The organism is Clostridium sp. 1001271st1 H5 (assembly GCF_005845215.1).
In the GTDB taxonomy this organism is placed as follows: domain Bacteria; phylum Bacillota; class Clostridia; order Lachnospirales; family Lachnospiraceae; genus Enterocloster.
In genome coordinates this window covers 173,015-230,068 of record NZ_SPHO01000009.1, presented here as the reverse complement: position 1 = coordinate 230,068, position 57,054 = coordinate 173,015, and the positions used below count along the sequence as shown (strand labels likewise).

General features: G+C 48.4%; 61 protein-coding genes and 1 pseudogene (2 of these 62 only partly in view). 49 read left to right on the top strand and 13 right to left on the bottom strand.

From position 1 onward, the window contains the following. Positions 1-637: the 3' portion of a DUF6282 family protein gene (locus FGS84_RS15710; protein ID WP_243129991.1), read on the top strand. The gene continues 149 nt to the left of window position 1, outside the view; 637 of the gene's 786 nt are visible here — the last part of the coding sequence; its start codon lies beyond the left edge, outside the window; its stop codon occupies positions 635-637. 58 nt (positions 638-695) lie between these two features. On the opposite strand, the gene FGS84_RS15705 is transcribed toward FGS84_RS15710, so the two are convergent. Continuing rightward, the gene (locus FGS84_RS15705; protein ID WP_138309478.1) at positions 696-1,331 is read right to left on the bottom strand and encodes an SGNH/GDSL hydrolase family protein; all 636 of its coding nucleotides are present in this window, start codon (positions 1,329-1,331) and stop codon (positions 696-698) included. Between the two features lie 122 nt (positions 1,332-1,453). Between FGS84_RS15705 and FGS84_RS15700 the strand changes: the two genes are divergently transcribed. Further along, positions 1,454-2,473, top strand: a complete 1,020-nt coding sequence (locus FGS84_RS15700; protein ID WP_138309477.1) for a hypothetical protein — start codon at positions 1,454-1,456, stop codon at positions 2,471-2,473. A gap of 28 nt (positions 2,474-2,501) precedes the next feature. Then, positions 2,502-2,858: an arsenate reductase family protein gene (locus tag FGS84_RS15695; protein ID WP_138309476.1), complete on the top strand. Its 357-nt coding sequence runs from the start codon at positions 2,502-2,504 to the stop codon at positions 2,856-2,858. Between the two features lie 202 nt (positions 2,859-3,060). Here FGS84_RS15695 and FGS84_RS15690 read toward each other — a convergent pair whose 3' ends face one another. The 4 genes from FGS84_RS15690 to FGS84_RS15675 form a co-directional block, all read right to left on the bottom strand. After that, positions 3,061-3,897: a polysaccharide deacetylase family protein gene (locus FGS84_RS15690; protein WP_138309475.1), complete on the bottom strand. Its 837-nt coding sequence runs from the start codon at positions 3,895-3,897 to the stop codon at positions 3,061-3,063. A 32-nt stretch (positions 3,898-3,929) separates the two neighbouring features. Continuing rightward, on the bottom strand, positions 3,930-4,493 hold the full coding sequence (locus tag FGS84_RS15685) for an N-acetyltransferase (RefSeq protein ID WP_138309474.1): 564 nt from the start codon (positions 4,491-4,493) through the stop codon (positions 3,930-3,932). A gap of 106 nt (positions 4,494-4,599) precedes the next feature. Further along, positions 4,600-5,280 carry a GntR family transcriptional regulator gene (locus FGS84_RS15680; RefSeq protein ID WP_138309473.1) on the bottom strand — a complete coding sequence of 227 codons (681 nt, stop codon included), beginning with the start codon at positions 5,278-5,280 and terminating at the stop codon, positions 4,600-4,602. 74 nt (positions 5,281-5,354) lie between these two features. Beyond that, positions 5,355-6,116, bottom strand: coding sequence for a GntR family transcriptional regulator (locus FGS84_RS15675; protein WP_207739934.1), 762 nt, complete (start codon positions 6,114-6,116; stop codon positions 5,355-5,357). Positions 6,117-6,368: 252 nt separating this feature from the next. Here FGS84_RS15675 and FGS84_RS15670 point away from each other — a divergent pair, with 252 nt between their 5' ends. The 13 genes from FGS84_RS15670 to FGS84_RS15610 all read left to right on the top strand — a co-directional run bounded on the left by FGS84_RS15670 (position 6,369) and on the right by FGS84_RS15610 (position 17,300). Continuing rightward, the gene (locus FGS84_RS15670) at positions 6,369-7,382 is read left to right on the top strand and encodes an SIS domain-containing protein (protein WP_138309471.1); all 1,014 of its coding nucleotides are present in this window, start codon (positions 6,369-6,371) and stop codon (positions 7,380-7,382) included. Positions 7,383-7,419: 37 nt separating this feature from the next. Beyond that, positions 7,420-7,848, top strand: a complete 429-nt coding sequence (locus tag FGS84_RS15665) for a PTS mannose transporter subunit IIA (protein WP_138309470.1) — start codon at positions 7,420-7,422, stop codon at positions 7,846-7,848. Continuing rightward, entirely contained in the window at positions 7,845-8,315 is a 471-nt protein-coding gene (locus FGS84_RS15660) for a PTS sugar transporter subunit IIB (RefSeq protein WP_138309469.1), read from the top strand. Before FGS84_RS15665 ends, FGS84_RS15660 begins: the two co-directional genes overlap by 4 nt. 73 nt (positions 8,316-8,388) lie before the next feature. Further along, positions 8,389-9,135: a PTS sugar transporter subunit IIC gene (locus FGS84_RS15655; protein ID WP_138309468.1), complete on the top strand. Its 747-nt coding sequence runs from the start codon at positions 8,389-8,391 to the stop codon at positions 9,133-9,135. Continuing rightward, positions 9,136-9,954, top strand: coding sequence for a PTS system mannose/fructose/sorbose family transporter subunit IID (locus FGS84_RS15650; protein WP_138309467.1), 819 nt, complete (start codon positions 9,136-9,138; stop codon positions 9,952-9,954). It begins immediately after the preceding gene. Further along, a complete protein-coding gene (locus tag FGS84_RS15645; RefSeq protein ID WP_243129990.1) occupies positions 9,941-10,645 on the top strand; it encodes an HAD hydrolase-like protein in 705 nt (234 codons plus the stop codon). The genes FGS84_RS15650 and FGS84_RS15645 overlap by 14 nt, the downstream gene beginning before the upstream one ends. Positions 10,646-10,710: 65 nt before the next feature. Beyond that, the gene (locus FGS84_RS15640; protein ID WP_138309466.1) at positions 10,711-11,778 is read left to right on the top strand and encodes a LacI family DNA-binding transcriptional regulator; all 1,068 of its coding nucleotides are present in this window, start codon (positions 10,711-10,713) and stop codon (positions 11,776-11,778) included. Between the two features lie 183 nt (positions 11,779-11,961). Beyond that, complete coding sequence (locus FGS84_RS15635; RefSeq protein WP_138309465.1) at positions 11,962-12,435, top strand: cupin domain-containing protein; 474 nt, start codon at positions 11,962-11,964, stop codon at positions 12,433-12,435. Between the two features lie 3 nt (positions 12,436-12,438). Next, positions 12,439-12,843: a cupin domain-containing protein gene (locus tag FGS84_RS15630; protein WP_138309464.1), complete on the top strand. Its 405-nt coding sequence runs from the start codon at positions 12,439-12,441 to the stop codon at positions 12,841-12,843. Between the two features lie 62 nt (positions 12,844-12,905). Then, complete coding sequence (locus tag FGS84_RS15625; protein ID WP_138309463.1) at positions 12,906-13,970, top strand: D-ribose ABC transporter substrate-binding protein; 1,065 nt, start codon at positions 12,906-12,908, stop codon at positions 13,968-13,970. Between the two features lie 98 nt (positions 13,971-14,068). Further along, positions 14,069-14,704 (top strand): DUF2291 domain-containing protein, encoded by a 636-nt coding sequence (locus tag FGS84_RS15620; protein WP_138309462.1) that lies wholly within the window; start codon positions 14,069-14,071, stop codon positions 14,702-14,704. Then, positions 14,701-16,248, top strand: a complete 1,548-nt coding sequence (locus tag FGS84_RS15615; protein WP_138309461.1) for a sugar ABC transporter ATP-binding protein — start codon at positions 14,701-14,703, stop codon at positions 16,246-16,248. The genes FGS84_RS15620 and FGS84_RS15615 overlap by 4 nt, the downstream gene beginning before the upstream one ends. A gap of 26 nt (positions 16,249-16,274) precedes the next feature. Then, complete coding sequence (locus FGS84_RS15610; protein ID WP_138309509.1) at positions 16,275-17,300, top strand: ABC transporter permease; 1,026 nt, start codon at positions 16,275-16,277, stop codon at positions 17,298-17,300. Positions 17,301-17,406: 106 nt separating this feature from the next. Here the strand turns inward: FGS84_RS15610 and FGS84_RS15605 are convergent, their stop codons facing one another. Beyond that, the gene (locus FGS84_RS15605) at positions 17,407-18,291 is read right to left on the bottom strand and encodes a LysR family transcriptional regulator (protein ID WP_138309460.1); all 885 of its coding nucleotides are present in this window, start codon (positions 18,289-18,291) and stop codon (positions 17,407-17,409) included. 176 nt (positions 18,292-18,467) lie between these two features. Between FGS84_RS15605 and FGS84_RS15600 the strand changes: the two genes are divergently transcribed. From FGS84_RS15600 to FGS84_RS15585, 4 genes are all read left to right on the top strand, one after another. Then, positions 18,468-18,737 (top strand): hypothetical protein, encoded by a 270-nt coding sequence (locus FGS84_RS15600; protein ID WP_138309459.1) that lies wholly within the window; start codon positions 18,468-18,470, stop codon positions 18,735-18,737. Further along, positions 18,734-19,321 (top strand): cyclophilin-like fold protein, encoded by a 588-nt coding sequence (locus tag FGS84_RS31550; protein ID WP_227146648.1) that lies wholly within the window; start codon positions 18,734-18,736, stop codon positions 19,319-19,321. The genes FGS84_RS15600 and FGS84_RS31550 overlap by 4 nt, the downstream gene beginning before the upstream one ends. Before the next feature lie 142 nt (positions 19,322-19,463). Then, positions 19,464-20,315: an aldo/keto reductase gene (locus tag FGS84_RS15590; protein WP_138309458.1), complete on the top strand. Its 852-nt coding sequence runs from the start codon at positions 19,464-19,466 to the stop codon at positions 20,313-20,315. A gap of 50 nt (positions 20,316-20,365) precedes the next feature. Beyond that, a complete protein-coding gene (locus tag FGS84_RS15585) occupies positions 20,366-20,590 on the top strand; it encodes a hypothetical protein (protein ID WP_207671127.1) in 225 nt (74 codons plus the stop codon). A gap of 22 nt (positions 20,591-20,612) precedes the next feature. Here FGS84_RS15585 and FGS84_RS15580 read toward each other — a convergent pair whose 3' ends face one another. After that, a complete protein-coding gene (locus FGS84_RS15580; protein ID WP_138309456.1) occupies positions 20,613-21,500 on the bottom strand; it encodes a LysR family transcriptional regulator in 888 nt (295 codons plus the stop codon). Between the two features lie 220 nt (positions 21,501-21,720). Further along, positions 21,721-22,776 carry an alpha/beta hydrolase gene (locus FGS84_RS15575; RefSeq protein ID WP_138309455.1) on the bottom strand — a complete coding sequence of 352 codons (1,056 nt, stop codon included), beginning with the start codon at positions 22,774-22,776 and terminating at the stop codon, positions 21,721-21,723. 268 nt (positions 22,777-23,044) lie between these two features. Here FGS84_RS15575 and FGS84_RS15570 point away from each other — a divergent pair, with 268 nt between their 5' ends. From FGS84_RS15570 to FGS84_RS15505, 15 genes and pseudogenes are all read left to right on the top strand, one after another. Continuing rightward, on the top strand, positions 23,045-23,362 hold the full coding sequence (locus FGS84_RS15570) for a hypothetical protein (RefSeq protein WP_319638385.1): 318 nt from the start codon (positions 23,045-23,047) through the stop codon (positions 23,360-23,362). A 1-nt stretch (position 23,363) separates the two neighbouring features. Then, the gene (locus tag FGS84_RS15565) at positions 23,364-24,218 is read left to right on the top strand and encodes a DUF3737 family protein (RefSeq protein WP_138309454.1); all 855 of its coding nucleotides are present in this window, start codon (positions 23,364-23,366) and stop codon (positions 24,216-24,218) included. A 1-nt stretch (position 24,219) separates the two neighbouring features. Continuing rightward, positions 24,220-25,401: a MalY/PatB family protein gene (locus FGS84_RS15560; RefSeq protein WP_138309453.1), complete on the top strand. Its 1,182-nt coding sequence runs from the start codon at positions 24,220-24,222 to the stop codon at positions 25,399-25,401. Positions 25,402-25,563: 162 nt separating this feature from the next. Beyond that, a complete protein-coding gene (locus FGS84_RS15555) occupies positions 25,564-26,451 on the top strand; it encodes a MurR/RpiR family transcriptional regulator (protein WP_138309452.1) in 888 nt (295 codons plus the stop codon). A gap of 345 nt (positions 26,452-26,796) precedes the next feature. Continuing rightward, positions 26,797-27,885, top strand: coding sequence for a DctP family TRAP transporter solute-binding subunit (locus FGS84_RS15550; RefSeq protein ID WP_171042646.1), 1,089 nt, complete (start codon positions 26,797-26,799; stop codon positions 27,883-27,885). Positions 27,886-27,900: 15 nt separating this feature from the next. Beyond that, complete coding sequence (locus FGS84_RS15545) at positions 27,901-28,398, top strand: TRAP transporter small permease (protein ID WP_138309450.1); 498 nt, start codon at positions 27,901-27,903, stop codon at positions 28,396-28,398. Beyond that, positions 28,388-29,698: a TRAP transporter large permease gene (locus FGS84_RS15540; RefSeq protein ID WP_138309449.1), complete on the top strand. Its 1,311-nt coding sequence runs from the start codon at positions 28,388-28,390 to the stop codon at positions 29,696-29,698. Before FGS84_RS15545 ends, FGS84_RS15540 begins: the two co-directional genes overlap by 11 nt. Before the next feature lie 19 nt (positions 29,699-29,717). Next, on the top strand, positions 29,718-30,821 hold the full coding sequence (locus FGS84_RS15535) for an isocitrate/isopropylmalate family dehydrogenase (RefSeq protein WP_138309448.1): 1,104 nt from the start codon (positions 29,718-29,720) through the stop codon (positions 30,819-30,821). Then, positions 30,751-31,659, top strand: a complete 909-nt coding sequence (locus FGS84_RS15530; protein WP_138309447.1) for an alpha/beta hydrolase — start codon at positions 30,751-30,753, stop codon at positions 31,657-31,659. The genes FGS84_RS15535 and FGS84_RS15530 overlap by 71 nt, the downstream gene beginning before the upstream one ends. Positions 31,660-31,692: 33 nt before the next feature. Further along, positions 31,693-32,064, top strand: coding sequence for a cupin domain-containing protein (locus FGS84_RS15525; RefSeq protein ID WP_138309446.1), 372 nt, complete (start codon positions 31,693-31,695; stop codon positions 32,062-32,064). Next, positions 32,064-33,335: a 3-oxo-tetronate kinase gene (gene otnK / locus FGS84_RS15520; protein ID WP_243129989.1), complete on the top strand. Its 1,272-nt coding sequence runs from the start codon at positions 32,064-32,066 to the stop codon at positions 33,333-33,335. Before FGS84_RS15525 ends, otnK begins: the two co-directional genes overlap by 1 nt. Positions 33,336-33,617: 282 nt before the next feature. After that, positions 33,618-36,110 (top strand): DNA helicase RecQ, encoded by a 2,493-nt coding sequence (recQ, locus tag FGS84_RS15515; RefSeq protein WP_138309445.1) that lies wholly within the window; start codon positions 33,618-33,620, stop codon positions 36,108-36,110. A gap of 289 nt (positions 36,111-36,399) precedes the next feature. Then, positions 36,400-37,053: pseudogene (locus FGS84_RS15510) on the top strand (carboxymuconolactone decarboxylase family protein); the annotation flags it as partial. A 57-nt stretch (positions 37,054-37,110) separates the two neighbouring features. After that, entirely contained in the window at positions 37,111-37,575 is a 465-nt protein-coding gene (locus FGS84_RS30905) for a cupin domain-containing protein (protein ID WP_171042647.1), read from the top strand. A gap of 110 nt (positions 37,576-37,685) precedes the next feature. After that, positions 37,686-38,681: a spore photoproduct lyase family protein gene (locus FGS84_RS15505; protein ID WP_138309444.1), complete on the top strand. Its 996-nt coding sequence runs from the start codon at positions 37,686-37,688 to the stop codon at positions 38,679-38,681. 135 nt (positions 38,682-38,816) lie between these two features. On the opposite strand, the gene FGS84_RS15500 is transcribed toward FGS84_RS15505, so the two are convergent. Together FGS84_RS15500 and FGS84_RS15495 are read right to left on the bottom strand one after the other, a co-directional pair. Next, entirely contained in the window at positions 38,817-40,112 is a 1,296-nt protein-coding gene (locus tag FGS84_RS15500) for an MATE family efflux transporter (protein WP_138309443.1), read from the bottom strand. A 302-nt stretch (positions 40,113-40,414) separates the two neighbouring features. Beyond that, positions 40,415-41,227, bottom strand: a complete 813-nt coding sequence (locus FGS84_RS15495; protein ID WP_138309442.1) for a DUF305 domain-containing protein — start codon at positions 41,225-41,227, stop codon at positions 40,415-40,417. Positions 41,228-41,495: 268 nt separating this feature from the next. Between FGS84_RS15495 and FGS84_RS15490 the strand changes: the two genes are divergently transcribed. The 8 genes from FGS84_RS15490 (at position 41,496) to FGS84_RS15455 (ending at position 48,370) form a co-directional block, all read left to right on the top strand. Continuing rightward, positions 41,496-42,323 (top strand): Dam family site-specific DNA-(adenine-N6)-methyltransferase, encoded by an 828-nt coding sequence (locus FGS84_RS15490; RefSeq protein WP_138309441.1) that lies wholly within the window; start codon positions 41,496-41,498, stop codon positions 42,321-42,323. A gap of 269 nt (positions 42,324-42,592) precedes the next feature. Then, positions 42,593-43,009: a YjdF family protein gene (locus FGS84_RS15485; RefSeq protein ID WP_138309440.1), complete on the top strand. Its 417-nt coding sequence runs from the start codon at positions 42,593-42,595 to the stop codon at positions 43,007-43,009. Positions 43,010-43,055: 46 nt separating this feature from the next. Beyond that, positions 43,056-43,961 (top strand): YafY family protein, encoded by a 906-nt coding sequence (locus tag FGS84_RS15480; RefSeq protein WP_138309439.1) that lies wholly within the window; start codon positions 43,056-43,058, stop codon positions 43,959-43,961. A 229-nt stretch (positions 43,962-44,190) separates the two neighbouring features. Further along, the gene (locus FGS84_RS15475; protein ID WP_138309438.1) at positions 44,191-44,481 is read left to right on the top strand and encodes a DUF3795 domain-containing protein; all 291 of its coding nucleotides are present in this window, start codon (positions 44,191-44,193) and stop codon (positions 44,479-44,481) included. Positions 44,482-44,512: 31 nt separating this feature from the next. After that, a complete protein-coding gene (locus tag FGS84_RS15470; RefSeq protein WP_138309437.1) occupies positions 44,513-44,851 on the top strand; it encodes a TfoX/Sxy family protein in 339 nt (112 codons plus the stop codon). Between the two features lie 327 nt (positions 44,852-45,178). Next, positions 45,179-46,369, top strand: a complete 1,191-nt coding sequence (locus FGS84_RS15465) for a coenzyme F420-0:L-glutamate ligase (protein WP_138309436.1) — start codon at positions 45,179-45,181, stop codon at positions 46,367-46,369. A gap of 303 nt (positions 46,370-46,672) precedes the next feature. Beyond that, positions 46,673-47,458, top strand: coding sequence for an aspartate dehydrogenase domain-containing protein (locus FGS84_RS15460; RefSeq protein WP_138309435.1), 786 nt, complete (start codon positions 46,673-46,675; stop codon positions 47,456-47,458). Between the two features lie 12 nt (positions 47,459-47,470). Further along, complete coding sequence (locus FGS84_RS15455; protein ID WP_138309434.1) at positions 47,471-48,370, top strand: D-isomer specific 2-hydroxyacid dehydrogenase family protein; 900 nt, start codon at positions 47,471-47,473, stop codon at positions 48,368-48,370. Positions 48,371-48,481: 111 nt separating this feature from the next. Here FGS84_RS15455 and FGS84_RS15450 read toward each other — a convergent pair whose 3' ends face one another. The 3 genes from FGS84_RS15450 to FGS84_RS15440 are packed head-to-tail and all read right to left on the bottom strand — an operon-like array spanning position 48,482 to position 52,578. Continuing rightward, positions 48,482-48,940: a MarR family transcriptional regulator gene (locus tag FGS84_RS15450; protein ID WP_138309433.1), complete on the bottom strand. Its 459-nt coding sequence runs from the start codon at positions 48,938-48,940 to the stop codon at positions 48,482-48,484. Between the two features lie 18 nt (positions 48,941-48,958). Next, positions 48,959-50,854 carry an ABC transporter ATP-binding protein gene (locus FGS84_RS15445; protein WP_138309432.1) on the bottom strand — a complete coding sequence of 632 codons (1,896 nt, stop codon included), beginning with the start codon at positions 50,852-50,854 and terminating at the stop codon, positions 48,959-48,961. Continuing rightward, the gene (locus FGS84_RS15440; protein WP_138309431.1) at positions 50,854-52,578 is read right to left on the bottom strand and encodes an ABC transporter ATP-binding protein; all 1,725 of its coding nucleotides are present in this window, start codon (positions 52,576-52,578) and stop codon (positions 50,854-50,856) included. The genes FGS84_RS15445 and FGS84_RS15440 overlap by 1 nt, the downstream gene beginning before the upstream one ends. 227 nt (positions 52,579-52,805) lie before the next feature. Between FGS84_RS15440 and FGS84_RS15435 the strand changes: the two genes are divergently transcribed. The 6 genes from FGS84_RS15435 to FGS84_RS15405 all read left to right on the top strand — a co-directional run. Continuing rightward, positions 52,806-53,537, top strand: coding sequence for a hypothetical protein (locus FGS84_RS15435; RefSeq protein WP_138309430.1), 732 nt, complete (start codon positions 52,806-52,808; stop codon positions 53,535-53,537). A gap of 43 nt (positions 53,538-53,580) precedes the next feature. Next, positions 53,581-53,757, top strand: coding sequence for a hypothetical protein (locus FGS84_RS31980; protein WP_347563841.1), 177 nt, complete (start codon positions 53,581-53,583; stop codon positions 53,755-53,757). A gap of 565 nt (positions 53,758-54,322) precedes the next feature. Further along, positions 54,323-55,078 carry a TSUP family transporter gene (locus FGS84_RS15420; RefSeq protein ID WP_138309429.1) on the top strand — a complete coding sequence of 252 codons (756 nt, stop codon included), beginning with the start codon at positions 54,323-54,325 and terminating at the stop codon, positions 55,076-55,078. Between the two features lie 18 nt (positions 55,079-55,096). Further along, entirely contained in the window at positions 55,097-56,053 is a 957-nt protein-coding gene (prmA, locus tag FGS84_RS15415) for a 50S ribosomal protein L11 methyltransferase (protein WP_138309428.1), read from the top strand. Positions 56,054-56,084: 31 nt separating this feature from the next. Continuing rightward, the gene (locus FGS84_RS15410) at positions 56,085-56,834 is read left to right on the top strand and encodes a 16S rRNA (uracil(1498)-N(3))-methyltransferase (RefSeq protein WP_138309427.1); all 750 of its coding nucleotides are present in this window, start codon (positions 56,085-56,087) and stop codon (positions 56,832-56,834) included. A 13-nt stretch (positions 56,835-56,847) separates the two neighbouring features. Next, positions 56,848-57,054, top strand: the 5' end (the start) of a protein-coding gene (locus FGS84_RS15405) for a cysteine desulfurase family protein (protein WP_138309426.1). The gene runs 948 nt beyond the window's last position; the window shows 207 of its 1,155 coding nt (coding positions 1-207); its start codon is at positions 56,848-56,850; its stop codon lies off the right edge, out of view.

The window sequence follows — 57,054 nt, the reverse complement described above, 5'->3', positions numbered from 1 at the left end:
GCTGAATCCCCTGGCTGTGGAAACAGCTGCCAGGATGGGGGCAAAGATTGTATGGTGTCCCACCTTTGACGCTGCTTCGCAGCAGGATTATTATCTGAAACATCTGCCTCAATATATTGATATGCAGAAAACCATGCTGGATGCCGGACGGACGGTGCCGTCTTACTGTCTTATAGATGAATCGGGTAAATTGTGCCGTGAGATGCAGGAAGTGCTGGATGTGGTCCAGTCCCATGATTTAGTATTGGGCACAGGCCATATTACACATAAGGAAACCTTTGCCCTTGCCAGGGAAGCTTCTAAGAGGGGATTTGGGAAGCTGCTTATAACACACGCTGACTGGGAATTTACCCATTATACAGCAGAGGAACAGCAGGAGCTGGTTCGATTGGGAGCCTGGATAGAACATTCCTATACATCTCCGGCAGAGGGATGCATTCCCTGGGAAAAGGTGGCATTGGAGATTCGGACCATAGGCGCCAAGCGGTGTATCATTACCACTGACTTGGGAAAAGACAATGGTATATATCCGGATGACGGGTTATTGGATTATGGGCAGCATCTGCTGAAAATGGGATTTGCAGTGGGGGAAATAGCGGCCATGATTAGCGGGAATCCTGGATATTTAGTGGAATAGCAACAGCCAGCGCCTTTTGGCGCTGGCTGTTGCAGTGTTAAGGCGGCAGCATCTGCCTTTACGGTTCAAAATACCCCTTTACCACCTCAGCAATCCCTTCGGCCAGCGCCCCATGGTTTTTTGCGTCCATATGGAGCTGGTCTATGGTGCTGGGGCCTGCCAGGGACGCTGCATCCAGGAAGAGACATCCCTCAGTCCTGGCCAGCTCCTGGTAGAGCGGCGCCAGGGCCATTGATTTGGCTGGTGCCGTCTCATCAAAGCTGGCATATGGGCAGTGCTCCATATCGTTTCCTATGCGGATGGGGGATATGACCAGAATCTTAGGCTTCTTATAACCTTCCCCATAATCAAATCCCTGTACCGTGTGGCACAGGTTTTCCATTCCCTTGGTTATGACCTTGGGTGAAGCGTGAAAATGTGCTTTGCAGTCATTGGTGCCCAGGAACAGTATAACCAGGTCCAGGGGTTTGTGGCTCTGGAGCGCCATGGGAAGGGCCTGGATGCCGCAGCGTCCGGGTTCCAGGGGGTCATCCCAGACTGTTGTACGTCCGCCCATGCCCTCCTCAATTACATAATATTCAGGTCCGAGAAGAACCTGGAGACGCCCGGGCCAGCGGGTATTCCAGGCATGGCGCCCTCCCTTGGGGTTGGTCCCGAATGTGTTTGAGTCGCCGAAGCAGAGAATATTTATCATAAACAGAACCTCCTTACTGCATGGTCTGCAACCATACTTTTCTCCTATGATATCACAAGTAATGGAAAAATAAATCACTTTATGATAAAATAAACGAAACTGTAACAGGAGGAAATATCTATATGGAAAGGATTTCCAAAGGGTTTGCGGGCAGGACGGTGCGGGCTGTTCTGTTCATTATCCTTATCATTGTATTCTGCACCGCTATATCCAGCGCAGGCATATATGTGGCATCCAGATTTGGGCTGACCCAGTCCAGGGAGCAGGTGCCTCTCACAGCTCTTTCCCTTGGAGATGAAGGAAAGGTGGAGCTTCCGGGGCGGGGGAAAATGGTGGAGGGAGATGGGTGGAGGCTGAGAAACTCCAGGGATATTTACACCCTTACATTGGATAATGCGGTTATAGAGAGCGCAGGGGCGGGGAACGCAGCTGACGGAAATACAGTTGAAGGAGATGCAGCTGAGGGAAGCCTGTCTGCGAAAAACCCGGGCACATCCCGGCCAGCCATTGATATAACAGGGGACTTAATCATTGAGTTAAAGGAAGGCAGCGGCAGCTGGCTGCGGTCAGAAGGCGCGGGCATACGCATACAATCAGGCACTCTGGTTATCCGGGGAAAGGGAAACCTGGATATCGAAGCAGGAACAGCAGGAATTCTGGGAGATGGAAATGGAGCCGGCCAGCCGGCCCTGCGTCTGGAGGGCGGACAGCTGGATGTAAAGGGAATGTATGCGGGGATATCCTGTCCGGAGGTGGAATTGGCCGGGAGTTCAGGAAGGATTTCGGCTGCGTACCAATCCGGAATCGGCCTGTGTTCATGCAGACTCAAAGTGGAAGAATCTAAGGGAGAGATGAGGGCTGCAGGCGGCGGGGCAGCGGTGCTGGCATACGGCAGAGGGGAGTTTAAGCCATCCATCAAGGCGGATGGAAAGATGGCCGTGGAACCGGATGATGTCCGAATCGTGGAATTTAACGCGCCGCAGTCAGATGATATAAGGGGCTGTGTGGAAAAAAACGGGGGATGGATGAAAGAAAATCCTTCTTCCCTGCTTACATATTCAGCAGAGAATATGGTTACTTATAATGGAGAGACATCCTGTTTTGACGGTTCAGCCAAAGAGCTGGGGTTTGCCGCAAAATAGGGAAATAGAATGGATGGAGGAATGAAACATGAGTCTTACCGTATTGTGCTACAAAAAATGCTCTACCTGCCAGAAAGCTTTGAAATGGCTGGATGCCAATGGGATTGCCTATGAGGAAAGGCCCATTAAGGAGGAAAATCCCACCCTGGAAGAATTGAAAACATGGTATGGGATAAGCGGACTGCCGCTGAAGCGTTTCTTTAATACCAGCGGGAATATTTATAAGGAAATGTCCCTGAAAGACAAACTGCCGTCCATGGATGAGGACGAACAGCTGGCACTTCTGGCCACGGACGGAATGCTGGTGAAAAGGCCGCTGGCAGTGGGAGACGGCTTTGTGCTCACCGGATTTAAGGAAGCAGAATGGAAGGAAAAACTGCTGTAGGTTTTAAGAACGGCCCGGGCGGTGGAACTAAGACTGGCGTGGGCAGTGGAACTAAGACCGGCGCGGCCGGCGGGACTTGGAATGGCGGGACCCATGGAAAAATGCAGGTATGAAATGCCGGAAGATGCAGCTTGTGAAGCGCATTTTTCCGGCATTTTTCTAACAGAACCAGGTTTTTTATCCGGCCTGGCCGGATGGAGCTTTAGGTCTGGTCCGCTGCCGCCAAATCATCCAGGGTTCCGAAATGATACCCCATTTCCTCCCATTTGGTCAGAAGTTCATCCAGAATCTGCCCGTTTGTCTTAGATGTGCTGTGAAGCAGGACAATGGCGCCGGGATGGATGCGGGTCAGGAGCTTTTTGAAGGCTTCCTCTTTGGTTGGCTGCTTATCCTCATACCAGTCCACATAGGCCAGACTCCAGAAAAAGGTCTTATAGCCCATATCATTGGCCATTTTCAGGTTGCTTTCACTGTATTTGCCCTGGGGCGGACGGTAATACTTTTTCATGGGCTGGCCTGTGGTCTGCTGGTACAGGGTTTCCAGGTCATTCAGTTCCTTTTCAAAGGCCTCTTTGGTGGAGATTTTCGACATATCCGGGTGGTGGAAGGTGTGGTTTCCCACATTGTGGCCCTCGGCCACCATTCGTTTTACCAGGTCCGGGCTGGTCTGAAGGTAATTTCCCACCAGGAAAAAGGTGGCGTGTACATTGTGCTTTTTCAGGGCATCCAGGATGGCGGCCGTGTTTCCGTTTTCATAGCCGGCGTCAAAGGTCAGGTAGATGACCTTATCCTGGGTATTCTGGGCATAGTAGGCATTGAACTGTTTCAGATAGTCTGCGGTAGCGTTTCCTATGGGCATCTGGCCCTCGCCCGGAAAACTGAGTCCCCAGTTGCCGTCGGCTGAGGTGGTCACTGCTTCGGGAGGACGATTGTATTCCACTACCTGGGCAGCCAGCCGGCCGGCACAAAAGGCCAGGGCAAACAGCAGGGTGGTCTGTAACAGCTTCTTGATGGGAAGTCTTCTGAGTCTGTTTTTCATAAAGGATAGGTCCTGTTTCAGAAGTAATTACTTTAATATATAGAAACAGGAGCCGGATTATTCCCGGAACCGGCAAAAGAAGGGGGCTGGCTTAAGGATTTATACAGTACATGGCGGGGAAGGCCCCCATATTTTTCCGTGGTAGCCACAATCCGGTATCCCAGCTTGAGAAAGTTGTTCAGGCTGTACCGGTTTTCGGGATGGACCGTACCCATCAGATGGCAATAGGGAGTGGCGTTCAGATATTGTTCCCCATGGGCCATGAGCAGAGACTGGAGTCCCCTTCCCCTGAAGTCCGGACGTACAGCCAGGGAGTCCATGTGGACTACCCTGCCCAGGTCTTCGCGGCCAAGTTTCATGTAACGCCCCAGGCTGTCCGGGGTATTGCCTGGATAATGAATGATGAAAAAAGCAGCCAGACAACCGTGGTCCACTGCCTTAAAGGCAATGCCTGTATCCGGGTTCTCTATATGAGCTCGGATATATTTTTCTGAGTCGGTGCAGTACCAGCCGGGGTCCGGCATAAGGGAACGGGCCTCTGTCATGATACGGTATATTTCCGCTGCGTCGGATGCGTCTGCGGTCAGGATATTCATAGCTGTCAACTCCTTTTGTGGATATTCCGGGGCGGTTTTAAATACCGGGTGGAAAGGGAGGGCCTCCCGGCCATGTGAAAAAGGCGGTTCCCCGGGCCATAGGGCATCATATGGTGATGGAGGCAATTAAATTCATCCTGGTACCCACGCAGAGCGAAACACTGACAGCAATGGGAGCGCCTTTGTACTGGAAACCATTTACCAGCATCAGCATGCTGTCATGTTCGCTCAGCTCTAACAGCCCGTATTCTTCCTGGCTGGGCGTATGGACCCGCATATACTGGGTCTGCTTTAACCCCTCCGGCATGGAGCGGACATAAAACAGTCCGGGGAAGGACTGCATGGACGAGCTGGTCTGGGCCGTATAAGTGATTCCCGCGGGGATATCAGACAGGTATTCTATAAAACGGTTCATGCTGAGATGGGAGTTGTGGTCGGCATTCAGCATGTTGTTGCAGATATTGCGGATGGCATCCGGCATATATTCAGTGGATTTTACAGAAAATACATCCGGCTGCAGACAGGAATCTGCATAGGGAAAACAATAGGCAATAAGGGAACGGTCTGTTCTGGGCGGATTTACATAATAACCGTTTTCCGACCGGATAACTCCCTGGTCCAGCAGGCGCTGATATCCCTGGCGCACGCTGACGCGGGTGATATCCAGCTGGGCTGCCAGCTCGCGTTCCGTGGGCAGGCGGTCGCCGGGCTGCAGCCCCTGTTCGTGAATGTATCGTTCTATATATTCCGCAATGTCATAACTAAGAAGATTGAAAACTTTCGGCATACTGTTTTACCTTTCTGTTCGTAAATGCTGCTCTGGAGAGATATCCTTCTGGTATCGTAAAACCCATCATTGGTCTATAAGGATTGGGCGTATACATTGAGCTTGCTGTCCTGGATGACACCGTCTGAGTAGAATTTGCAGAACTCAGGAAGTACCAGTGCATTTGTGTACTCAATGATTCCGTTTCCCTCGCTGGAAGAGGTGATGGCAATGGATACCACGGGGGTCCCGTTTTCTGTGTTCAGGTATTTTGCTTCGGAATTACGCACCCGGGTGGTGGAAAAAACCTGCTGTATATCGGCAATGTGAAGGGAATTCATGGCAAATGCGTCATACAGGGAGTATATTTGGAAATCAATTCCCTCTATATCAGGAATCAGTTCATAGGGAACAAAGGTGTTTTCAATGGATACAGGCTGTCCGTTGCCAAGGCGCAGACGCATGATGCGGTATAAAACCGTGTCTTCATCCACCTGCAGCAGGCGGGAGAGCTTGTAACCGGCTGCTGTGGGACCGGTATATAAAATCCTGGAGGAAGGGATGTATCCATGGTTTTTTAGCAGCTCGCCCATGCCCCTGAAATGGGTATACGTATCATCCTGGGCATGGCGCATCACAAACGTCCCTTTGCCCTGGACCTTTTTCAATAATCCTTCCTCCACCAGAGTCTGGATGGCAGCCCTTACAGTTGAGCGGTTAAGTCCAAAATGTTCAGCCAGCTCGCGCTCGGCAGGAAGGGCGGTTCCATAGGGATAGATTCCTTCCTGGATACTGCTTTTCAGTGTTTGGGTAAATGCTTCTGATTTCGTCTGTTTCTGTATCTGTTTTCTCTGCATCCGTTTCCTCCGTGCCAGGCTTCTTTTTATTCTTTATCAGGTCTGAAAATGCACCCTGCCTCATTATATCATATTTTAGAAAAAAAGAAACAGTAAAATGCAATGTTGTATAAAATAAAATTGAATTGGTATGAAAAATGGTATTGACAAAGTGTAAGGATGTTGGTATAGTAAAAACACAATATGGTTTGTACAAACACTATCCAATAAAACACGTTAAATTCAGTTTATCAAAGTAAGAGGAGGATTATAATGTACGGTTTTCAGAATGAGGATTTCTTAAAAACATTGAATGGAGCAGTCGCTCAGATAGATGAGATAAATAGGATTGCAGATAGGGTGAGCGATTTGGGATATAAAAACATCTATTTGGTTGGGACGGGAGGCACTTATGCAATCATCAGTCCGCTGGCATACATGCTGAAGACAAATTCCGCACTGGTATGGTATCATGAAATTGCGGCGGAGCTGCTGGCTGCAAAGCCCAGGTCACTGACTAAGGATTCTCTTTTTATCACAGCCTCATTATCAGGAACTACCAAAGAAACCATTGCTGCGGCAGAGTATGCCAGAAGCGTGGGGGCCACGGTAATTTCGTTTGTGGGGGACAGGAATACACCCCTGGCGGATGCATCTGATTATGTGGTTGAGAATGCGGCCTGCAATGATAACCTGGTAGAGGAGCTGCATATCCAGTTTTTTGCCCTGGGAGCCAGGCTGATGCTGCGCAACGGGGAATTTCCGGAGTACCAGCGGTTCATGGAAACACTGGGGAAGATGCCGGAGGTGCTGTTAAGGGTACGGGAGCAGAATGATGAGAGAGCCCTTGCGTTTGCCAGAAAGCATAAGGACACAGGCTTCCATATGTGTGTGGGCGCCGGCAATACATGGGGGGAGACATACTGCTTTGCCATGTGCGTTCTGGAGGAAATGCTCTGGATTCCCACCAAATCCATCCACGCAGCAGAATTTTTCCACGGCACAATGGAGATGACGGATAAAAACATGAGCTTTATGCTCTTTAAGGGGGAGGACGAGACGCGTCCTCTGGTTGACAGGGTAGAGAATTTCGTCAGGAAGTATTCCGATGTGGTGCAGGTATGGGATACAAAGGATTATCCTCTGGAGGGGATTGACGCCGATATGAGGAAGTATGTCTCTCCCATGGTAATGTCCACCCAGCTGGAGCGTGTCAGCGCCCATTTTGAACATGTGAAGGACCACAGCCTGGATATACGCAGATATTACAGGACCGTAGAATATTAATAACCGGAATGATGAATCAGGTAAAGGAGAGTGCCCCATGAGAAAGATATTAATTGCAACCCACGGTGAGTTTGCCGGAGGACTAAAGCAGACCATGAATTTTGTCCTGGGCGAAAATGAGAAGGTAGGTGTCCTGAGCGCATATACCACCCCGGATTTTGATATGGACAGGGAAGCGGCCTCTGCCGTAGCGGAAATGGAAGACGGGGATGAGCTGATTGTCCTGACAGATGTGCTGGGCGGCAGTGTGGCCAATGCTTTCTCCGGGCAGCTCTCCCATCCGGGGGTTTACGTCCTGGCAGGTGTAAATGCCCCTATGCTGCTGGCCATGGTTCCCATGCTGGAAAGCGCCGTGGACACAGAAGAATTGATTCAGCAGGGTATACAGGCAGCCAGGGAAGGGTGCGTGTTCATCAATGACCTGATGAAGCAGGTATCAGAAGAAAGTGAGGAGGATTTCGCATGATTAAGATTACAAGAGTAGATGAGAGACTGGTACATGGCCAGGTGGCATTTGCCTGGACCAATTCATTGGGGGCTGACTGCATACTGGTTGTAAACGACGAGGCGGCGGCTGATAAGCTGCGGGCCACCACCCTTAAGCTGGCAGCGCCGGCGGGAATCAAGTTTTCCATAAAGTCTGTGCCGGATGCCATTGCCCTGTTAAATGGTACCAAGACGGATAAGTATAAGGTATTTGTCATTGTGGGCAACACGGATGATGCACTGAGGCTGGTGGAGAATGTCAAGGATGTGAACCACATTAATCTCGGCAATATGAAAAAGACCGGGGACCGCAGAATCATCACCCATTCATTGGCTGTAGATGACCATGATGTCCGGAATATCCTCGCCATGGCCCAGGCCGGGGCGGTTGTGGAATGCCGGGCAGTGCCTACGGATAAAGAGACGGACGCAATGACGCTGATATAGGGGACAGAAATACTGATATAACGCATATGTGAGAAAATCAATTAGATTAGAAGACAGTGAAGGGAGAAGGATTATGCTTCAGGCAATACTGGTGTCAATCGTGGCCTTTTTAGCTGCCATTGACGAATATACATTTGGGGCATCCATGATGGGACGTCCGCTGTTCACCGCGCCTATCGTGGGTTTGATTCTGGGGGATTTCCAGGCCGGAATTATGATAGGCGCCACGCTGGAACTGATGTTTATGGGCTCCATCATGGTAGGAAGTGCAACCCCGCCGGAGGTATACGCCTCCAGCGTACTGGGGACAGCCATTGCCATCCAAAGCGGGGAGGGCGTGGGGACAGCCGTTGCATTGGCTCTGCCTCTGTCCATATTCCTGCAGATGTGGAGAAACGGCTGTTATGCCATAGGCGCCAGCTGGGGAGGAAAACAGATTGAGAAGGCCCTGGCCCAGAGAAATTTAAGAAGAGCCAATATGTGGCATCTCATTACGCTGCCTCTGATGGTGGGGGTTCCGTCCATGCTTTTGGTGTTCTTTGCCATGTATTTTGGCGCGGGCAGCATCAATGCTGTCATTAAGCTGATTCCTCAGGTCGTGCTGGATGGATTTGATGTGGCGGCAGGCGTGCTGTCCTGTGTGGGACTTGCGCTTCTGATTAAGATGATGGGCAATAAAAAGCTGATGCCCTATCTGTTCCTGGGTTTCATAGCGGTCATGTACATTAAAATGGATGTGATTGGAGTTGCTGTGGCCGGATTGTGTATGGCGCTGATTGCCGTGGGAAATTTGAAGTTTGAAGAAGAGGAGGATTTTTAAATGCAGGAGACAAAAGAAACTTCCCTCATAACAAAGAAGGATTTGCGCAGTGTGTTCTGGAGAAGCTTTACCATGCAGTCCTCCTGGTCCTTTGATAAGATGATGGCCTACGGATTCATGTATTCCATGGAAAAGCCCCTGAGGAAGATTTATCCGGAGGACGATGATTATTTCGAGGCGCTGCACCGGCACACAGAGACATTTAATATCACGCCCCATGTATCGCCTTTTGTCATTGACCTTTCTGTTGCAATGGAGCAGGAATGTGCCAGGACGGAGAACTTTGACAAGGAGTCCATCAATAACCTGAAGGTAGGACTCATGGGACCCTTGTCCGGTATAGGCGACTCCTTTTTCTGGGGTACATTCCGTGTCATAACTGCCGGTATCGGCATTGCTTTTGCCCAGCAGGGCAGCATACTGGGAGCGCTTCTGTATTTCTTCCTGTATACGGCAATCCATTTTCTCACCAAGTACATTACCGGCAATGCCGGCTACAAGATGGGAACCAGATTCCTGGAACACTCAGCGGAAAACCATCTGATTGAAAAGCTATCCTACGGGGCCTCCATACTGGGACTTACGGTTATCGGAGCCATGATAGGAACCATGGTGACGCTGCAGACCTCCCTGACCTTTAATCTTTCCGGCACAGAGACTACCCTGCAGTCCATCTTTGACCAGATTTTTCCCGGACTCCTTCCTCTGGGAGCCACCTTCCTTTGTGTCTGGCTGTTTAACCGGAATGTAAAGACCATTGCCATTATACTGGGCATTTTTGTAATCTGTATTGCGGGGTGCTGGATTGGAATTTTCTAAAAGAGAGAGAAGTGGAAAAACAAGGGAAAAGACAAGACTGGTGGCATTTGATTTGGATGGGACGCTGAACATGACCCATACATACGCAGTAGCCGCTTATAAGGAGGCCCTTAAGGAGCTGGGGGCGGGCCATGTCCCGGAGCGGGTGATACGTTCCAGGTTTGGCGCCCCCTTCCGGGAGGACAGCATGTTTTTTCTGGGAGATGACAGCGAGGAAACCTTCAGACGCTTTTACCGGGCAGTGGAGAGGCATTGGATTCCTCTTATGCATGAGAGGGCGCAGACCTATCCCGGAGTGCCTGGGATGCTTGGGGAGCTGAAGAGACAGGGATATGTTGTGGCAATCTGTTCCAATGCAAAGGAAGACGAATTAGAGGATGTGCTGGGGACGCTTGCTATAAGGGAGTATTTTGATTATATACAGGGCCTTACCCATAAGGAGGATAAGGCAGACAGTCTGGGTGTACTGATGGACCGGACAGGCGCGGACTGGTGCTGCATGGTAGGTGACCGTTTCTATGACAGAGAGGCTGCAATGGCCAATCAGGCGGGATTCATCGGATGCAGGTATGGGTATGGAAACGAGGAGGAGTTTGGGGACGGAGACTTAATGGCAGAAGATTGCAGGGAGATACCTTTTTTGCTGGAGCGGCTGGCGGCTGGAAGCGTCTTTTGTAAATATAATTTATAAATTATTGTAAAATATTTTATAATATGTTACTATAAATTTATAAATCGGTAAAGAGGTGGGCAGAAATGGCAATAAGAGCAAAGGAACTGGCTGAGATGCTGGGAGTATCCCAGGCAACCATATCCCTGGTGCTGAACCGCAAAGCGGGATTGAGCGAGAAAACCAGAAAAGAACTGACGGATAAGATATGCGGGATGGGGCTGCAGTACATGTTTGCCCCCCCTGAGACTGGTGATGAGGCAGGTACGGCTGCAAAAATCCAGGAGTGGGAGGGGGCGGCGGAGAGCATAGGCTTTATTATTTATACCAGAGGAGGAGAGCTTATGGAGCAGTCCCCCTTTTTTCCTCTCATATTAAACGGATTAGAGTCCACGGCAAAACAGCGTGGTTACCGGCTGCTTGTCATTAACGTTAAACGAAAAACGAATATGGATGACCAGATTGAATATATCAAAGCTGCCGGGTGCAAGGGATATGTTATTTTTGCTACGGAGATGCTGGATGATGACGTAAATCCTTTCCTTGAGCTGGGGGTTCCCATTGTACTTCTTGATAATTATTATCTGGACAGGAACATTAATTCAGTCACTGTCAATAACGAGCAGGGGACATATGCACTTGTAAAATCACTGGTGGATAAGGGCCATAGAAAGATTGGATATCTGGGTAGCGGAGTTAATATCGTCAGCTTTTCAGAGCGGAGGGAATGTTATTTCCGGGCTTTGACAAAGTTTGGTATCACCGGCACTGAACGATATTGTTTTGATATCGGTTATCCTGAACAGCCGGCTTGTCTTGGAATGCAGAATGTATTAAACAGCCGGGTTGAGCTTCCCACAGCTTTTCTTACTGAAAATGACCTTGTGGCCTATGGCGCCATGAAGGCCATGCAGGCGGCGGGTATGCGTATACCACAGGATATATCCATTGTGGGATTTGACGACAGGCCAATTTGCATGCTGGCCGAACCTTCCATTACCACTGTCAGAATTCCCAGAACCAGGTTTGGCGGAGAGGCCATTGAGCTTTTGGTTAATAAGATAGACCAAATGGCCAACCACATTGAGTCTTATGTAAAAGTAGAGGTTTGTGTGGAATTGGTGGAGAGGGAATCCGTAGCTAACATTTTATAAATTTATTTTAGAAAAAGACCCATTTAGAGGCATGCCCCTCGTCATTGAGAACAAAAATATGTACAACAAATTGATATAAATGTAGAAAATAGCATACAATATTGACAAATACGACCTTCCTTAGTAAAATTAATTTATAAAGTTATAAATTATATTAAATTAATTTACGAAGGGAGGATTTTTATGTCTGAACGCGCACCATATTTCTGTAATTTCCCCTTTAGGCCTTCTGAAAAGAGGCCGATTCATCTGACGAGGGATAAACTCAAACTGTTCATTTATACAGAAGAGTTCCCGGAATCCAGTGATTTGAATTACCTGATTGCTAGTACAGAAGACATGACCGTAGGGGAATACAGGCTGGCACCAGGAAGTACTTTTAATCCGGTGGATGTCCACGCAGGAGATGAGATTTACTACATATTGGAGGGGTCTGTTACCATGTTTAACCCGGAACTGGGACAGGTTGTGGAAATCTCACAGGGGGAATCGGTTATTATGCCAAAGGGGGCACCCCATAAAGCCTATAATTTTACAAATACAGATGTTTTGATATTGTTTGTAATTGCCCCTAAGATTTGGGACGAGAATGGCCCGCCCCTCAGTTACGATAAGGAAATGAAGCGGTATAAATATAAGGAAAGAGCTGGGAGGTAGACTATGACAATCCATGAATTAGGCGCTTTTCCCGTGGATTGGGAAGAAGCAAGGCGGACCGGGGAATTTACAAAGGTTACGGACGACAGTTCATTGAAAGTGGTAAGCGGAGATAAGACCCCTGTTCTGTTAAGTTTCCGGGCCAGCAGCGATTGTGTGCATATGGGAGTATTACAGATTCCCGCCGGCGGTGTCGGGCCCCGGCAGACGGAATATGACAGTCATGAAGGCGATGCGGTGTTTTATGTGGAGAAGGGATGTGTCACTTTCCTGCTTCCGGACGTTCATGACGTATATGAAGTACATGAGAAAGAGTATGTTTTTCTGCCGGAAAAAACACGGTATAAATGCATTAATTACACTGGGGATATGGTAAAGGTGGTTTTCATTGTGGCATTGGGGTTATAAAGTAATTGGTGAAAAATGGATGATTCAAAGAAATCCGGCTTCTGAATGAGGAGGAGAAGAATATGAAGAAACATATATCTGTAATATTGAGTATGGCTATATTTGCATCTGTTTTATCCGGATGTGCGGCAAAGCAGGTACAGGAAACAACCGGGGCATCGAAAGAGTCAGCAGCTCCTGCAGTCACAGAGGGAGATTCAAAGGAAGATGAGACAACAGAGAATGTATCGGAGACGGGACAGGCCAAGGGAAGCGGCTCTAACTTGATTTATGTAATAACTGCCTCTTATGCTACTCCCATGTTTGAGACCGAAGCCAGAGTAGCTCAGGAAACGGCTGAAAAACTTGGATACCAGGTAAAATGTGTCTCCCATGATGATGACCTGACAGTACAGTCTGAGATTATAGAAACAGCCATCGCTGATAAAGCAGCCGGTATTATTCTGGATAATGCCGGCGCGGAAGGTTCTGTGGAAGCTGTGAAAAAAGCCGGAGAGGCCGGTGTGCCCACCGTAATCATTGACAGGGAGCTGGCGGCAGATGGAGTGGCTATTGCCCAGCTTGTATCGAATAACTACCAGGGGGCCCAGGCTGTTGCAGAGGTATTTGTGGAGGCTATGGGAGAAGAAGGGAAGTACGCTGAACTTCTGGGCAAGGAAACAGAGACAGCATGTATCGTTCGTTCCCAGGGATTCCATGATGTAATAGACCAGTATGATGGGCTTGAAATGGTTGCTCAGGAGACTGCAAATTGGGAACAGACAACTGCTTATGAAAAGATGGAAACCATGCTTCAGGCGCATCCGGATATCTCAGGGGTGATATGCGGAAATGACCCTATGGCATTGGGGGCGGCAGCGGCCTGCAAAGCAGCCGGAAAAACAGATGCGGTTATTATTTCAGTAGATGGTTCTGATGAGGCCAGGGACGCCATTATGGCCGGGGATATGACTGCCACCGCTCTGCAGCAGGCTGCGCTTATGGCAGAACAGGCAGTCGGTATTTTGGATGATTATCTGAAGACAGGGAGCACAGGGCTGGATTCGGAAAAACAATTGATTGACTGCCGGGCTATAACAGCTGATAATGCAAAATACTTAAAGCAGTTTGTTTATTCAGAGGAGTAAAAGAGAACAGGAAGAATGGCAGAGGCGTATAATTGCGCCTCTGTCCTGAAATAGAGGAGGCAGGTGCCGCGGATATCGGCGGCGGAATGGAGATTGATATGAGACGTCTGTATATTTACTTCATACTATGTTCTTTCATGGTGGCAGCTACCGGATGCGTCAAGGTAGTTAAAATGGGGGAGGAGGACGCTCTTACAGGAAAGGTAGCGTTTGAAGAATCTCTGGATGTCCCGGGATTCTGGGATACGCAGGCAGTACCGGAAGTTAAGGAACAGGCAGTTGCACTGGCGGATTTCCTGAAACGTTCAGAAGGGGACTTAAAAAAGCTGGCAGGAGAATATGGCCGCTTTACTATGGGAGACAGCGGGGAATTGAATTATGCAGTTTATGGGACAGGAACGGTTGAGGAGGTCCATGATGAGGTGAAAGCCGGATACCTGGAGGTAAAGCTGGACGGATATGATGGTCAGGAATGTATATGTATCCAGATTGGGCCGGTATTTAAAAAGACAACCGTCCGGGATTACCTGAGCTTTCTGGATGTCAATCATTATGCTGACCAGATTGAGTTTGCCCAGGTGTCAAAAGAAATTAACAGATATATCCTGGAGCACGTGGTTCAGCCGGTTGATATAGAACATCTCAGGGGAAAGAAAATCGGGTTTTACGGATGTTTTACTTACGAAAAGGATGATACGCTGCTGATAACACCTGTTTTATTGGAGGAAGAATGACAGAGGAGGCGGTGGGCGTGGGGGACACAATCTTAAGCGCAAAAAATATAACAAAAGAATATCCGGGTACCAGGGCACTGGACAATGTTTCTTTTGACATAGAAAAAGGAAAAGTGAATGTACTGATTGGTGAAAATGGCGCTGGTAAGTCAACCCTGATGAAAATCATAGCAGGTATAGAAACACCTACAGCCGGCTCAATCATACTGGATGGAAAAGAAGTGAGGTTTAAGGATACCACGGATGCCAGAAGCCATGGCATTGCCATCATCCATCAGGAACTCAGCCTGTTTCCGAATCTGAACGTTTATCAAAACATTTTTATGAATAATGAACATACGAGAGCCAGAGTGGTATTGGACAACAGAAAGCACATGAACGAGGCGCAGAAGATTCTGGAGCAGTTAAAATATCCTATTAAGTCAGATACGCTGGTCCGGGATTTGCGCGTGGGTCAGCAGCAGATGATTGAAATAGCAAGGAACCTGGCACAGGAGAATCTGAGGATTCTCATTATGGATGAACCCACATCCTCTCTTAGTGCCCAGGAGGTGGAAGCTCTGTTTGACATTATGAGGGATTTGCTAAAAGCGGGCATTGCGATTGTGTATATTTCTCACCGTCTGGAAGAAATTATGCGCATTGGTGATAATGTGACTATTTTCAGGAATGGCAGACTGGTGGCTCACAAGGATTTAAATGAAATAGATATACCACAAATCATAAGGTATATGACGGGAAAGGAAAAAGGCTACCAGCGAAAGACGGGGCGGATGGACTATGACAATGCGCAGGACATATTGGAGGTGGAAGGGCTTACCCTGCCAAAGCAGGGAGGAGGTTATCTGCTAAAGGATATTACTTTCAAACTGAAAAAAGGAGAAGTTTTAGGTATATATGGCCTTTTAGGGTCTGGAAGGACTGAGATTTTTGAGTGTCTTATGGGACTCCGGCCTGAACATACAGGAACCATAAAAGTTGAGGGAAACATACTTAATATAAAAGATATTTCCTCCCAGATAAACAATGGTTTTGCGCTTGTGCCGGAGGACCGTCAGAGGGAAGGGCTTGTGCAGACATTGGACATTGGACGGAATATATCCCTGTCAGTTGTAAAGAGGCTGAGGAAATATGGTTTTATAGATTTGAAAAAAGAACAGGAGGCTGTGCACCGGCAGATTCAGGATATCCGGATTAAGGTTTCAGACAGAAATTTGCCTATTCTCTCTCTTTCAGGAGGCAATCAGCAAAAGGTAGTGATAGGAAAGGGACTCCTGACAGAACCCAAAATATTCCTTTTAGATGAGCCCAGCAGAGGGATTGATATAGGCGCCAAGACAGAGGTGTTTGAAATTGTCCAGAGAATGGCTGAAAATGGTCTGTCCACTATCGTAATATCCTCTGAACTGAATGAAATAATTGCGATTGCCGACCGGATAATCGTTATTTCCAACGGAACTTTGACGGGAGAATTTACAGGCGATGAAATCACAAATGACAATCTGGTCCTGGCTTCTTATAGAGGACATCATTATTCTGGTTGAAAGGTACGGTGAATGTTATGAATAGGATGAATAAGAATAAACTGGTGATGAACCTGCTGAGGGGCCGGACCTTCTTTGTGCTTATTTTGCTGATATTATTTTTTGGCTTTAAATCACCGGCATTTCTGAGCGTCTCAAGCATCATCACAATTGTAAAACATGTGGCATTATACGGCATCATAGGGGTGGGGATGACCTATGTTATTATTACAGGCGGTATTGACCTGTCTGTGGGTGCCATTGTGGGGTTGGTTGGTATGATTGCAGGCGGCCTTATCGTTGACGGACTTCCTGTAAAAGCGCTGGGGGTGACTCTGTACTTTGATGTGCCGGCCATTATCTTTATTACAATGCTGTTGGGGGGATTTTTAGGGTGGATAAACGGAACTATCATAACAAAATTTAATGTGGCCCCATTTATTGCTACTCTTGGAATGATGAACATTGCCCGAGGACTGGCAATGCTGCGAACCAACGGCGCCACTTATTCCAATATAGCGGGCGAACAGGTGCTGGGGAATACAGGTTTCAATCGTCTTGGAAGTTCAGCAGGTGGAATTCCTGTTGTGGTGTTCCTGTTTTTTGCCATAGCTGCTGTTGCCATGCTTATTCTGAAGTTCACCCCCCTGGGCTGGCATATATTCTCCGTAGGAGGTAACCGCAGAGCTTCAGAACTCTCGGGAATCAAGGTAAACCGGGTAATGACCATGGTGTACATGTTTTCCGGCATATGTGCAGCGGTGGTAGGTCTTATAACGACTGCCCAACTGACCGCAGCCAATCCTTCCTCAGGAGACGGATGGGAGATGAATGCCATATCAGCAGTGGTTCTGGGAGGGACCTCCATGTCAGGAGGAATCGGGACCATAGGAGGAACCATCATAGGAGCATTCGTCATAGGTGTCATCAATGACGGAATGATTATGATTGGTGTATCAGAATTCTGGCAGAAGGTCATTAAGGGTGTGATTATCATACTTGCAGTTATCATTGACCAGTTCCAGACAAGACTTCATGCAAAGATGGCTTTGATGCAGGCTTCAGAAGCATGAGTGATACACAGATAAAGGGGCTGTGCTGCAGAACGGCTGATTCATCAGCTGTTTTGTCCAGCCCGTTTTTTGTTGTAAAAAAAGAAGTGCAGACGCATTGGCATCCTTATTTACCCAGCTCTTCCCTCAGCCGGTTCAAAAACACCTTCGCAGCAGGGGAAAAGGTCTGGTATTTTTTCGTTACAATGAACAGGTCCACGGTCAGGGGCGGTGAAAAGGGGCGGAAGGTCAGGTTGCGGTTTCCTTCTGTATTTACCAGATTTCCCAAACAGAACGCATACCCGATTCCCTGCTCTACCATGAAGGTTGCATTGTAAATCAGATTGTAGGTTGCCGCAATATTCAGGGAATCATAGTCAGCTCCAAACCATTCAAGCCGCTGGTGGCCGCTGTAGGTCTGTTCCGGAAAGATAAGGGGGATGTCCTGCAAATCATCCAATGAGACTGCAGGTTTTTCTGCAAGTGGGCAGTCCCGCGGTATCAGCAGGCCGAAGATATCACGTTTACCCAAGCTCATATAGTCATATTTCTCATGCTGCATGGGCCCTAACAGCAGCCCTATATCCAGCAGTCCCTTGTCCAGCCGTTCCATCACTGCGTCGGCATCACCGCTGTGGATGTGAAAATGTATGTGCGGATAGTCGGTCTGGATTTTACGGAAGATTTGTGTAATGAATTCCATGGCAGGGGTTTCACCGCATCCCATATAGATGTCGCCGGTAACCAATTCTTCCTCTCCGTGAAAAGCGGATTCTGTTTTTTCCATCAGGTTCATCATTTCCTGGGCCTGGCCCCTTAGGTAGGCTCCGTCTTCCGTCAGGGTGACTTTTTTCTTTCCGCGTACTATAAGCTGCCTGCCAAGCTGAGCTTCTAATTCCATCATTTGTTTGGATAGGGTTGGCTGGGTGATATGCAGGGTTTCAGCCGCTTTTGTGATACTCTGTTCCCTTGCTATGGCCAGAAAGTAGTAAAGCAGTCGTGTTTCAATCATTGGATTACCTCTTTTGGGGAGTTGACGTTTCATTCCTTCCATCATAACAGGAAAGAGGCATTGCGGTCAATGCCGTACAGATAAAGTATGCGTTTAAACTATGATATTTCATTCTATATAACTATTTGCTATTTTAAAATAGCTGCTATAGTATATAAGCAGGAAGCAGAAAAGGGGTGAAAAAAATGATTGGATACCAGGTTTGTGCAGAAGAGACAGTACAATGTCTTAAGGACTGCGGGTGTGATGACAGGATGACAGAACTGTTTCTGGCTTATGGACAGGAGAGCCGTACCAGGGACCAGATAAGGCTTCTAAGCAGGCAGCGCCAGTCCCTGATGAATGATTTACATGAAACCCAGAAAAGGGTGGACTGCATTGACTATATTATCCGGAAATTGGAACAGAGGGAATTGCTTAAGAAAAAGGCAGGTGAAGTAAAATGAGAAAAACAGCACCATTTTTATGCACCCTTGTGCTGGTTTTATCCACATGGGGCTGCGGAAGCCGGGCTGAGGCTGCCGATGGTTTGTCAGACATGGGGGAAACAGCCGTGAGGGAAACTGTTCAGCCGGGGACAGATGCGCCGGTTAATCCGGGTGTGAAGGCGCATGGACCAGGTGAGACAGCCGGTACGGCGGACGAATATCGGGAAGAGACTGAAACGAAAGGTGAAATGGAAATGATGATTTACATATCTGCTGATGGGGATACAATTGTCTACCGGCTGAACGACAGCCAGGCAGCAAAGGATTTATATGCGCAGCTTCCTCTGACACTGGAAGTGGAAAATTTCAGCACCAATGAGAAGGTATTTTATCCTCCCCAAAAGCTTCATACGGCGAACACACCGCTGGCGGATGCTGAAAAGGGAACACTGGCCTACTATGAACCTTGGGGAGATGTTGTCATGTTCTATGACTATTTTGGCAGGGGCAGCAGTCTGTATGAACTGGGAGAGGCGGTTTCAGGAGAGGATTTAATTGAAAGTTTAAGCGGAACCATTGAGATTGCCGCGGAACCGCTGTGATTGGGACCGTTGTGACTGGGACCGCTATAATTGGAATAGCTGTGATTGGATTAGCCGAGATTGGATTCGCTGTATTGGAATAGGAGTAACCGGACTAAACATGGGGAGTAACGGATTTAGCAATAACAGGCGAGGTGCGAAGATGGAAAGAATACATTTGAATCATGGGGCGGAGATGCCCCGGTTGGGATTCGGCGTGTTTCAGATTACCAGCCAGGAGCAGTGCAGGGAAAGTGTGCTGAGTGCGCTGGAAACAGGATACCGTATGATTGATACGGCTGCCTGTTATGGAAATGAGAGGGCAGTGGGACAGGCGGTGGCGGCCAGCGGCATTGCCAGGAATGAAGTGTTTCTTGTCTCGAAGGTATGGATTCAGGATGCCGGCTATGACAGAACCATGGCATCCTTTGAGAAAACATTGGAGAATCTGCAGACGGATTATCTGGATTTATATCTCATCCATATGCCTTACGGGGATTACCATGGAAGCTGGCGGGCAATGGAGGAACTTTACCGTGCGGGACGGGTTAAGGCAATCGGAGTCTGCAATTTCCAGGAGGACCGTCTGGCAGACCTGATTTTGAGCCATGACATGGTACCGGCTGTGAATCAGATGGAAATGCATCCGTTCTGTCAGCAAAAGGGACTCCGGAAGATGATGGAGAGATATGGTATAAGGACTATGGCCTGGGCTCCTTTTGCAGAGGGCAATCATAATATATTCAGGCATGAGGTTCTGTCTGATATCGGTACAGCCTATGGAAAGACACCGGCTCAGGTAGTACTGTGCTGGCTTATACAGGAAGGAGTTATCGCAATACCAAAGTCTGTCCACAGGGAACGCATTGAACAGAATTACAGGATAAATGATTTCAGGCTGTCGGAAAAAGATATGGAGAAAATCAGGAATCTGGATACAGGTGAGAGCCTGATTCTCAAGATACGGAGTCTGGACGAGGTTTACCGGCTCCACGGTATCCGGTTTGAACAGTAAACCCAGCCTTATGCAGGAAAGACAGGCCGTGAAGGCCTGTCTTTTCGGCGTTGAGTGTGGAAGAGCGCTGGCCTAAACCAAAAGTTTATATCACGTTGGATATCAGCCCGGAGGGCATGAGAAAGGTATATGAGGCTCTGGGGCGTAACCTGACTGGGAAGATGGCTGACTTCATGGGGGAACGGCCTCAGGATAAATTTCTGGAATCCATACCCTGGAACATGCGGAGAGTGGGAGTGGGAAGCAGAAAATATGAACTGGTATCCGTGGATTGACGCAGGCAGCAAAAACAATATGCTACAGGCTGCCATAAAAGATTTCCTGGGCCTTGCTCAGAAAACAATCTGCAGCCCTGGAAAATAGCTGATACTTTTTCCACACCATATCCAGGTGGACCTCCATTTTAGGGGATAACGGACGAAAGCACAGGCGGCTGTTTTCAGAGGTATTCACCAGTCTGTCAAGCGTCAGGACATAGCCCAGCCCTTCCTCCGCCATAAGGGCTGCATTGTATACCAGATTGTAGCTGGCAACGATGTTCAGCTTTTCAAAGTCCTTACCCAGCCAGCCGGAGAACTCATTGCTCACCATGGTCTGATTGGAGGTGATGATGGGAAGGTCCAAAACATCCGATGGCCGGATGACGGTGCGGGATGCCAGAGGGCAGTCCTTTGGCATCAGAAGCCCCCAGATATCGGTGGCGGGCAGGCGAATATAATCATATTTTTTCATGTCAGCCGGTTCAATGAGAATACCGAAGTCCAGAAGCCCCTTATCCAGCCGCTCTGTTACATCGTCTGCATTTCCGCTGTACAGGTGATAGCGGATATGGGGGAAGGACTTCTGTAAATCCGTGGCGATTCTGGCAATGAGACGCATGGCGTCGGTTTCACCGCCTCCAATGTAAATATCACCGCTGATGACTTCATCCGGCGCTGTAAGCTCCGCCTCCGTCTTATCTACCAAATCCACAATCTCCGTTGCCCGCTTGCGCAGGAGCATTCCCTCCTCGGTGAGGGAAATTCTGCGGTTTCCGCGTATTAACAGTTTTTTGCCTATTTCCTCCTCCAAATCCATCAGCTGCCGGGAAAGCGTGGGCTGTGTCATATGGAGAGCTTCCGCTGCTCCTGATATGCTTTCCTCTCTGGTAACAGCCAGAAAGTAACGTAAGACCCGAATGTCCAAGGTGGGACCTCCTTGCTATGGGCACATAGAGACCGTATTCCGGTCTCTTATGTGCGGTACATGTTATCCCCTTTATTATAGGTTTGTTCTCATATGCCTGTCAAGTATGGAAGATTGCACTATATAAGCATCTGATATGAGTAATACTGAAATTACGGATACTGCTACTATGGTTTCCGGCTGGTTGAAGTATTGGCGTGTGTTTGAAGATTGCTTCCCGTCAGATGTTTTCTTTAAAAAATTCCTCCAGCTTGTCAAAGGGGATTTTGGAGGTATCATCGTAGAGGTCTACATGGTTGGCGTCAGGAACCACATAAAATTCCTTTGCGTTTCCGGCTGCCTCAAAGACTGCTTCACTTAAAGGGCGCGTCATTGCTTTCTCACCCGCAATCAGCAAAACAGGACGCGGGGAAATCATATCAACATGATTTAGCAGCTGATAATTCATAAAAGCACCGGAACTGGTAGTGGTGAAATTAGCTCTTGCGCGCGGATGATGTCCCCGTTTCAATCCATAGAAACTGTAGAACTCTGCATCCATTCCCTCCATGCCCACGGGGATGGAATCAGCTGTTTCCTCCGGAAAAGTAGGAATATATTGGGGAACACCGCTGTCAACATCCGCCCACCGCTGCTGTGAATAGGAGTCTGCCATGGCGCTCCAGGAGGCTGTATCAAGTCCGGCGCCGGCACTGCTGATGTCTACCAGGCTGGCAGTGGCAACTGCTTTGATGCGGGTGTCGGTCTGGGCCGCACTCAGGGCAAAGCCGCCGCTGCCGCAGATGCCGACAGCACCGATTTTTTCACGGTTCACATAGGGAAGGGTACCCAGAAAGTCCACCCCGGCGCTGAAATCCTCCGTAAAGATATCGGGAGAGGATACATGCCTGGGTTCACCGCCGCTCTCGCCGTTGAAAGAGGGGTCAAAGGCCAACACAACAAATCCGCGTCCGGCAAGTTCATTTGCATATACACCGGGGGCTTGTTCTTTCACGCCGCCATAGGGCGGTCCGATTACAAGGGCCGGGTAGGATTGGGATGTATCTAAATCCCTGGCAGTGTACAAATCACCGGACAGTGTTATACCGTAACGGTTGGTATATGCGACAGCGGTTCTTGTAATTCCTTCATTTAAGTCAAAAATATAGTAATCTTCACGTTCATTCTGCGCGGCTGTGCCGGAGGCTGGGGGATTTGTTTTTGAAGTGCAGGCTGTACAGAAGGCAGCCATTGTAAAAGTCAATAAAACAGTAACGGATTTTTTCACTGCATCCATTTGTGTATTCCTCCTCATATGGTTTGGTTGATAGGAAGGTCATGACCGTTTCAAATGTATCCTATCGGATTTGAAGTAAAATAGCAAATAGTTATTTTGAATATGCAGACATAACTAAAAAGAATGATAATAAAGCGGATTATCCAAGCGGATTAAAAGGGTTAAAATGCTTGGTTATCCATGCCTTATAAGCATAAAATAATATTTAATATAGGCATTTGATATTCCATATGCTGTAACCTATAATGAATGTAAGAGAGGTGAGGTTATGGCAGATGACAAAGGCAAAATCAATACCCTGGTCCGGAATCTGAAGGATGCAGGATGTGATGGAACGACCGTGGAACAGTTCATGGAGCTGGAAGCGGCAGGAGAAAAGCAAAAACAGTTTAAACTGCTGGAAACACACAGAAAGTCCCTGCTGAATGAGGTTCATGAAAATGAGAAGAAAATCGACTGTCTGGACTATCTGGTTTACCACATGAAAAGACAGAGTAACAAGGAAAAAGACAGAGCAACAAGGACAGGAACCGGCTGTCTGGAATGTCAGCCGGTTCAGAATGGTATTGAAAGAAAGGAACGGTAAAATGAGGGTAATTACACAGAAATTTTTAACAGGGGAGAGAGCATTATTCCAGGGGAGCGATTTGAAAATTTACGATACAACCTTTGCAGATGGGGAATCCCCATTAAAAGAGAGCCGCAATATTGAATTGTACGGCAGCATGTTCAAATGGAAGTATCCGCTGTGGTACAGCCGTGACATTCAGATGGAGGACTGCGTGCTGTTTGAGATGGGACGCGCCGGAATCTGGTACACTGAAAATATTTCCATGAAAAATTGTACCATTGATGCTCCTAAAACATTCCGAAGGACTAACGGCATCAAGCTTTCCGGGGTAACCATGCCGAACGCAGGCGAGACCCTGTGGAACTGCGACCGGGTTGAAATGAACCATGTCATTGCGAAAGGTGATTATTTTGCCATGAACAGCAGCAACATGGTGATTGACGGGTTCCGGCTGACAGGAAATTATTCCTTTGACGGGGTGAAAAATGTGGAAATCCACAATGCCAGAATGCTGTCCAAGGATGCATTCTGGAACAGCGAGAATGTAACGGTCTATGACTCCTTTATATCCGGTGAATATTTAGGCTGGAATGCAAAAAACCTCACCCTTATCAACTGCACCATTGAGAGCAATCAGGGCATGTGCTATATTGATAACCTGGTGATGAAGAACTGCCGTCTGCTGAATACCACGCTGGCCTTTGAATACTCCACTGTGGATGTCCGGGTGAGCAATACCATTGACAGTGTATTAAACCCCATGGGAGGAAAAATACAGGCCGGTAATATTAAGGAGCTGATAATGGAGGCTGATAAGGTGGATGTGACGAAAACCGTCATTCAGACTCAGACGCTTAAGGAGGCAGTGTAGGATGAACTATGATTTTGACAGAATGACAGACCGCCGCGGCAGCTATTCCCTGAAATGGGATGCTGCCCTGCATGAGCTGCCCATGTGGGTGGCTGATATGGATTTTGAGACAGCGCCGGAAATAACAGAGGCTCTTAAGCGGCGGGCAGAGCATGGGATTTTTGGATATACCATAGTGCCGGATGAATGGAGGACAGCCATAACCGGCTGGTGGGAACGCCGTCACGGATTTGCAATGGAGAAGGACTGGCTCATGTTCTGCACCGGCGTGGTTCCGGCCATATCAAGCGCGGTCCGCAAGCTGACCACAGCCGGTGAAAATGTACTGGTGCAGACCCCGGTTTACAACATTTTCTTTCATTCCATCCGGAACAATGGCCGCAATGTGGTGGAAAACCGGCTCCTGTATGAAAATGAGAGCTACAGGATAGACTGGAGGGACCTGGAAACAAAGCTTAAGGACCCTCAGACAACCATGATGATTCTCTGCAACCCACACAATCCCACGGGAACCATATGGACCAGGGAGGAACTGGGCCGTATCGGAGAACTATGCGCAGCAAACCACGTCACGGTGATTTCTGATGAAATCCACTGTGATTTAACAGAGCCGGGATACCAGTACATACCCTTTGCCTCAGTATCAGAGGAATGTGCCGGAAACAGTGTTACATGCATCGCCCCCACAAAGGCATTTAATCTGGCCGGATTGCAGACAGCGGCAGTGGTTGTGCCCGATGAAACCCTAAGGCATAAGATGGACAGGGCGCTGAATACAGATGAGGTGGCGGAGCCCAATGCCTTTGCCGTGGATGCCGCTATTGCTGCCTTTACCCGGGGAGAGGCATGGCTGGACGCGCTCAGATGCTATCTGGCAGAGAACCGGAAAATGGTCCTTGGATTTCTGGAACAGGAGTTGACCGATATAAGGCTGGTCCGGGCCCGGGCAACCTATCTTCTTTGGCTGGACTGCAGTAAAATCACGGGGGATACCACGGAATTATGTTATTTTCTGCGCAGAGAGGCAGGACTCTATCTGTCGGCAGGGGCTGCGTACGGAGGCCATGGAAGCCAATTCCTCCGCATGAATATTGCCTGTCCCAGGGCTAGGGCGGAGGATGGAATGAAACGGCTGAAAAAGGGTATGGAGGCATACAGGCAGTATATGGCCCGGAGGTGCTGAACGGCCCGGCACAGCGGAAGGATGGCGTGGAGGCTGACTTGGCTTAGCCGAGTGTTGGGGTATGAACAGAAGCAGATAAAGTTCTTATTACGATTGCGAAATGTCTTTGAATACAATATAATTATTTTGATACCTTTGTGAACCGTTGGAAAAGAGACTGGTATGGATGATAAGATGAAAAAATCAGGTTTGGACAACGAAACTGGAATGCAAAGTTATGATTCCAGGATACGGGAGTCATACCATGCATTATCAAAGAATCAAAAGAAGATTGCTAATTACATTTTGAACAATAAAAGTGTGGTACTGCAAAGTTCCATCACGGTTCTCGCAAGAAAAATTGGCACCACTCCGGCCACGTTAACCCGTTTCTGTCAGGCTTTGCGTTATAAAGGATTTAGTGAACTTAAATTTTATATGGAAAACGATTTAATACTTCCATCTGATGAAAATGTGTTGATTGGCCGGGATGACACACTTTCTGACAGTATCCATAAGCTGCTTAAATATAATGTGGATGCTTTGACCGACACTATGTTACTATTAGATGAGAGCAGGCTGAGACAGGCGATTTCTCTTATAGTGAGGGCAGAAAAAGTTTATTTTTACGCTGAGGGAGGAACCGGTTCCTCGGCTCAGCTGGGCTACCATCTATTTTTGCAGATAGGTGTAACCAGCAACTGTTTTACGGATGCTTCCTTAATGATTATGTCAACTTCCCATTTGACTTCAAAGGATGTGGTTATCTGCATGAGTTATAGCGGAGCAGCAGAAGGGGGATTGACAGCCATGCGATTCGCAAGAAAAAACAAGGCCGCTGTTATTGCGGTTACAGCATTCCCAAATTCTCGGTTTGCAAAAGCAGCAGATATAGTTCTTTCTTATAGTTGTAAGATTCATGACGATTTACAGTATCTTCATGTGGCCAGAATTTGCGAGATTGCAATAATTGGGACATTGCAGACTGGAATTGTGAACCATATGGTGGAAATGAATGACCCAAGATTGGCGGACTTGAAATTTGCGATTACCAGCAAACGGCTAAAATAGGTTATATATTAAAAACAGAATTAGAATCAGCTTGACCAGTGAATATTTTGTATAAAACTGGAGGCTGATTTTTTTGTTTTATTACCTCAATTTAAACATATTTCTGACAACAGTAAATTTTTACAGAAAACAGAAAATAAATAAAAAAAGGTTTTTGAAAAGGACATCTTTTGATTTACATCATAACAAAAAGAATGTATGCTTCAATTGTACAAACAAATTCGAACTGTATGCAAGTAGTGTCGCTGTTTTTTGAACGATGTGTATGCGGGGGGAATTAATAAAATAATAGGCAGATAATGGGGACGGATTAACAATATTTAAATGTCTAAAAGGAGGGATTTTATGAACAGAAAAATGAGGACGACAGCAGTTTTATTGATTTCTTCAATGGTGTTTTCTTTGGCCGGATGTAGTAATGGAGGAACAAAGGATACCCCATTACAGGAAAAGACAGGAAATCAGTCTGATACAACGGCTCAGTCCGGTACAACGGCATTATCAGCACCCGAACAAGGGGCAGAGCGCAGCAGTGAGGCTGTTGTTCTGCGTGTAGGATGCACAGGAGCAGAAGATAGTAATTATGCAAAAGGCTTGTATCATTTTGAGGAACTGGCTGAAACGTATTCAAACGGGAAAGTTGATATTCAGGTATTCCCCAGCGGCCAATTGGGAGATGAGCGGGATATGGTGGAGGGAGTTGCCATGGGAAGCATTGAAATGTGTCTGACTTCTACAGGACCGCTTCCCAGCATTTCTGAGGATTTCATGATATTGGACCTTCCATTTTTGTTTGAGTCCAGGGATAAGGCAACTATATTTCTAGATGGTCAGTATGGGCGGCAGATTCTTGACACACTGGAGCCAAAAGGAATACATGCATTGGGATTCTGGGAAAATGGTTTCCGCAATATTACCAGCAATTTTGAGATTGTACATCCGGAGGATTTAAAGGGGTTTAAAATAAGAACCATGGAAAATGAGGTACACATGAAAACATTTGAACTTCTTGGGGCGAATCCTTCCCCCATGGCCTGGAGTGAGGTTTACAGCGCACTGCAGCAAAAAGTGATGGATGGACATGAAAATGCGCTGGTGAACATAGCAAATTATAAAATATATGAGGTTAATAATCATATAGCCATGACTGGCCATTTTTACTCTGCGGCTGTTTTGATGATAAATCAGGACCTGTTTGTAGGATTGGATGCAGATATCCAGGAGGCAATTATAAAGGCAGAGAAAGAGAGCAGGGAATGGGAAAGGGATTACAGCGCAGGGCTTGATGAGACGCTGCGGGCAGAGATGGAGAACGAGGGAGCATTAATTAATGATGTTGATAAGACAGAATGGCAGAAGGCATGCGCTCCTACCTATGATTATTTTAAGGACCGTATCAATCAGGAATATCTGAATTCCATTATCGGACAGTAGTTTGGAGGCAACGCCATGAAGCTGAAAAAAATCATATATGATTTTGAATTAAACCTGATAACAGTATTGCTTCCTGTCATGTGCACCATTGTGCTATTTGCGACGTTTGGAAGATATACGAAATGGTACAGCACCCCGTGGGCAGAGGAACTTTCAAGGTATATTTTTATTTGGATTGTATTTCTCGGAACTGTTATAGGAGTAAAGCGGCAGGCGCATTATAATGTGGATGTTCTGGTGGAAAAACTGCCGCCTGGAGGAAAGACCATTGTTTATTATATTCAGGTATGTGTGGAGCTTGCCTTTTTCGGCTTCATTGCATACCAGGCAGCTAAAATCATGAGAGTACAGATACGCATGAGCCAGACCTCCCCTTCACTGAAAATTCCCATGTATCTTGCTTATGGAGCAATACCTACGGGTATGGTTCTGTCATTTATCTGGACAGCGGTTGCCGCAGTCAGAAAAATGATATCCAAAGGCGGAAGAGAGGAGAGAACCAATGCTGATTAGTCTGTTTGGCATTTTGATTATTTTGCTGTTGTTGGGAGTTCCTATCGCTATTTCAGTGGGAATGGCTGTTATTATAGCTTTGGCAGTAAACGACCCGAATACAGCACTTATGGTTATACCGCAGAGGATGTTTACCTCGCTCGATACATTCCCATTTCTGGCAGTTCCATTTTTTGTTCTGGCAGGAAATTTGATGGAGAGAGGAGGAATATCCAAACGGCTGATTCGTCTGGGAACCGTACTTCTTAAGAAAATACCGGCTGCAATGGCCTGCGTGACCACTGTGTGTTCTGCATTTTTCGGAGCCATATCCGGTTCCAATCCCGCAACTGTGGCCGCTATAGGCGGAATCATGATTCCGGAGATGAAACGGAAAGGATATCCCGCAGACCGGGCGGGAGCAATTGCCGCTTCATCTGGAACGCTGGGGGTGGTAATTCCCCCAAGCATTCCCATGGTTACATATTCGGTGACGGCTTCCGTTTCAACTGGTGCTATGTTCATGGCTGGTTTTGTACCTGGAATTATGCTGGCTGTGGCTATTATTATTGTACATATATTATTGTGTTCAAAATATGAAAAGCAATGTGAGCCGGCGGACTCACAGGATGAAGCAGTATCCGGGGAAACGAATGAAAGCATGGGGAGAAAGATAACGGAAGCTGTCTGGGCACTTCTCATGCCAGGTATCATACTTGGGGGGATTTATGGAGGTATTTTTACACCTACAGAGGCAGCGGCAGTCTCATGTCTTTATGCAGTTATTATTAGTGTTTTTGTATACAAAGAACTAAGGTTTTCAGATATGAGGGAAATACTGGGAAAGTCGGCAGTAAGTACTGCATTGGTATTGCTGGTGTGCAGTGTATCGTCACCATTTTCCTGGGTAATGACCAGTGCTGGTCTGCCTGGCAGGATAGCCAGTACCATTCTGGCATTATTCCACAGCAAACTTTTAATTTTATTTATGATGAATCTTGTGCTCTTGTTTTTAGGCTGCTTTTTGGAAACACAGGCCATCATTCTGCTAATTACGCCTATTCTGCTGCCACTGGCAACGGAGTTAGGTTTGCCGGCAATTGCGCTTGGAATCATTATTGTAATTAACACGTCTATTGGTATGATTACGCCTCCTATGGCAGTTAACCTGTTTGTAGCCAGTGAGATATCCGGAGTCAGTATCATTAATGTCAGCAAACGAATCATTCCCTATCTGGCAGCGGAGATGGCTGTGTTGCTGCTGCTGACCTATGCACCCGACATCATTATGTGGTTCCCGAGACTTATGGGTATTTCATAGAATTTGAGGAGGAAATAAAATGAATTCATTTCACATAGCAGTTTTGCCAGGCGATGGCATAGGGCAGGAGATAACCGCACCATGTGCAGAACTGCTGCGTCAGGCAGTTGCAGAAAAAGGCATCAAACTGGAATTCCAGTATTTGGAGGCTGGCGCCGGACTTTACCGCAGAACTGGCGAGTCATTTCCGGAAGAAAACTTTAGGGAAGCTGCAAAGGCAGACGCAATTTATCTGGCTGCAATGGGGCTGCCGGATGTCAGGTATCCCGACGGGACAGAGATAGGGCCGCAGCATGACCTGCGCAAGAGACTTAAACTCTATGCTGGAGTGAGACCTTGTATTTCCATGAAAGGTCTTCCGCTCCCTCTTAAGGATATACGTGCCCAGAATTTGGATTTTGTTATTGTGCGTGAATCCATTGAAGGCATATTTGCATATCCCAGAAAGTCGCAGATTGACAGTGAACGTGAGGCGTATAATATTATGAAGGTCAGCCGTGATATATCTGAAAAATTGTTTGACTACAGCTTCAAGTTGGCACAAAAGCGGAAACAGGAGGGAAAACAGGGAAAGGTAACCTGTATTGATAAAGCAAATGTCCTTTCATCCATGTATTTTTTCCATCAGGTTTTCGAAGAGCAAAAAGCTAAATATCCGGATGTGGACAGCAATCATATGTATGTTGATGCGGCGGCTATGAACCTGATGCGTAATCCGTGGATATTTGATGTCTGCCCAACGGAAAATTTGTGCGGGGATATTCTTTCAGATATGGCCGCAGCTCTGATGGGAGGTATGGGTATGGCACCTTCTGGTGAGATTGGAGACGAGAATGCAGTATTTCAGCCTTGCCACGGTTCGGCACCGGATATTGCAGGGCTGGGAAAGGCGAACCCTACAGGGATGCTTTTGTCCGGGACCATGATGTTGGATTATCTGGCTGACCAGTTTCACGAGGAACGTCTTCACCAGGTGTCTGATGAAATTGTAGCAGCAGTTAGACGGGCATATGCCGGCGGCCGGCTGATTCCATGGGAACTTGGGGGAGAAAATGGACTTTCGGATATCATGCGGGAGATATACGGTCAGCTGGAAACTGGGAAGGGAGAGGGTGATGATTAGAAGCAGGAATAATTTTTTCCGGACTTCAGATGATGCGGTGATTTATTACGAGGAATATGGTCAGGGAAGGCCTATTGTGCTCCTGCATGGTTATCTGTGCAGTTCTAAATTCTTTTACAGGAATATAGAGGGGCTGTCCCGTAATAACCGGCTGATTCTGGTGGATTTCAGGGGACATGGAAGTTCATCCAAGATTCTGAGCGGACACAGTATCAGACGTTATGCCATGGATATAAAGGAGCTGTTGGATGTCCTGGAGGTGCAGGATGCACTGTTAGCAGGATGGAGCCTTGGAGCATCGGTAGTGCTGCAGTATCATCTGTTATATGGAGACACACATATTCGGGGACTAGGCCTTATAGACCCAACATTGACCCCGTGTGATGACGGTCCATGGAACATGCATATATTGAATGGCTATAACATGGATAAGGCAAATGATGTGATGACGGGGGCATATTGCGATTATGTAAAATATTGCAGAGAATTTGCCGGACGGATGCTCTTTTTTGACAAACATTCGGAGGAATTGGAGTGGATGATGTGCGAACATATGAAGACACCTCCGTGGATAGCATTTTCCATATGGACTGAATTTGCCCATACAGACGGCAGAGAGATGTTGAGGCAGATATATCTTCCGGTTGTTTTGTTCGGTGCAGATAGTATGGTTAATACAAAAGGCAGGGAGTGTGCTTCGGTTCACTATGCATCAGACATACCGAAAGGTGTTTATAGAGAAATATACCTTCATGACATCGGCGGTCACCTTTTGTTTTTAAAAGACAGTGAATTATTTAATGAGAGAGTATTAGTATTTGAGGGGCATTTGCAATAAAGGTGTTATTATTGGGATAGGGGGAATAGATTCTTGCTTCGCAAAAGAGAGGAACGCAGATGTCAGGTGATACCGGGGATGAAGGGAGGCGCAGGTGAATTCAGATTGCTTCATATTGCTGAGCCATCAGAAATGGGAGATAAGGCAGCTGTGTTTGCTGTGGGATGCCTGCCGCCAGGGGCTTCTGTTGGAAAACACAGGCACCAGGAGAGTATGGAGGTGTGTTGTTTTCTGGGCGGCAGCGGTATGGTCAGGGAAGAAAAAGCGGAATATGCGGTATCTGCAGGAGATGTGAGCATTTGTTTTGAAGGCGGGTGCCACGAAGTCATAAACACGGGCAGTATTGAGATGGTCTATCTGGCGCTTGTCATAAAGATGGATTCAAAGGAAGAGGATGGTGTATAGTGTCTGAAAAGAACTTGCTGTTTGGATGTATAGCAGATGATTTTACTGGTGCTGGTGATGCAGCCTCATTTCTGGCAGCAGCCGGTATGTGGACCATGCTGTTTACAGGAATACCAGAAAAGAGTCTTAAAGAAATGCCACAGGCAGCTGTAATTGCTTTAAAGACGCGGACTGCGCCAAGGGATGAGGCTGTTAAAGAAACGCTTGAAGCTGCACGATGGCTGAAAGAAATGGGCGCTCAGCAAATATATCTGAAATACTGTTCTACCTTTGATTCCACACCAAATGGCAACATAGGGCCAACAGCAGACGCTCTTTTGGAAGAATTTGATGAAGCGTATACGGTCCTGTGTCCTGCCTTGCCAGTGAACGGAAGAACGGTAAGGGAAGGACGTCTATTAATAGATGGAGTCCCCTTGCATAGGAGTTCCATGAGAAATCATCCATTGACACCCATGTGGGACGACAGGATTCAGATATTGATGGAGGCCCAAAGCCGCTATAAAGCATATCCCATATCCATTGGGCAGGTACAGAATGGGTATCTTCCTTTTAAAACTGGGGAGCAGCATTTCTATCTGATTCCGGATTATTATAAATCAGAGCATGGGGAGGAAATTGCAAAACAGTATGGAAAGCTCCGGATTCTGACAGGAGGGTCAGGGCTGATTTCTGCATTAGCTGATATATATGTACAGATGTACGGGAAAAGGAATAATGCATACTGTATTCAGGCCTCTTATGGAAAAACGGTTATTCTGGCGGGAAGCTGTTCCAAAGCCACACTTGGACAGATTGATTATTATCAAAAGAATGGCGGCATTTCGTATCAGATAAAACCACAGTCTTTATTGGAGGGAATACAGAAAATAGATGATGTGTATGAATTTATGGATGCCCATAGTGAGAATCAAGTGTTGATATACAGTTCGGCCTCTGCTGAAAAGGTTAGAGAGTCCCAGCAATACGGAAACGAAAGAGTATCTTCCATATTGGAAACACTGACAGCCCGGATTGCTGTATATGCGGTCCGGTCAGGCAGGGGCAGGATAATTGTAGCTGGAGGGGAAACCTCCGGAGCAGTGACAAAAGCCCTGGGTTATCATTCTTATTTTATAGGGGAAAGCATTGCGCCGGGAGTTCCGGTCATGGTTCCGAGGGAGGATGCACATATACGTCTCGTACTTAAGTCGGGAAATTTTGGACAGATTGATTTTTTTGAGAGAGCGATTAGAGTTTTAGAGAAAGATGATAATAAACGTGTAACATGACTAAAAGCTGCAATACATATATTGAATGTGACAAACATCTTCTGGCCTACAGTCAGAGGATGTTTGCAATTCACCATTGTTTTATCAGAATGGATTTGTTATAATAAACTACATCTGAATGTTTTATCGGTTTAATCTGCTTTAGGCAGCAGGTCCGCTGCTGGGCGTATTCGCCATTTTTCCATGGTTTTAAAGCACAGCTGAAGATAAGACTGGCGCTAAACGCCGGGAACAGGGACGGATGCGGCCTTTTATACCGGAGCAGCAAAGAGGAGTTTGATTATGACGCAGTATGAGATATTAAAACAGTATTTTGGCTATGACACGTTCAGGGACGGGCAGGATGTGCTGATTCAAAGCATTCTGGAGGGAAGGGACGTATTGGGGGTCATGCCCACAGGGGCAGGAAAATCCCTGTGTTATCAAATCCCGGCCCTTATGATGGAGGGAATCACCCTGGTTATTTCACCGCTTATTTCCCTGATGAAGGACCAGGTAAGCAATTTAAACCAGGTGGGAATCCTGGCTGCCTATATTAACAGTTCACTGACCGCGGCGCAGTATTATAAGGTATTGGACCTGGCCAGGGCAGGCAGATATCCGATTATCTACGTTGCGCCTGAGCGTCTGATGTCTGAGGATTTCCTCCGGTTTGCCCTGAGCAGCCAGGTGAAGATATCCATGGTAGCTGTGGACGAGGCCCATTGTGTATCCCAGTGGGGCCAGGATTTCAGGCCCAGTTATCTGAAAATAGTGGATTTCATCAACCAGCTTCCGGCCAGGCCTGTTGTAAGCGCATTTACAGCCACTGCCACAGCGGAAGTGCGGGATGACATCATTGATATCCTCATGCTCAGGAATCCACAGGTTATGACCACTGGCTTTAACCGCCCCAATCTCTACTTTGGCGTACAGTCCCCTAAGGATAAATATGCAACCATGGTAAATTACCTGGAACGCCATAAGGGAGAAAGCGGCATCATATACTGCCTGACCAGAAAAGTGGTGGAGGAAATCTGCGGACAGCTGATAAGGGAGGGATTTTCCGTTACACGGTATCACGCGGGCTTAAGCGACAGTGAGCGCAGGCATAACCAGGAGGATTTTATCTATGACCGTGCCCAAATCATGGTTGCCACCAATGCCTTTGGCATGGGAATAGACAAGTCCAATGTCAGATTTGTGGTGCATTATAATATGCCGAAGAATATGGAATCATATTACCAGGAAGCAGGCAGGGCAGGAAGGGATGGCGAGCCGTCGGAGTGCATCCTTTTGTATGGCGGCCAGGATGTTGTGACCAATCAGTTCTTTATCGACCATAACCAGGACAACGAGGCACTAGACCCCATAACCCGGGAAATCGTTATGGAGCGGGACCGGGAACGCCTGCGGAAAATGACATTTTACTGTTTTACAAATGAATGCCTGCGGGATTACATACTGAGATATTTTGGGGAATATGGAAGCAATTACTGCGGGAACTGCTCCAACTGCCTGAGTCAGTTTGAGACAGTGGATGTGACGGATATCTCGCGGATACTGATGGGATGCGTGGAGAGCTGCAGGCAGAGATATGGTATTAATGTGATTATTGATACGGTCCACGGCGCCAATACAGTCAAGATACGCAATTACAGGATGGATGAGAACCCTCATTACGGAGAACTGTCAAAGGTACCCGCCTATAAGCTGCGCCAGGTCATGAACCATCTGATGCTGAGCGGATATCTGGCAGTGACAAACGATGAGTATGCGATTGTGAGATTGACCGGAAGGTCAAAGGGGGTTCTGGAAGACGGCGAGCCGGTTGCCATGAAGATGGCCAGGGAGGCAGAGCATCCTGCCAAAGTGGCTGATGGAAGTACAGGAAAAGGAAGAAAGGGCAGGAAGGGGCTTTCTGCCGGGGCAGCGGGTCTGTCCGGACTGGGTGGAACAGAGTTTACGGAAGCAGACGAGACGCTGTTTGAAAAGCTGCGCGCTGTCCGTACAGAGATTGCAAAGGAAGAAAAGGTACCGCCATACATCGTATTCTCAGATAAGACATTGACGCATATGTGCATTGTGAAGCCGGCTACGAAAGCGGAAATGCTGAATGTTTCAGGCGTGGGAGAATTTAAGTATGAAAAGTATGGGGAGCGTTTTTTGGCCTGCGTGCAGGCGGAGATGGATAAAATAGGGGCTGAAAACAGTCATAAAGATAAGAAGCATGCCGAAAAGAGCAATCGTGCAAATCATATGGAAAACAACCATATAGAAGATGAGATGTTTTTTGAAGGCGATGATTTGTATTTTACCAGCGATGGTGATGAATTTGATGACTGGTCATTGGAAACAGCACTGACCGCTTGGGAAAATGGGGGCCAGGAACATGAACGGACCGGGGAAGCGCCGGCAGAGATAAATACGGTCAAGAAGAAAAGGACCGGTAAAAGCAAGGCGGATTTTACCATGACCGGGGAACTGGCAGCCCGGGTCCCGTACTCAGAACGGATATCCTTAAGTGATTTTATTTCTCAGATTAACAGTCTGAGGGATGGTGACTCAATGAAGCGCCTGACCATAAAGTCGGTTGAACAGAAATTAATGGAAGACGGGGACTTTGAGGAATATCATGTGAACGGAATACCCCGCAAAAGACTGACGGACAGGGGCTGGGAATTCGGAATCGAGGCAGAGAAACGGCTGAGCGAGAAAGGAAATGAATACGAGGTGTTTTTTTACAGAGAGAATGCACAGCGTAAAATTGTAGAATGGTTATCGGGAAAAAAATGATTGTTACTGTAACGGATAAAATTGGAGGAAGCAGAGCCGGCTGTTAAGCTGTTCTGTTTCCTTTTTTGTTGGAAGTACTTTGGTTGAAACAAGGGAAAATGGCAGGGAAAGCCGGGAAAAGCCGGAAAAACCGGAAAGGAAAATGCCTTAAAAGCATGAGGCAAAATGCAATATAAGTATTGGATGCACATGGATTTTTGTTTTACAATCAATGTATCAAAGGCATAAGGTTTGCCCCGGTCTGATAAAAACAGACACGATTAAACAATAGAAGGAGGAGATAGATAATATGAACAGTTTACATAAAACAGACCCGGAATTTATGGAACGCCTGGAATATTTTATGGCAGAAGAAGTTGCAAGGGAACCCGGACAGCATCTGGATGAGCCGGTGCGGTATATGGCAATCCTGGCTGCCTTAATCGGGTGCCAGGCCGCGGAACTGTTTCGTGAAATCCTGCCAGAGGCTCTGGATAACGGACTGACACCGGTGAAGATAAAGGAAATTATATACCAGTCCGCGGATTATGTGGGAATCGGAAGGATGCGTCCCTTTCTGACCGCTGTGAATGAGGTGCTGGAAGGCAGGGGAGTAACGCTTCCCCTTCCCGGCCAGGCCACCACGACCCTGGAGGACCGTCTGGAAAAGGGGTCCCTGGTCCAGGTGGATATATTCGGCGGAGGAATGGCGGATTTCTGGAAAAAGGGCCATATCAACCGGTGGCTGGCTGCCAACTGTTTCGGGGACTATTACACCAGAAAGGGGCTGGACCTTGGGGAGCGGGAAATGATTACCTTCTGCTTTCTGGCAGCCCAGGGCGGATGTGACCCCCAGCTGACCAGCCATGCCGCGGGAAACATGGGCCTGGGAAATGACAGGGACTTTTTAATCAGGGTGGTATCCCAGTGTCTGCCCTATATAGGATATCCGCGCAGTTTGAACGCAATTGCATGTATCAATAAGGCCGCAGAAGCAGACAATGAAAAGGAGAAGCATACATTGAAACGTTCCGATGAAGCTGCGTTCAGCAAAGAGAATATCTTTGGAAAGGGGGAGGAAAACACTGGATTTGCCCAATATTTCATAGGAAAATCCTATCTGAATCCCCTGACAGTTCCGGGGGAGAGCGCTGTGTTCCTGGCAAATGTTACCTTTGAACCTGGATGCCGGAATAACTGGCATATCCACCATGCTTCCAAAGGCGGTGGCCAGCTGTTAATCTGCACAGCGGGAAGCGGATGGTACCAGGAGGAGGGAAAGGACGCAGTCAGCCTGGAACCGGGGATGGTAATTACGATTCCACCGGAGGTAAAGCATTGGCACGGAGCCAAATCCGACAGATGGTTCAGCCATATTGCAGTGGAGGTCCCGGGAGAGGATACGGAAAATGAATGGTGCGGACCGGTGACGGACGAGGCATACAATCAACTTGATTTTGCTACGCCTGCTTCAAACAAGTCATAAAACGTTGCCATTGATAACTTCATGGATTTGGGGAATGTTAAATAGTAAAAATAAGACATTGAAACCCATTATTATATTATTCATGATTTTATCAGAAGGAAGGCGCAGCCATGAAATTCGACGCAGTTTATTATGAGCCGGCTATCTTAGACTACCCTCTGGGCCGGCAGCTCAGGGAGGACTACAGGGACCTTCCCTGGATTCCCATTGAGAGCCATAATTCCATCCGGGAAATGCAGGAAAAGCCCAATGGCCAGTTCGGACACATGAAACGCAACCTCATTGCAGGCATACGCAAGACTCACAAATACGTGGAAAACCATAAGGTTTCCGACTACCTGGTCCCATACACCTCATCCGGCTGTACGGCCATGTGCCTGTACTGCTATCTGGTGTGCAATTATAATAAATGCGCCTATCTCAGGCTGTTTGTAAACAGGGAACAGATGCTGGACCGAATTATCAGGAAAGGGAAAAACAGTGATAAACCCCTTACCTTTGAGATTGGAAGCAACAGTGACCTGGTGCTGGAAAATACCATAACGGGAAACCTACTGTATACAATTCCGCGTTTTGCAGAGGAAGGCATGGGAAAACTTACATTTCCAACTAAGTTCCATATGGTGGAGCCTCTGTTGGACCTGGACCACCAAGGCAAGGTGATTTTCCGCATGAGTGTCAACCCCCAGCCCATTATCAGTAAAATAGAGCTTGGCACATCCGGTTTAAAACAGAGGATAGAAGCAGTTAACCGGATGTGTGAGGCAGGCTATCCCTGCGGACTTCTGATAGCTCCTGTCATATTAATGGAGGGCTGGAGGGAAATGTATACCGGACTTCTGGAAGAACTGAGGGACGGTCTTTCAGATAAAATGAAAAGCCGGATGTTTCTGGAGGTCATTTTAATGACCTATTCCTATATCCACCGGGCTATTAACAGCGAAGCGTTTCCCAATGCACCGGACCTGTATGACAGGGAGCAGATGAAAGGCAGAGGCAGGGGAAGGTACTGCTACCGGTCGGAGTCCAGAACAGAGGCCGAAATGTACCTGCGGGCGGAAATCCGGCGGATATTGGGGAATGTGCCAATCCTCTATATAAGCTGAAATGTTTATGTACTCTTTGGACGGCCTGATGGCAGGCATACGGTCGGAGCCCAGGCTGCCCTAATGTTATCCGGAGGCAGAAATGGATTGGGAGCAGGAACTTTTATGAGCAGCAGGGGTTATGGGAAGGAGCGCTTATGAGCAGGAATGCCTGTGGATTCCAACGCCTAACAGCGCAGAAACCAGTTCTGTTACAGGAAAAGCCAGCCAGACACCGGTCATGCCCCAAAGGCTGGACAGGACAAATGCCATGGGAATAATGAGTACCAGCCCTCTTAACAGGGAAATGATATGGGCAGGAACCGCCTGTTCCGTGGAGGTAAAGAAGATGGACAGGATGATATTGACGCCTGCGGCCAGTATTCCGGTAAAATACAGTCTTAGTCCATACTCAGCTATGACCTGCAGCTGGTGGTTTTGTTCGCTGTTAAATACAGCTGTTATGGGAGCTGCGCCGTAACAGATGACAGCATACAGCGTCAGGGAGACGACAGCAGCCGTGGTGAGCCCATACCGCAGCATTACCCGGCTTCTGGCGGAATCACCGCAGCCGTAAGCACTGCTGATTAATGGCTGGATTCCCTGTGCAATGCCCGTGAAAATGGATATGACCACAAGAGACAGATTGGCAATGACGCCGTAAGCAGCCACACCCACATTTCCCTTAAGTCCCAGGATGATTATATTGAATACGATAATGACAATGCCGGACGACACCTCCGTGATGAGGGAGGGGAATCCCAGCGACAGGATGAGAAGAGCCATCCTGCCCTGGATAGCTGTTTTGGCGAGATGGAATCCCTTATTCTTTTTCATCCAGTGGCCGGACATGATGGCAATGCTGATTAGGGGCGCCAGCCCGGTGGCCAATACTGCGCCGAATATGCCCATGCCCAGCGGAAATATAAAGACATAGTCCAACAGGATGTTGGCCATGCTGCCGCCCAGCATGGCAAGCATGGAAAGCTTTGGATTTCCGTCATTCCTTACGAAACATACCAGGATATCACCCAGCATAAAGGCCGGGGCGAAGAGCAGTATCATTTTCAGATAGGTCTGAGTCATTTCTGCCACCTCTCCGTCCGCACCCAGGAGTACTGTAATCTGTGTGGACAGAAACAGGCCTGCCAGGAAGAAAAGGACAGCCAGAATCCCCGCAAAGAACAGGGTGTTTGTAAAAATCTGGTCCGAAAGTCCGGATTTCCGGCTGATTGAGAATTTGGTGGCGCCTCCGATTCCAAACATGAGTCCGCTTCCATGGATGAAGCTGTAGATGGGAATGGCCAGGTTCAGGGCTGCAAGACCGCTGGTCCCCAGTCCCTTGGCTATGAAAAAAGTGTCTGCCAGTATGTAGCAGGAAAGGCCTATCATTCCCAGCACGTTTAATGCTGTGTATTTGGTGAACTCTTTTAAGCACGATGTGTCCTGCATTGTGACCTCCTGAAATTTTCTGTAGATTTTAGGTGTTCCCATGAAAGACTGCCGGAATCTTACGGAACATAAAAAGCGCCAGTACTTTCTATCTTCTGGAGCGAATTGCGGAATTGGCTGCCTGGTTTTAAAACCTGGTTCTGATTCCTGATTCGTATTGCTCCTGGGCCTGACGATAGAAAGCCTGACGCTGATATTTTTACCCGGCGGCAAAAATCCAGCCTGTGTCCGGATAACGGATGGGTTGGAATTTGTATGGGGAGATTATAGCATGGGGGAGGGTGGATGTCAATTGGAGAATGTTACTCCTGCTGGTCTTTCACAATCTTCTCCATCTGTGCAATTTCCTTCTCCTGCACATCAATGATATTCTGGGCCATGGTCCGTATCTCTTCGTAGTCCGTATATTCCAGAATATCCCTGGCCATATCCACAGCCATCTGATGATGCATAATCATGCCCTCTGCAAATGCCTGGTCCAGACTGTTCACGCCGGAGGCGTCCATGTGGTGGGACATGGAGTCATCGGCAAACATTTTGCTGTATTGCTCCAGATAAGCATCCTCCTTTGTCTGGTCCTTTTTTCCGTCTTTTTCATATGATTTAACCAGTTCGTTCATCTGCTTGAGTTCATCCTTCTGGGCGGTTATGATATCCTGGGCAATGGTTTTTAGCTCATCACTTTTTCCCTCATAGCTAAGATAACTCTCAGACATTTTAATGGCTGCCTCGTGGTGGGGAATCATGCCCCGAAGGAAGTCCAGGGAAGCATTTCCTGATTTTTCACGGATGACCATATCCTCCATCATATTCATCATGATGGAATCCTGTTCGGTCAGGTAACGGCTCAGGTCATCGCCGGATTGGTTCATATGTCCGTTGTGTCCGCTGTGGTCCGAAACATTGCCGGAGCCGGATGAGGTCTGTTCCTGGGAGCCGGTTCCCGCATCTGATTGTGATAACGCGGAATTTTCAATGCTTTCCGTCTGGTTCTCAGAGGATTGTCCGGTATCAGAGCCATTGCGGTTGTTGGAGGCAAATGCAGCTGCCACGGCCACGATGATGACCAGGGCCACGCAGATGCCAATGACCCAGGTTCGCATATTTTTGTTCATAATCTCGTTCTCCTTTTATACTTCAATCTGGTGGGTTCAATCTGACATGGATTAGTATCCGCTAAATTCTGGGAAATATTCTGGGGTTGTAATGATAGAGGTTAACAAAAGAATCAGTGTATAAATTATTTGATATTTTACTATCCGCGCAGGCGTATATTTTTGCTTTCTAAAAATGAGTACCGAAAGTCAGCAGTTGCAGGTTGTGTTTTATTTGACTTTAACTTATAATGAATCGTAAATGATTTTATTGGTGAAAGGAAACACGATGACATCAATCAATGCACAGCCATTTGTGAAATGGGCGGGCGGGAAAAGACAATTACTTGATCGGATAAAAGCAAGGCTGCCGAAACATTTTAATGGCTATATGGAACCATTTGTCGGTGGTGGTGCAGTATATTTTGGATTGCAGCCGGAAAAAGCCATTATAAATGATATAAATGAGTCATTGATTAACGCTTACCGCCAAATACAAATTTCACCAGAAGAATTTGTCAATGTTATTTCAGAGCATGACAGAAAAATAGCAGATGCGGGAAAAGAGTATTATTATAAGGTCAGAGAGCTCTATAATGATAAATTGATGAGAGCAGAATATGATATGGAGCTGGCTGTTTTATTTGTATTTCTTAATAAACACTGTTTTAATGGGCTTTATAGAGTGAATGGAAGTGGCTTGTTTAACGTGCCATATAATAATAGTGTGAAAGAATCGTGCAGTAGAGAAAATATTTTGGCTGTATCAAGGAGCCTGCAGAAGGTCTGTATTAAGAGCGGTGATTTTCAGGATGCCTGTGAATTGGCAAAAAAGGATGATTTTATTTTTCTTGACAGCCCTTATGCTCCCTTGAATCCAACGTCCTTTAATTCTTACACTAAGGAAGGGTTTGATATAGAAAGTCACAAACGTGTGGCTGTAGTATTTAGAGAACTTACAAAACGGGGCTGTTATTGTATGCTTACAAATCATAATACAGAGCTTATTAATGAACTGTATGCGGATTTTAATAAAACAGTAGTTGATGTAAGACGTATGATAAATTCTGATGCAAAGAATCGCGTAGGTAAGGAGATTATTATAACAAATTATTAATATGTGAAAGTGATGCGTCACTAAACCGTACAAAAGATGGCCTGTAAGAGAGAAAACAGAATTCTGGAAAAGTGTGCAATTATATGATAAAATAAAAAAACAAAGATAAAAACACAACGCACCCACCGTCAGGCCGGTGCAGAGCCGGTAGGTAGTCCGGCCGTATTCCCGCATCCCTGTTTCAAAAGCAGGGACCATGAGAATGTAAGTAACCCTCCCTCCTTGGGTCGTCCGTTCTTTGTTCATCACATTTCAAAGGAGGAATTGTCATGGACAAAGTATCGGTAGTACTGAGAGTATTTTTTGAGGACCCATTCTGGATTGGAGTGATGGAACGGGTGGACAGCGGGAAAATGGCTGTGTGCAAGATTACCTTTGGCCCGGAGCCAAAGGATTATGAGGTACACGAATTCCTTGCAAGAGAATACTACGGTCTGCGGTTTAGTCCGGCTGTGGCAGCTGCTGTAAAGGAGAGCCATGAAAACCCCAAGCGGATGAAACGCCGGGTCAGAAGGGAACTTAAGGATTCAGGCATGGGAACCAAATCCCAGCAGGCCCTGAAACTGCAGCAGGAGCAGATGAAGACTGACAGGAAGGTTGTAAGCCGGGAGAAAAGGGAAGCAGAAGCCAGGCGTCAGTTTGAACTGAAACAGCAAAAGAAAAAAGAAAAGCACAGGGGCAGGTAACACTGCCTCTGTGTTTTTAAAACCATGAAAGTGAGGTTTGTCATCCATGAAAATAGACCGTCTCATCGGCATCCTGTCCATCCTTCTCCAGCGGGAAAAGGTAACAGCCCCCTATCTCGCGGAAAAGTTTGAGGTATCCCGCAGGACCATTAACCGGGACATAGAGGATATATGCAAGGCCGGAATCCCCCTTGTCACCAGCCGGGGGCCAGGAGGCGGAATTTCCATCATGGAGGGATACCGTATGGACCGTACCCTCATTACCTCGGGGGAAATGGAAGCAATCCTGGCAGGCCTCAGAAGCCTTGACAGCGTATCGGGCTCAGCCAGGTACCGTCTGCTGATGGATAAGCTGGCGCTTGGAAAGCAGGATATCATAAGCAATGACAGCAGTATCCTTATCAATCTCTCATCCTGGTACCGACAGTCCCTGGCGCCTAAGATACACCTGATTCAGAACTCCATAGAAGCATGCCGCCAAATACATTTTACCTACTATTCACCAACGGGGGAAACCAGCCGTACCATAGAGCCGTATCTGCTGGTATTCCAGTGGTCATCCTGGTATGTGTGGGGATTCTGCCTGCTGCGCCAGGATTACCGGCTGTTTAAGCTGAACCGTATGGTGGATTTGGAAGACGGTCAGGAAGTTTTTGAGAGACGTACCCTGCCGGCCTATGAAAATGAGGCGGACCGTCCCTTCCCTGTTCATTTTCTGGTAAAGGCCCGGTGCAAACCGTCCATTAAATGGAGGATTGTAGATGAATTTGGCCCGGAGACCCTGGAGGAACTGCCGGATGGCAATTATATGTTTACCGCCGGATACTCAGACAAGGAAAATCTGTTTGGCTGGATTTTAAGTCTTGGTGACCAGATTGAACTATTAGAACCCAGTGAATTCCGGTCAGAGCTGGCAGAGTTAGGACGCCGGATTCATGGAATATATACATAAACCGGAATAATGTCTAAACATGACAGGCAGATGTCCTGTTTCCTGCGGTACAATGAGTACATAAAACATGCCATACATGGCACGAAAGCTGCTAAAAGACAGCAGCTAAGTGCTCATAACGAGCCCCTCCACTAGGTTCGTGAAGGACCTCACCAAGTGGAGATGTCATGTATCGCACGTAAGCTGCTAAAAGACAGCAGCTAAGTGCTCATAACGAGGAGGAAGGAATATGGAGAGGATTGTGACATGCTGCGGATGTATCTGCAATGAATGTCCCTATTATCCAAAGGAATGCGAGGGATGCCCGGAGATTCAGGGAAAACCATTCTGGCTGAAATACACAGGGGAGGAAAGGTGCAGTATATATCAGTGCTGTGTAGTGGAAAGGAAACTGCCTCACTGCGGCAGGTGCAGTGAGCTTCCCTGTAATCGGTATAATCAGCAGGACCCAACCAGGACACCGGAGGAAAATGCAGAGGGATTAAAGAAGATGCTGGAGATACTCCGGTCCCTGGATTGACAGAGTACATATCATATAAGGAGGAACCAAGATGGCTTCCAGTCTGGAATATGTCCGGTATGTAGCCGCACAGTTAAGCGGTGCAGGTACCATTTCTTATAAAAAATTATTTGGCGAGTACGGACTCTGGTGTGATGGGAAGTTCTTTGGTACGGTGGAGGACAACCAGTTTTACGTAAAAATGACAGAGGCCGGCCATAGGCTTCTTCCTGAGGCAGAACCAATGGCGCCCCACGGCGGCCGTCCGGGAATGTATCTGGTGGAGGAGATGGATGACAGGGATTTTCTGTCCTCCCTGGTCCTGGAAACATGCAGTCAGCTGCCGGAACCATCCGCACCAAAACCAAAGAAAATAAAGCGCTCAGAATAAATTCGGTAATGGGAAAGTTATTTAAATAAGAGTATCTGAAGAAGACGGCAGCCCAGGTATCATTGCACGAAAGATGTGATGCCTGGGCTGCTGTTTTTATAACAGTATAATGAATGATTACCGCAGCATAGATTACCACAGCATACACAGCCGAACCATAAATTGCCCCAGCCAAAGACAGCCCAGCCGAATATACCCTATACCTGCAACACATATACCCTATACCTGTAACCAATATACCCGCAAAATAAACACTTCCCCAATCCTGTATTTTATACTATAATAAAATAGTATGACGAAAATTATAATATATAGGAGAAGATACATATGGAAAGAAAAGTAGGAACAATCTCGAGAGGAATCCGCTGCCCCATTATCCGTGAAGGGGATAATCTTGCCGAAATCGTGGTGAACAGCGTTTTGGAAGCAGCGGAAAGCGAAGGCTTTGAAATCAGGGACAGGGATGTTATTTCCGTGACAGAGTCTGTGGTTGCCAGAGCTCAGGGTAATTACGCTTCCATTGATGCCATTGCAGGGGATGTGAAGGCAAAACTGGGCGGAGAGACCATCGGCGTCATTTTTCCGATTCTGTCCAGAAACCGTTTTTCCATTTGCTTAAAGGGAATTGCCAGAGGAGCTAAGAAGGTTGTGCTGATGCTCAGCTATCCCAGCGATGAGGTGGGAAATTCCCTGGTATCCTTAGACCAGGTGGATGAGGCTGGTATTAATCCTTACAGCGATGTATTAGATTTAAAGCGCTACCGGGAACTCTTTGGAGAGAACAAGCATCCCTTTACCGGTGTGGACTACGTGTCCTATTACTGTCAGCTGATTGAAGAGCAGGGCGCAGAGGCAGAGGTGATATTTGCAAATAATCCAAGAGAAATCTTAAACCATACCAAGCGTGTTCTGACCTGTGATATCCATTCACGTATGCGTACCAAACGTATCTTAAAAGAGGCAGGCGCCGAGGTGGTATGCGGTATGGATGATATCCTGAATGCTCCGGTAGACGGAAGCGGCTGCAATGAAAAATACGGCCTCCTGGGCTCCAATAAGTCAACCGAGGATGCCATCAAGCTGTTCCCGCGGGATTGTATGGATTTGGTGACCGATATCCAGAAGAAGGTTCTGGACCGTACAGGAAAGCATGTGGAGGTCATGGTATACGGCGACGGCGCATTTAAAGACCCGGTTGGGAAAATCTGGGAACTGGCTGACCCGGTGGTATCGGTTGCCAATACAGAAGGACTGGAAGGCACTCCAAACGAAGTAAAACTAAAGTATCTGGCTGATAATGATTTTAAGGATTTGTCCGGAGAGGCATTAAAGAATGCTATTTCCCAGCGAATCAAGGAGAAGAAATCCGACCTGGTAGGCGACATGGCGTCCCAGGGAACAACGCCAAGAAGGCTGACCGACCTGATTGGCTCTCTCTGCGACCTTACCAGCGGTTCCGGTGATAAAGGAACACCGGTTATTCTGGTTCAGGGCTACTTTGACAACTATACAAACTAAGCATATATTCCGGTGAAAGCCGGCGACACGGATGCTGCAGGCAGAGGGCCGCGCCATCGGGGCCATGTCATCAGGCGGTATCCGTCCTGACCTGGAACCTATATGCATAGCTGGGCTTGGGTACAATCCAGACGTCAGTGATAAAGTTGGGGGCTGAAGGCATTTTAAGCATTCAGCCTTTGATTTTTATTCCAGATTCCCCTGTAAAATCTCCAATTGAAAAAACCTCCCCGCTGTGGGATAATAGACAGGATGCAGAACATAAATACACAGGCATACACGGCCTGTCAGATGGAGGTTATAATGGGAAAATTCAAACTGGGTATTCTGGGCAACGGCTATCTGGCTGATATTATTGTGGAAGCCAGCCTGAAAGGAATGCTGGACGAATACGAACTGGTGGGAGTCCTGGGCAGGACCAGGGAAAAGACAGAGCTGCTGGCGGGAAAATGCGGGTGTCAGGCATGCGGTACCATCGATGAGCTTCTGGCGCTGTCTCCCGACTATGTTGCGGAGGCTGCGTCTGTCCAGTCTGTAAAGGACTATGGGGTGAAGATTCTGGCTTCCGGGGCCAGCATGATTGTGCTGTCCATTGGAGCATTTGCAGATAATGCGTTTTATGAACTGGTGAAGACCACGGCTTCCAGTCACAAAACCAGGGTGTATATTGCATCCGGTGCAGTGGGCGGATTTGACGTGCTGCGGACCATATCCCTGATGGGGCAGGCAGAGGCCGGCATCAGGACCAAAAAAGGTCCGGCCTCTTTAAAGGGCACTCCCCTTTTTGAGGAGCGTCTGATGGAGGACGGGGAGGAAAGCCGGGTATTTCACGGCAATGCAAAGGAGGCCATTTCCCTGCTGCCCACCAAGGTAAATGTGGCGGTGGCGTCCTCTCTGGCAACCGTGGGTCCGGAGAACACCCGGGTGGATATATACAGTGTGCCGGGCATGGTTGGGGATGACCACAAAATCACATCCGAAATAGAAGGCGTGAAGGCAGTTGTGGATATTTATTCCAGTACCAGCGCCATTGCGGGCTGGAGCGTGGTGGCAGTTTTGCAGAACATTGTATCACCAATCGTATTTTAGGAGGAAACGGACATGTTTAAGAAATTAGTGGCAATTGAGCCTGTGAGCCTGGTGCCTCAGGCCCAGGAGGAGCTGCACCGGTATGCAGGGGAGATAACATTATATGAGGACGTGCCGGCTGGTGATGAGGAAATCATCCGGCGTATCGGGGATGCAGATGCAGTGCTGGTGAGCTACACATCCAAAATCAGCCGTTATGTGATTGAAAGCTGTCCCTCCATCCGCTACATTGGAATGTGCTGCAGCCTTTATTCTGAGGAAAGCGCCAATGTGGACATTGCCTGTGCCAGGGAACGGGGTATTACGGTTCTTGGAATCAGGGATTACGGGGACAGGGGAGTGGTGGAATATGTGCTCAGTGAACTGGTGCGTTTCCTTCACGGCTTTGACCGTCCCATGTTTCGTGACATGCCCCTTGAAATCACGGATTTGAAGGTGGGCATCATTGGAATGGGCGTATCAGGAGGAATGATAGCAGACGCAATGAAGTTCATGGGTGCAGATGTGTCCTACTACAGCCGTTCCAGGAAGCAGGACAGGGAAGAACAGGGCATGACTTACCGTCCGTTAGAGGAACTGCTGGCTGGCAGCGAAGTGGTTTTTGCCTGCCTGAATAAGAATGTGATTCTGCTTCATGAGAAGGAATTCAAACAGCTGGGACAGGGAAAAATCCTTTTTAATACATCCATTGGACCTGCATTTGAGATTCCGGCCCTAAAGGCATGGCTGAACCAGGGAAATAATTATTTTATCTGTGATACAGAAGGCGCACTGGGAGACAGCACCGGTGAGCTGATTCGCCATCCGGGCGTATTCTGTGCCCATATCTCTGCCGGAAGGACAAAACAGGCCTTTGATTTGCTCAGTGAAAAGGTGCTGGATAATATCCGTACATATTTGGCCCGGCAGTAAGATGGGGCAGCAGTAGAAAGAGACAGCAGTAAAAAGAGACAGCATTAGAATGGAGCAGCGGACAAAACCGCCCCGACGGAGTGTATCCTATTCCGGCAGGGCGGTTTTTCCTTACGTTTCCTTTTCATCAAATTTAAAATCACACTGTTCCAGATTTTCACATATCTTTTCCATAACAGCGCAGAATGCTTCCATCTCATCCTGCTCCAATCCTTCCCAGATAACATCATCCACCATTTTAAGCACCTGCCGTACCTTCTGAGCTTCTGCGAACCCTTCTTTGGTGAGGCAAATCAGATAGGACCTGCGGCATCCCGGGTCCTTTTCCCTGACCAGGTAGCCGGATTCCTCCAGGCGGTCCAGGGAACGGGACATGGTGGTCACATCCATATGGCAAAGGTCTGACAGTTCCTTCTGGGTTATATGGTCCCGGGTCATAAGTACATCCAGGATGCGGGCATGGCCCTGGCCGAAGGTGAGGCCAATCCGGGTAAAATGGGGCTGCATCAGATGCTTCCTCGCTCTCTCCGCCCTCACCAGGAGGCGGCGTACCTGCTCGTGTTTTATCATGGTTCATACTTCCTTTCTCTATTCCAGTTCAAACTGGCCTGTGTAAAGCTGGTAATACCGCCCCTTCTGGTCTATCAGTTCCTCATGGTTTCCCCGTTCTATAATCTCTCCTTTTTCCAGTACCATGATGGCCTTGGAGTTGCGGACCGTGGACAGCCTGTGGGCAATGACAAAGACCGTACGCCCGTCCATCAGGGCGTCCATGCCCTTTTCGATGAGTTTTTCCGTCCGCGTGTCAATGGAGCTGGTGGCCTCATCCAGAATCAGCACAGGCGGACGGGAGATGGCAGCCCTTGCAATGGCCAGGAGCTGGCGCTGGCCCTGAGAAAGGTTGGCGCCATCGCTGTGAAGGGGGGTATCATAGCCCTGGGGCAGGCGCCGGATGAAGGAGTGGGCGTTGGCTACTTTGGCGGCCCTTACCACATCCTCGTCTGTGGCGTCCAGCCGCCCGTACCGTATATTGTCCGCTATGGTTCCTGTAAACAGATGTGTATCCTGGATAACCATGGAAAGGGAGCGGCGCAAGTCATCCTTTCTGATGGTCCTTATGTCAATGCCGTCATAGGTGATGCTGCCCTGCTGTATTTCGTAGAAACGGTTCACCAGATTGATGATGGTGGTCTTGCCTGCTCCGGTGGAACCTACAAATGCGATTTTCTGTCCCGGTTTGGCATAGAGACTGATGCCGTTCAGTATGGTTTTCTCCGGCGTGTATCCGAATACAACCTGGTTGAAATGCACATCCCCCTGCAATGGAATCAGACGGAAGCCGGACCCGGAGGCAGTGCGGAGCCCGGACGCCCCGGCAGGGACTTCATCGGGTACCTTCCAGGCAAAGGCGTGGGTATATTCCCTGCACTCTTTCAAAATGCCGTTTTCATCCTTGCATACATTGCACAGGGTAACCGTACCTTGGTCCGGTTCCTGTGTCTCGTTCATCATATCAAATATTCTCTCAGCTCCCGACAGGGCCGCCAGAAGAAAGTTAATCTGCTGGGTGAACTGGTTCATGGGCATGGCGCTCTGGCGCACATACACCAGATAGGATGCCAGGGTCCCCAAATCCGTAAGGCCTGACAGGGCAAAAAGACCGCCCACGCAGGCTGACAGGGCGTAATTGACATAGGACAGGGCCACGATGGTGGGCACCGTCATGCCGGAATAGGTCAGGGCCTTGGTGGCAGCCACCCGGAATGCCTCGTTGCGGCGGCAGAATTCCTCGTAGTCCTGGGCCTCATGGTTAAATACCTTTTCTACCTTCTGGCCCGCCACCATTTCCTCCACAAAGCCGTTGATGCTGCCCAGATATCTCTGCTGCTGGGTAAAATACTTCCTGCTCCTTTTGCCGTTATAACGGATGAACAGAACCATGAGAGCCAGAAACACCATGACTATGAGGGAAAGGCGCCGGTCCAGCACCAGCAGCATGGTAATGGTCCCTGTGATGGTAATAAAGCTCTGTATCATCATTGCAAAGCTATTGTTAAGCGCCTCGCTGATGGTATCCACATCGTTGGTAAAACGGCTCATCAGTTCCCCGTGGGTATGGGCATCAAAGTAGGTCAGGGGAAGGCGCTGGGTGTGCCGGAACAGGTCGGACCGGATTTCGCTGACCACCTTCTGGGAAATGTGGACCATCATCTGATTATAAGCATAACAGGAGAGGGCGCCGCACAGGTACAGCGCACCCATGACCACAAGCATTTTTATAAGCCCCGGTATGTCTCCCGGAAGAATATATTGGTTGATGACCGGCTTCAGCAGGTATGTTCCCAATATGCTGGCCAGGGCGCTGATTGTCACCAGGAGGGCAATCAGCAGCATATACCATTTGTGCCGCCCCAGATAGCTGAGCATCTGTCTCAGGGTACGCCGGGTGTCCTTGGGACGGTTATAATTTGCTATTCTTGCCATTACAGATTCGCCCCTTCCTGTTGAGAATGATATATATCCTGATAAATCTGGTTGGAGGCCAGCAGGGTTTCATGGCTGCCCACTGCATTCACCTGTCCGTCCTCCAGGATGATAATCTGGTCTGCAAGGACCACTGAGGATATGCGCTGTGCAATGATGATTTTCGTTGTATCCGGCATGCTCTTTGCCAGTCCGTCCCTGATTTTGGCCTCTGTGGCTGTATCCACCGCGCTGGTGGAATCGTCCAGAATCAGTACCCTGGGGGACTTGAGGATGGCCCTGGCAATGCAGAGCCGCTGCTTCTGCCCTCCTGACACATTGACTCCTCCCTGGCCCAGCTCTGTTTCATAACCGTGCTCCAGACGGTCAATGAATTCATCCACACACGCAATGCGGCATGCCTCCCCGATTTCCTGGTCCGTGGCCATTTCCTTGCCCCAGCGCAGGTTATCCTTTACCGTGCCGGAAAACAGGGTGTTTTTCTGGAGCACCATGGCGATGGAATCCCTCAGTCCTTTGAGGGAATATTCGCGGACCGGCCGGCCGTCTATATATACGGTGCCCTCTGTGGCTTCATAGAGCCTGGGAATCAGCTGGACCAGCGTGCTCTTGGCAGCGCCTGTCTGGCCGATGATTCCCACGGTCTGGCCTGCTTTAATATGAAAGGAAATGTCGGAGAGCACATACTCGGCAGCGTTTTGATTGTATTTAAAATATACATGTTCAAACCGGATATCCCCGTGCTCCACCATAAGCGAGCTGGAGGCATCCTCCTTTATGTCGATTTCCTCATCCATGACCTCTGAGATGCGCTTCCAGGAAGCAAGGGCCCTGGTAGTCATGAGAAATACATTGGAGAACATCATCAGGGAATTTAAAACCTGCAGCACATAGCTGAGAAATCCGGTCAGCTCACCCACCTTCACACCGCCTATGGTGACCAGTCTGCCGCCGAACCACAGGATGCAAAGGATGGTGGAGTACATAACCAGCTGCATGGCCGGCATGTTCAGGACTGCCAGGCGGAAGGCTTTTTCCGCAGTAAACTGCAGATTGTAATTGACCTCCTCGAATTTCTGGATTTCATGGTCGCCCCTGACATAGGATTTCACCACCCGGATGGCGGTGAGGTTTTCCTGGATGATGCGGTTTACCATGTCAATGGCGCCCTGCATCACGCTGTACAGGGGGCGTACATGGCTGATAATAAAAAACAGCAGCACACCCAGTGCCGGGGCAGCCACCAGAAACACCATGGCCAGCTGGGGATTGATGTAAAAGGAAGCAGCCATGGCGGTCAGCATCATGACCGGGGAGCGGAAAGCTGGACGCATGCCTGTGGCAACGGAGTTCTGGATGGTGGTCACGTCGCTGGTAAGGCGGGTCACCAGGGAAGAACTGCTGAAATGGTCTGTGTTGGCAAAGGAAAACTGCTGCAGCTTTGCAAACTCCGCCCTGCGGATTTCAGCACCCAGACCCTGGCCGCACCGGGCCGCAAACATGGCTGAACCCTGACCCAGTACAAGGGAGATAAGGGCAAAGAGGACCATTTGCAGTCCCTTCATCATAATGTAATGCCGGTCCCCGGTGGCTACGCCCACATCCACAATGGAAGCCATGACCAGTGGGATGATTAACTCAAACACGGTCTCGGCCTCAATGCAGAAAACAGCCATGACCGCATCCCTTTTGTAGGGTTTCAGGTAAGATAAAAATTCCTTCATTCCGGAATCCTCCTTCGTTGAACTGTGACGATTATTCCCTGTGTTTGGCCTATAAGAATGCAATTTCAGTTCTTTGGCCCAAGAAAATTGCATTCACAATAGTTGCACATACAACTATTGTATGTTCATGTGTTGAAAATGTCAATCGTGTTGTGATATACTTTTAAATATGCATAAGAATGTAATCGGGAATGTAATACAGACCTAAGTTAAAAGAGGAGATAAACATGAGAAGGATGATTTCCGCGCCGTTCATACTGGCGGCCGTGACTGCGCTGTCTTTCCTGCCGGTTCAGGACTGCCTGGCCTATGGGCCGGGAGACAGCTGGTATTATGACCATTACCGCAGGGGCGGTCCGGGGGTGGAATATGATTACGGGACTTCGCCGTCAGGGACCTATGATTACGGCGGTCCCTCAGCGCCTCAGGGCAATGCCCAGGTTACTACAGATAATACGGTCAGGGCTTACCCTGGCTTTAACACCAATGTGCCGGATACGTCCACGGCCCAGTTTGACCCCGGATATTGGTGGGACCCCAATGACGATTACTGGGATGATTGGGACGACTGGGATGAGGATGACTGGTGGTATTACAATGGAGGGCCTGGAGTCCAGTACGGCCAGGGCTGGAGATACAGCCCGGGGGGCTGGTGGTTCCAGCTCTATGGCGGCAGCTGGCTGTCCGGGGGCTGGCAGCTGATTCATAACCGCTGGTACCGCTTTGACCAGAATGGGTATATGCTGACAGGATGGTTTACGGACAGCGACGGGAACCGGTATTATCTGAATCCCCTGGATGACGGCACCCTGGGGATGATGCGCACGGGCTGGCAGATGATAGATGGGAAGCTTTATTATTTTAATACCCAGTCAGACGGGACCATGGGGCGGCTGTTTATGAACACCACAACCCCGGACGGCTATGTGGTGGGAGCGGACGGCGCTTTGGTCCGGTAGCGGAAACCGTGGCTGGAACAGCATTCTGGCCGCTGTCTGGGCCATGAGGGATGCATGGATTTCCACGGTGGTAATCTTGGGCATGGAGTATTTTGCCTGGTCTGAGTTGTCGTATCCGATGACGCTGATGTCGTCCGGAACCTTAAGGCCGGCTTGGTGGATGGCCTGGATGGCTCCCAGGGCCAGGCGGTCGTTAAAGGCCACCAGGGCAGAGGGATAGGCTGTATTTTTCGGGGAGGCGTTCCATGACGATGTGGAGAAAGTGGCTCTCTCGGAGGAAGAATATCAGGAGATGGCAAAAGCGTTGAGGGAAGAGATATGTAAGCATGTATAATCCGACGTGAAAACCGGAAAACCCCGGCGCCTGTGGCAAGCAGGCGCCGGGGTTTTCTGTTTTTTGTCGTATGGTAACTTTAAGACCAGAAGCAATTTTTTCCTTTGTATCCTTATTTATATGGTAACTGTATGGTAATCCGTTTCTTTCGTATCTTGGTTCAATGCCTGGGAGCCGTTCCATCCGGTATGTGTGTGTGATGGAGTGTAATGCAATGTTGGAATTTCGCGCGGCTTTTTGCCGCCCTTTTGGTTTATGATTGTATGTTCCGGAATCCCGTCCCCTGGGGCCTGCACGGCTGCCCGCTTCTGCCCCGGCATCTTTCTTTCATCCGTTCATAATGTTAATGCAGGGCGGGGCTTTTTTATTGCAAAAAAAAATTGCCGCTTATTGCCAGTGCACATAATATGTGATAATATAAAGGTTGTTTTACGGAAAAGAGGATACAATCATGTTACAATATCTTATTGTGTGCCCGTTGGTATTTTTGGCCGGACTGGTGGATTCCATTGCAGGCGGCGGCGGGCTTATTGCCTTGCCTGCATATCTCATTGCAGGGGTGCCCGCCCATGTGGCCCTGGGTACCAATAAGCTCAGTTCAGCCATGGGAACCGCTGTTTCCACGGCCCGCCTGGCAAAACATGGTTTCCTGAATGGAAAAGTGTTTATGGCGGTCTGTTCCTCTGCAGCAGCCCTTGCAGGCTCGGCCCTTGGGGCCCATCTGGCTCTCATGGTGCCGGAATCAGTCATCAAGCACATGATGATTGTGGTGCTGCCTGTTGTGGCCTTTTATGTGCTCAGGAACAAGGATATGGGAGCCGGAGACAGGACAGATGCCATTTCCGGAAAAAAGGTGTTTGCCATATGCATGGGGGCGGCTTTTTTTGTGGGAGGATATGACGGCTTTTACGGGCCGGGCACAGGAACCTTCCTGATTCTCATTCTCACAGGGGCAGCGGGGCTGGATACACGCAGCGCATCCGCACAGACAAAGGTAATCAACCTTTCCTCTAATATTGCGGCGCTTGTGACCTTTATTGCAACCGGAAATGTTTACTACCCGCTGGGGCTTACGGCCGGTGTTTGTTCCATAGCAGGACACTATATCGGGGCCGGTATGGTGGCCCACGACGGACAAAAGGTGGTCCGCCCCGTGGTGCTGATGGTGCTTGGGGTATTGTTCATTAAAATAGTAAGCGGCACATAGGAAATAGGAGTGAATCATATGAAATGGAAAAAATTTACGTTAACCACCACCACTGAGGCGGTGGACCTGATTAGCAGCATGTTTGACGACATTGGTATAGAGGGAATCGAAATCGAGGACAATGTGCCTCTGACAGAGAAGGAGACAAAGGGGATGTTTATCGACATTCTCCCTGAGCTTCCTCCGGATGAAGGGGTTGCCAGGATAAGCTTTTACCTGGATGAAGACGCGGATGTGGCGGATTATCTCAGACGGGTGGAGGAAGGGCTGGATGAGCTGGCTCCATTTACGGACCTGGGCGCCAGGACCATCACTGCATCGGAAACAGAGGACAAGGACTGGATTAACAACTGGAAACAGTATTTCAAGCCCTTTACAGTGGATGATATCCTGATTAAGCCTACCTGGGAGTCTGTCCCTGAGGAGCACAAGGACAAGCTTCTGGTGCAGATTGACCCGGGCACTGCCTTTGGAACCGGTATGCATGAGACTACCCAGCTGTGCATCCGCCAGCTTAAAAAGTACGTGAACCGGGACACCACGGTGCTGGACGTGGGGACGGGCAGCGGCATCCTGGGAATCACGGCCCTGAAGCTGGGGGCGGACCAGGTGTGGGGAACGGACCTGGATGAAAATGCCATTAACGCCGTGAGGGAGAACCTGGAAGCCAACCATATTCCGGAGGACAGGTTCCATGTGCTCCAGGGAAATATCATAGATGATACTTCCGTAAAGGAGTGGGCCGGATACGGCAAATACGATGTGGCGGTGGCCAACATACTGGCGGATGTCATCATCCTGCTGGTGGACGAGATACCTGCCCATCTGAAAAAAGGCGGTATCTTCATCACCTCCGGCATCATTGATATGAAGGAAGAGGCAGTGAAGGAGGCATTTGCGCGCTGCCGGGACCTGGAGGTGGTGGAAATCACATACCAGGGCGAATGGGTGAGCGTGACTGCCAGAAGAAAATAGGTTATATTAAGGAAGGACCTGAGGGAAAACCATGCATCATTTTTTTGTAAATCCTGAGCAGGTGGAGGACGGACTGGTAAGGATAACCGGTCCTGACGTGAACCACATAAAGAATGTCCTGCGCATAAGACCGGGGGAGGAAATCCTGGTCAGCGACGGCACTGGCAGGGATTACCTCTGCGGGGCGGAAGACATCGCCGGCCAGGAGGTTACGGCCCGGATTAGACAAATCCAGGAGGAAGGACGGGAGCTGCCTTCCAGAATCTGGCTCTTTCAGGGACTGCCCAAATCTGATAAGATGGAGTTTATCATCCAAAAGGCCGTGGAGCTGGGGGCGGCAGGTATTATTCCTGTGTCCACCAGAAACACGGTGGTTAAACTGGAGCCGAAAAAGGAAGAGGCCAAGCGCAAGCGGTGGCAGGCCATAGCGGAAAGTGCCGCCAAGCAGTCCAAACGGAGCCTGGTTCCCGGGGTATCCGGCCTCATGACTTTAAAAGAAGCCTTTGACTTTGTGGAGAGCCGGGGATTTTCCGTGCGTCTCATTCCTTATGAACATGAGGCGGGGATGGAGGGCACAAAGGCGGAGCTGGATGCCGTCGGACCGGGACAGGATATTGCTGTGTTCATTGGTCCGGAGGGAGGCTTTGACGAAAGGGAGATAGAGCTGGCCCTTTCAAAAGGCGTGCGGCCCGTCAGTCTGGGACGCAGGATACTGAGGACAGAGACAGCAGGCCTGGCCGTGCTGTCGGTACTGATGATGCGGCTGGAAGGGGCGCTGTAAAGGAGTTTATATAATGGAAGCATATTTTGACAATTCAGCCACCACCCGCGTGTTTGACAGTGTGAGGGATATTGTGGTGAAAACCATGACCGAGGATTACGGCAATCCCTCCGCCAAACACAGAAAGGGTATGGAGGCGGAGCAGTATGTGCGCCGGGCAGCGGCGGATATTGCAAAGACATTAAAGGTCAGGGACAAGGAAATCCTGTTTACCTCCGGC

Bases quoted from the DNA above. Each gene is read 5' to 3' on its own strand.
- FGS84_RS15590 (WP_138309458.1), top strand. From the start codon at position 19,464: ATGGAAAGAATACATTTGAATCATGGGGCGGAGATGCCCCGGTTGGGA.
- FGS84_RS15705 (WP_138309478.1), bottom strand. From the start codon at position 1,331: ATGATAAATATTCTCTGCTTCGGCGACTCAAACACATTCGGGACCAAC.
- FGS84_RS15655 (WP_138309468.1), top strand. From the start codon at position 8,389: ATGCTTCAGGCAATACTGGTGTCAATCGTGGCCTTTTTAGCTGCCATT.
- FGS84_RS15410 (WP_138309427.1), top strand. From the start codon at position 56,085: ATGCATCATTTTTTTGTAAATCCTGAGCAGGTGGAGGACGGACTGGTA.
- FGS84_RS15610 (WP_138309509.1), top strand. From the start codon at position 16,275: ATGAATAAGAATAAACTGGTGATGAACCTGCTGAGGGGCCGGACCTTC.
- FGS84_RS15575 (WP_138309455.1), bottom strand. From the start codon at position 22,776: ATGGATGCAGTGAAAAAATCCGTTACTGTTTTATTGACTTTTACAATG.
- FGS84_RS15485 (WP_138309440.1), top strand. From the start codon at position 42,593: ATGGACAAAGTATCGGTAGTACTGAGAGTATTTTTTGAGGACCCATTC.
- prmA (WP_138309428.1), top strand. From the start codon at position 55,097: ATGAAATGGAAAAAATTTACGTTAACCACCACCACTGAGGCGGTGGAC.
- FGS84_RS15560 (WP_138309453.1), top strand. From the start codon at position 24,220: ATGAACTATGATTTTGACAGAATGACAGACCGCCGCGGCAGCTATTCC.
- FGS84_RS15685 (WP_138309474.1), bottom strand. From the start codon at position 4,493: ATGAATATCCTGACCGCAGACGCATCCGACGCAGCGGAAATATACCGT.
- FGS84_RS15675 (WP_207739934.1), bottom strand. From the start codon at position 6,116: ATGCAGAGAAAACAGATACAGAAACAGACGAAATCAGAAGCATTTACC.
- FGS84_RS15640 (WP_138309466.1), top strand. From the start codon at position 10,711: ATGGCAATAAGAGCAAAGGAACTGGCTGAGATGCTGGGAGTATCCCAG.
- FGS84_RS15695 (WP_138309476.1), top strand. From the start codon at position 2,502: ATGAGTCTTACCGTATTGTGCTACAAAAAATGCTCTACCTGCCAGAAA.
- FGS84_RS15650 (WP_138309467.1), top strand. From the start codon at position 9,136: ATGCAGGAGACAAAAGAAACTTCCCTCATAACAAAGAAGGATTTGCGC.
- FGS84_RS15565 (WP_138309454.1), top strand. From the start codon at position 23,364: ATGAGGGTAATTACACAGAAATTTTTAACAGGGGAGAGAGCATTATTC.
- FGS84_RS15700 (WP_138309477.1), top strand. From the start codon at position 1,454: ATGGAAAGGATTTCCAAAGGGTTTGCGGGCAGGACGGTGCGGGCTGTT.
- FGS84_RS15535 (WP_138309448.1), top strand. From the start codon at position 29,718: ATGAATTCATTTCACATAGCAGTTTTGCCAGGCGATGGCATAGGGCAG.
- FGS84_RS15620 (WP_138309462.1), top strand. From the start codon at position 14,069: ATGAGACGTCTGTATATTTACTTCATACTATGTTCTTTCATGGTGGCA.
- FGS84_RS15635 (WP_138309465.1), top strand. From the start codon at position 11,962: ATGTCTGAACGCGCACCATATTTCTGTAATTTCCCCTTTAGGCCTTCT.
- FGS84_RS15445 (WP_138309432.1), bottom strand. From the start codon at position 50,854: ATGGCAAGAATAGCAAATTATAACCGTCCCAAGGACACCCGGCGTACC.
- FGS84_RS15465 (WP_138309436.1), top strand. From the start codon at position 45,179: ATGGAAAGAAAAGTAGGAACAATCTCGAGAGGAATCCGCTGCCCCATT.
- FGS84_RS15570 (WP_319638385.1), top strand. From the start codon at position 23,045: ATGGCAGATGACAAAGGCAAAATCAATACCCTGGTCCGGAATCTGAAG.
- FGS84_RS15495 (WP_138309442.1), bottom strand. From the start codon at position 41,227: ATGAACAAAAATATGCGAACCTGGGTCATTGGCATCTGCGTGGCCCTG.
- FGS84_RS15530 (WP_138309447.1), top strand. From the start codon at position 30,751: ATGGACTTTCGGATATCATGCGGGAGATATACGGTCAGCTGGAAACTG.
- FGS84_RS15450 (WP_138309433.1), bottom strand. From the start codon at position 48,940: ATGATAAAACACGAGCAGGTACGCCGCCTCCTGGTGAGGGCGGAGAGA.
- FGS84_RS15660 (WP_138309469.1), top strand. From the start codon at position 7,845: ATGATTAAGATTACAAGAGTAGATGAGAGACTGGTACATGGCCAGGTG.
- FGS84_RS15435 (WP_138309430.1), top strand. From the start codon at position 52,806: ATGAGAAGGATGATTTCCGCGCCGTTCATACTGGCGGCCGTGACTGCG.
- FGS84_RS15540 (WP_138309449.1), top strand. From the start codon at position 28,388: ATGCTGATTAGTCTGTTTGGCATTTTGATTATTTTGCTGTTGTTGGGA.
- FGS84_RS15605 (WP_138309460.1), bottom strand. From the start codon at position 18,291: ATGATTGAAACACGACTGCTTTACTACTTTCTGGCCATAGCAAGGGAA.
- FGS84_RS15545 (WP_138309450.1), top strand. From the start codon at position 27,901: ATGAAGCTGAAAAAAATCATATATGATTTTGAATTAAACCTGATAACA.
- FGS84_RS15505 (WP_138309444.1), top strand. From the start codon at position 37,686: ATGAAATTCGACGCAGTTTATTATGAGCCGGCTATCTTAGACTACCCT.
- FGS84_RS15670 (WP_138309471.1), top strand. From the start codon at position 6,369: ATGTACGGTTTTCAGAATGAGGATTTCTTAAAAACATTGAATGGAGCA.
- FGS84_RS15480 (WP_138309439.1), top strand. From the start codon at position 43,056: ATGAAAATAGACCGTCTCATCGGCATCCTGTCCATCCTTCTCCAGCGG.
- FGS84_RS15615 (WP_138309461.1), top strand. From the start codon at position 14,701: ATGACAGAGGAGGCGGTGGGCGTGGGGGACACAATCTTAAGCGCAAAA.
- FGS84_RS15455 (WP_138309434.1), top strand. From the start codon at position 47,471: ATGTTTAAGAAATTAGTGGCAATTGAGCCTGTGAGCCTGGTGCCTCAG.
- FGS84_RS31550 (WP_227146648.1), top strand. From the start codon at position 18,734: ATGAGAAAAACAGCACCATTTTTATGCACCCTTGTGCTGGTTTTATCC.
- FGS84_RS15665 (WP_138309470.1), top strand. From the start codon at position 7,420: ATGAGAAAGATATTAATTGCAACCCACGGTGAGTTTGCCGGAGGACTA.
- FGS84_RS15680 (WP_138309473.1), bottom strand. From the start codon at position 5,280: ATGCCGAAAGTTTTCAATCTTCTTAGTTATGACATTGCGGAATATATA.
- FGS84_RS15460 (WP_138309435.1), top strand. From the start codon at position 46,673: ATGGGAAAATTCAAACTGGGTATTCTGGGCAACGGCTATCTGGCTGAT.
- FGS84_RS15500 (WP_138309443.1), bottom strand. From the start codon at position 40,112: ATGCAGGACACATCGTGCTTAAAAGAGTTCACCAAATACACAGCATTA.
- FGS84_RS15470 (WP_138309437.1), top strand. From the start codon at position 44,513: ATGGCTTCCAGTCTGGAATATGTCCGGTATGTAGCCGCACAGTTAAGC.
- FGS84_RS15475 (WP_138309438.1), top strand. From the start codon at position 44,191: ATGGAGAGGATTGTGACATGCTGCGGATGTATCTGCAATGAATGTCCC.
- FGS84_RS15555 (WP_138309452.1), top strand. From the start codon at position 25,564: ATGGATGATAAGATGAAAAAATCAGGTTTGGACAACGAAACTGGAATG.
- FGS84_RS15690 (WP_138309475.1), bottom strand. From the start codon at position 3,897: ATGAAAAACAGACTCAGAAGACTTCCCATCAAGAAGCTGTTACAGACC.
- FGS84_RS15490 (WP_138309441.1), top strand. From the start codon at position 41,496: ATGACATCAATCAATGCACAGCCATTTGTGAAATGGGCGGGCGGGAAA.
- FGS84_RS15440 (WP_138309431.1), bottom strand. From the start codon at position 52,578: ATGAAGGAATTTTTATCTTACCTGAAACCCTACAAAAGGGATGCGGTC.
- FGS84_RS15420 (WP_138309429.1), top strand. From the start codon at position 54,323: ATGTTACAATATCTTATTGTGTGCCCGTTGGTATTTTTGGCCGGACTG.
- FGS84_RS15550 (WP_171042646.1), top strand. From the start codon at position 26,797: ATGAACAGAAAAATGAGGACGACAGCAGTTTTATTGATTTCTTCAATG.
- recQ (WP_138309445.1), top strand. From the start codon at position 33,618: ATGACGCAGTATGAGATATTAAAACAGTATTTTGGCTATGACACGTTC.
- FGS84_RS15630 (WP_138309464.1), top strand. From the start codon at position 12,439: ATGACAATCCATGAATTAGGCGCTTTTCCCGTGGATTGGGAAGAAGCA.
- FGS84_RS15625 (WP_138309463.1), top strand. From the start codon at position 12,906: ATGAAGAAACATATATCTGTAATATTGAGTATGGCTATATTTGCATCT.
- FGS84_RS31980 (WP_347563841.1), top strand. From the start codon at position 53,581: ATGAGGGATGCATGGATTTCCACGGTGGTAATCTTGGGCATGGAGTAT.